Origin of the sequence: Stenotrophomonas terrae (assembly GCF_001431465.1) — a bacterium.
Taxonomy (GTDB): domain Bacteria; phylum Pseudomonadota; class Gammaproteobacteria; order Xanthomonadales; family Xanthomonadaceae; genus Stenotrophomonas; species Stenotrophomonas terrae.
In genome coordinates this window covers 1-57,470 of the sequence record NZ_LDJJ01000021.1, presented here as the reverse complement: position 1 = coordinate 57,470, position 57,470 = coordinate 1, and the positions used below count along the sequence as shown (strand labels likewise).

48 protein-coding genes and 1 pseudogene (1 of these 49 running past the window's edge) are annotated in these 57,470 nt (G+C 64.9%); 30 read left to right on the top strand and 19 right to left on the bottom strand.

The window, feature by feature from the left end; genetic code table 11:
* The 7 genes from ABB27_RS07505 to ABB27_RS07475 all read right to left on the bottom strand — a co-directional run.
* Positions 1-748, bottom strand: the 5' portion of a protein-coding gene (locus tag ABB27_RS07505; protein WP_057627927.1) for a BatA domain-containing protein. Its footprint begins 401 nt before the window's first position; the window shows 748 of its 1,149 coding nt (coding positions 1-748); it begins with the start codon at positions 746-748; its stop codon lies off the left edge, out of view.
* Positions 745-1,647 (bottom strand): DUF58 domain-containing protein, encoded by a 903-nt coding sequence (locus tag ABB27_RS07500; RefSeq protein WP_057627925.1) that lies wholly within the window; start codon positions 1,645-1,647, stop codon positions 745-747. The genes ABB27_RS07505 and ABB27_RS07500 overlap by 4 nt, the downstream gene beginning before the upstream one ends.
* Before the next feature lie 15 nt (positions 1,648-1,662).
* A complete protein-coding gene (locus tag ABB27_RS07495; protein ID WP_057627923.1) occupies positions 1,663-2,646 on the bottom strand; it encodes an AAA family ATPase in 984 nt (327 codons plus the stop codon).
* 16 nt (positions 2,647-2,662) lie between these two features.
* Positions 2,663-3,301, bottom strand: a complete 639-nt coding sequence (locus tag ABB27_RS07490; protein WP_244479181.1) for a DUF4159 domain-containing protein — start codon at positions 3,299-3,301, stop codon at positions 2,663-2,665.
* Between the two features lie 232 nt (positions 3,302-3,533).
* Positions 3,534-4,868, bottom strand: coding sequence for a TldD/PmbA family protein (locus ABB27_RS07485; RefSeq protein WP_057627921.1), 1,335 nt, complete (start codon positions 4,866-4,868; stop codon positions 3,534-3,536).
* A 21-nt stretch (positions 4,869-4,889) separates the two neighbouring features.
* Complete coding sequence (locus ABB27_RS07480; RefSeq protein WP_057627919.1) at positions 4,890-6,524, bottom strand: TldD/PmbA family protein; 1,635 nt, start codon at positions 6,522-6,524, stop codon at positions 4,890-4,892.
* A 298-nt stretch (positions 6,525-6,822) separates the two neighbouring features.
* A complete protein-coding gene (locus tag ABB27_RS07475; RefSeq protein WP_057627917.1) occupies positions 6,823-7,722 on the bottom strand; it encodes a LysR family transcriptional regulator in 900 nt (299 codons plus the stop codon).
* Positions 7,723-7,826: 104 nt separating this feature from the next.
* On the opposite strand from ABB27_RS07475, the gene ABB27_RS07470 reads away from it, so the two are divergent.
* On the top strand, positions 7,827-8,600 hold the full coding sequence (locus tag ABB27_RS07470; RefSeq protein WP_057627915.1) for an SDR family oxidoreductase: 774 nt from the start codon (positions 7,827-7,829) through the stop codon (positions 8,598-8,600).
* A gap of 239 nt (positions 8,601-8,839) precedes the next feature.
* Here ABB27_RS07470 and ABB27_RS07465 read toward each other — a convergent pair whose 3' ends face one another.
* Positions 8,840-10,468, bottom strand: a complete 1,629-nt coding sequence (locus ABB27_RS07465) for a TldD/PmbA family protein (protein ID WP_057627913.1) — start codon at positions 10,466-10,468, stop codon at positions 8,840-8,842.
* A gap of 153 nt (positions 10,469-10,621) precedes the next feature.
* Between ABB27_RS07465 and ABB27_RS07460 the strand changes: the two genes are divergently transcribed.
* Both ABB27_RS07460 and ABB27_RS07455 read left to right on the top strand, forming a co-directional pair.
* Positions 10,622-11,254, top strand: a complete 633-nt coding sequence (locus ABB27_RS07460) for a DUF938 domain-containing protein (RefSeq protein WP_057627945.1) — start codon at positions 10,622-10,624, stop codon at positions 11,252-11,254.
* A gap of 48 nt (positions 11,255-11,302) precedes the next feature.
* The gene (locus ABB27_RS07455; RefSeq protein WP_244479179.1) at positions 11,303-13,207 is read left to right on the top strand and encodes a M61 family metallopeptidase; all 1,905 of its coding nucleotides are present in this window, start codon (positions 11,303-11,305) and stop codon (positions 13,205-13,207) included.
* Between the two features lie 154 nt (positions 13,208-13,361).
* On the opposite strand, the gene ABB27_RS07450 is transcribed toward ABB27_RS07455, so the two are convergent.
* The 3 genes from ABB27_RS07450 to ABB27_RS07440 are packed head-to-tail and all read right to left on the bottom strand — an operon-like array spanning position 13,362 to position 17,228.
* The gene (locus ABB27_RS07450; RefSeq protein WP_057627943.1) at positions 13,362-15,614 is read right to left on the bottom strand and encodes a TonB-dependent receptor; all 2,253 of its coding nucleotides are present in this window, start codon (positions 15,612-15,614) and stop codon (positions 13,362-13,364) included.
* A gap of 17 nt (positions 15,615-15,631) precedes the next feature.
* Entirely contained in the window at positions 15,632-16,852 is a 1,221-nt protein-coding gene (locus ABB27_RS07445; RefSeq protein WP_057627909.1) for an MFS transporter, read from the bottom strand.
* The gene (locus ABB27_RS07440; RefSeq protein ID WP_057627907.1) at positions 16,842-17,228 is read right to left on the bottom strand and encodes a hypothetical protein; all 387 of its coding nucleotides are present in this window, start codon (positions 17,226-17,228) and stop codon (positions 16,842-16,844) included. The genes ABB27_RS07445 and ABB27_RS07440 overlap by 11 nt, the downstream gene beginning before the upstream one ends.
* Positions 17,229-17,365: 137 nt before the next feature.
* Between ABB27_RS07440 and ABB27_RS07435 the strand changes: the two genes are divergently transcribed.
* The 3 genes from ABB27_RS07435 (at position 17,366) to ABB27_RS07425 (ending at position 20,497) form a co-directional block, all read left to right on the top strand.
* Positions 17,366-18,310, top strand: a complete 945-nt coding sequence (locus ABB27_RS07435) for a helix-turn-helix transcriptional regulator (RefSeq protein ID WP_057627905.1) — start codon at positions 17,366-17,368, stop codon at positions 18,308-18,310.
* Between the two features lie 247 nt (positions 18,311-18,557).
* Entirely contained in the window at positions 18,558-18,740 is a 183-nt protein-coding gene (locus ABB27_RS19665; RefSeq protein ID WP_152984486.1) for a hypothetical protein, read from the top strand.
* Positions 18,741-18,790: 50 nt separating this feature from the next.
* Positions 18,791-20,497: a serine hydrolase domain-containing protein gene (locus ABB27_RS07425; RefSeq protein WP_057627900.1), complete on the top strand. Its 1,707-nt coding sequence runs from the start codon at positions 18,791-18,793 to the stop codon at positions 20,495-20,497.
* A gap of 215 nt (positions 20,498-20,712) precedes the next feature.
* On the opposite strand, the gene ABB27_RS07420 is transcribed toward ABB27_RS07425, so the two are convergent.
* Positions 20,713-21,207, bottom strand: coding sequence for a lipocalin-like domain-containing protein (locus ABB27_RS07420; RefSeq protein WP_057627898.1), 495 nt, complete (start codon positions 21,205-21,207; stop codon positions 20,713-20,715).
* A gap of 76 nt (positions 21,208-21,283) precedes the next feature.
* Between ABB27_RS07420 and ABB27_RS07415 the strand changes: the two genes are divergently transcribed.
* From ABB27_RS07415 to ABB27_RS07410, 3 genes and pseudogenes are all read left to right on the top strand, one after another.
* Positions 21,284-22,156 (top strand): LysR family transcriptional regulator, encoded by an 873-nt coding sequence (locus ABB27_RS07415; protein WP_244479178.1) that lies wholly within the window; start codon positions 21,284-21,286, stop codon positions 22,154-22,156.
* Between the two features lie 81 nt (positions 22,157-22,237).
* A pseudogene (locus tag ABB27_RS20485) lies at positions 22,238-22,450 on the top strand (GFA family protein); the annotation flags it as partial.
* Between the two features lie 152 nt (positions 22,451-22,602).
* Positions 22,603-23,007, top strand: a complete 405-nt coding sequence (locus ABB27_RS07410) for a hypothetical protein (RefSeq protein WP_152984485.1) — start codon at positions 22,603-22,605, stop codon at positions 23,005-23,007.
* A 110-nt stretch (positions 23,008-23,117) separates the two neighbouring features.
* Here ABB27_RS07410 and ABB27_RS07405 read toward each other — a convergent pair whose 3' ends face one another.
* The gene (locus ABB27_RS07405; protein ID WP_057627893.1) at positions 23,118-26,828 is read right to left on the bottom strand and encodes an indolepyruvate ferredoxin oxidoreductase family protein; all 3,711 of its coding nucleotides are present in this window, start codon (positions 26,826-26,828) and stop codon (positions 23,118-23,120) included.
* Between the two features lie 169 nt (positions 26,829-26,997).
* On the opposite strand from ABB27_RS07405, the gene ABB27_RS07400 reads away from it, so the two are divergent.
* Together ABB27_RS07400 and ABB27_RS07395 are read left to right on the top strand one after the other, a co-directional pair.
* Positions 26,998-27,636, top strand: a complete 639-nt coding sequence (locus ABB27_RS07400) for a tetratricopeptide repeat protein (protein ID WP_057627891.1) — start codon at positions 26,998-27,000, stop codon at positions 27,634-27,636.
* 104 nt (positions 27,637-27,740) lie between these two features.
* A complete protein-coding gene (locus ABB27_RS07395) occupies positions 27,741-28,655 on the top strand; it encodes an AEC family transporter (protein WP_057627889.1) in 915 nt (304 codons plus the stop codon).
* Positions 28,656-28,739: 84 nt separating this feature from the next.
* On the opposite strand, the gene ABB27_RS19660 is transcribed toward ABB27_RS07395, so the two are convergent.
* A complete protein-coding gene (locus tag ABB27_RS19660; RefSeq protein ID WP_152984484.1) occupies positions 28,740-29,165 on the bottom strand; it encodes a hypothetical protein in 426 nt (141 codons plus the stop codon).
* Positions 29,166-29,168: 3 nt separating this feature from the next.
* Between ABB27_RS19660 and ABB27_RS19655 the strand changes: the two genes are divergently transcribed.
* Positions 29,169-29,759 (top strand): hypothetical protein, encoded by a 591-nt coding sequence (locus ABB27_RS19655; protein ID WP_152984483.1) that lies wholly within the window; start codon positions 29,169-29,171, stop codon positions 29,757-29,759.
* 566 nt (positions 29,760-30,325) lie between these two features.
* Here ABB27_RS19655 and ABB27_RS07385 read toward each other — a convergent pair.
* On the bottom strand, positions 30,326-31,807 hold the full coding sequence (locus ABB27_RS07385) for an AAA family ATPase (RefSeq protein WP_057627886.1): 1,482 nt from the start codon (positions 31,805-31,807) through the stop codon (positions 30,326-30,328).
* A gap of 133 nt (positions 31,808-31,940) precedes the next feature.
* On the opposite strand from ABB27_RS07385, the gene ABB27_RS07380 reads away from it, so the two are divergent.
* From ABB27_RS07380 to ABB27_RS07360, 5 genes are read left to right on the top strand one after another with little or no spacing between them, the layout of a single operon-like run.
* Complete coding sequence (locus ABB27_RS07380; RefSeq protein ID WP_057627941.1) at positions 31,941-32,573, top strand: ParA family protein; 633 nt, start codon at positions 31,941-31,943, stop codon at positions 32,571-32,573.
* A gap of 18 nt (positions 32,574-32,591) precedes the next feature.
* Positions 32,592-33,068 (top strand): SixA phosphatase family protein, encoded by a 477-nt coding sequence (locus ABB27_RS07375; RefSeq protein ID WP_057627884.1) that lies wholly within the window; start codon positions 32,592-32,594, stop codon positions 33,066-33,068.
* A gap of 4 nt (positions 33,069-33,072) precedes the next feature.
* Positions 33,073-33,642, top strand: coding sequence for a YceI family protein (locus tag ABB27_RS07370; protein ID WP_057627882.1), 570 nt, complete (start codon positions 33,073-33,075; stop codon positions 33,640-33,642).
* A gap of 23 nt (positions 33,643-33,665) precedes the next feature.
* Positions 33,666-35,624, top strand: coding sequence for a phospholipase D family protein (locus ABB27_RS07365; protein ID WP_057627880.1), 1,959 nt, complete (start codon positions 33,666-33,668; stop codon positions 35,622-35,624).
* Between the two features lie 31 nt (positions 35,625-35,655).
* Complete coding sequence (locus ABB27_RS07360; protein WP_057627878.1) at positions 35,656-36,084, top strand: hotdog fold thioesterase; 429 nt, start codon at positions 35,656-35,658, stop codon at positions 36,082-36,084.
* A gap of 235 nt (positions 36,085-36,319) precedes the next feature.
* On the opposite strand, the gene ABB27_RS07355 is transcribed toward ABB27_RS07360, so the two are convergent.
* Positions 36,320-38,890 (bottom strand): EAL domain-containing protein, encoded by a 2,571-nt coding sequence (locus tag ABB27_RS07355; protein ID WP_057627939.1) that lies wholly within the window; start codon positions 38,888-38,890, stop codon positions 36,320-36,322.
* A 198-nt stretch (positions 38,891-39,088) separates the two neighbouring features.
* On the opposite strand from ABB27_RS07355, the gene ABB27_RS07350 reads away from it, so the two are divergent.
* Genes ABB27_RS07350 through ABB27_RS07335 form a run of 4 tightly spaced genes read left to right on the top strand, consistent with a single transcriptional unit; the run spans position 39,089 to position 43,677 of the window.
* Positions 39,089-39,880, top strand: coding sequence for a lysophospholipid acyltransferase family protein (locus tag ABB27_RS07350; RefSeq protein WP_057627877.1), 792 nt, complete (start codon positions 39,089-39,091; stop codon positions 39,878-39,880).
* Between the two features lie 57 nt (positions 39,881-39,937).
* Positions 39,938-40,924, top strand: coding sequence for a YheT family hydrolase (locus ABB27_RS07345; protein WP_057627938.1), 987 nt, complete (start codon positions 39,938-39,940; stop codon positions 40,922-40,924).
* Between the two features lie 58 nt (positions 40,925-40,982).
* On the top strand, positions 40,983-43,052 hold the full coding sequence (locus ABB27_RS07340) for a tetratricopeptide repeat protein (protein WP_057627875.1): 2,070 nt from the start codon (positions 40,983-40,985) through the stop codon (positions 43,050-43,052).
* A gap of 13 nt (positions 43,053-43,065) precedes the next feature.
* Positions 43,066-43,677 carry a YbhB/YbcL family Raf kinase inhibitor-like protein gene (locus tag ABB27_RS07335; RefSeq protein WP_057627872.1) on the top strand — a complete coding sequence of 204 codons (612 nt, stop codon included), beginning with the start codon at positions 43,066-43,068 and terminating at the stop codon, positions 43,675-43,677.
* A gap of 271 nt (positions 43,678-43,948) precedes the next feature.
* Here the strand turns inward: ABB27_RS07335 and ABB27_RS07330 are convergent, their stop codons facing one another.
* Positions 43,949-44,758 carry an META and DUF4377 domain-containing protein gene (locus tag ABB27_RS07330; protein ID WP_057627869.1) on the bottom strand — a complete coding sequence of 270 codons (810 nt, stop codon included), beginning with the start codon at positions 44,756-44,758 and terminating at the stop codon, positions 43,949-43,951.
* 83 nt (positions 44,759-44,841) lie between these two features.
* Positions 44,842-45,636: an undecaprenyl-diphosphate phosphatase gene (locus tag ABB27_RS07325; protein ID WP_057627867.1), complete on the bottom strand. Its 795-nt coding sequence runs from the start codon at positions 45,634-45,636 to the stop codon at positions 44,842-44,844.
* A 213-nt stretch (positions 45,637-45,849) separates the two neighbouring features.
* On the opposite strand from ABB27_RS07325, the gene glnA reads away from it, so the two are divergent.
* The 3 genes from glnA (at position 45,850) to amt (ending at position 49,467) form a co-directional block, all read left to right on the top strand.
* Positions 45,850-47,259, top strand: coding sequence for a type I glutamate--ammonia ligase (gene glnA, locus ABB27_RS07320; RefSeq protein ID WP_057627865.1), 1,410 nt, complete (start codon positions 45,850-45,852; stop codon positions 47,257-47,259).
* Between the two features lie 365 nt (positions 47,260-47,624).
* On the top strand, positions 47,625-47,963 hold the full coding sequence (locus tag ABB27_RS07315; protein WP_057627937.1) for a P-II family nitrogen regulator: 339 nt from the start codon (positions 47,625-47,627) through the stop codon (positions 47,961-47,963).
* A gap of 88 nt (positions 47,964-48,051) precedes the next feature.
* Positions 48,052-49,467: an ammonium transporter gene (gene amt, locus ABB27_RS07310; protein WP_057627864.1), complete on the top strand. Its 1,416-nt coding sequence runs from the start codon at positions 48,052-48,054 to the stop codon at positions 49,465-49,467.
* 143 nt (positions 49,468-49,610) lie between these two features.
* On the opposite strand, the gene ABB27_RS07305 is transcribed toward amt, so the two are convergent.
* Positions 49,611-49,868 carry a DUF6500 family protein gene (locus tag ABB27_RS07305; RefSeq protein ID WP_057627862.1) on the bottom strand — a complete coding sequence of 86 codons (258 nt, stop codon included), beginning with the start codon at positions 49,866-49,868 and terminating at the stop codon, positions 49,611-49,613.
* Between the two features lie 234 nt (positions 49,869-50,102).
* Here ABB27_RS07305 and ABB27_RS07300 point away from each other — a divergent pair, with 234 nt between their 5' ends.
* The 6 genes from ABB27_RS07300 (at position 50,103) to ABB27_RS07275 (ending at position 57,406) form a co-directional block, all read left to right on the top strand.
* Positions 50,103-50,849: an N-acetylmuramoyl-L-alanine amidase gene (locus ABB27_RS07300; protein WP_057627861.1), complete on the top strand. Its 747-nt coding sequence runs from the start codon at positions 50,103-50,105 to the stop codon at positions 50,847-50,849.
* Between the two features lie 28 nt (positions 50,850-50,877).
* Positions 50,878-51,933, top strand: a complete 1,056-nt coding sequence (locus ABB27_RS07295; protein ID WP_057627859.1) for a two-component system sensor histidine kinase NtrB — start codon at positions 50,878-50,880, stop codon at positions 51,931-51,933.
* Complete coding sequence (gene ntrC, locus ABB27_RS07290) at positions 51,926-53,365, top strand: nitrogen regulation protein NR(I) (RefSeq protein ID WP_057627857.1); 1,440 nt, start codon at positions 51,926-51,928, stop codon at positions 53,363-53,365. The genes ABB27_RS07295 and ntrC overlap by 8 nt, the downstream gene beginning before the upstream one ends.
* 203 nt (positions 53,366-53,568) lie before the next feature.
* A complete protein-coding gene (locus ABB27_RS07285; RefSeq protein WP_057627855.1) occupies positions 53,569-56,055 on the top strand; it encodes a serine/threonine-protein kinase in 2,487 nt (828 codons plus the stop codon).
* Between the two features lie 118 nt (positions 56,056-56,173).
* Entirely contained in the window at positions 56,174-56,746 is a 573-nt protein-coding gene (locus ABB27_RS07280) for a superoxide dismutase family protein (protein ID WP_057627935.1), read from the top strand.
* Between the two features lie 45 nt (positions 56,747-56,791).
* The gene (locus ABB27_RS07275; RefSeq protein ID WP_057627854.1) at positions 56,792-57,406 is read left to right on the top strand and encodes a superoxide dismutase family protein; all 615 of its coding nucleotides are present in this window, start codon (positions 56,792-56,794) and stop codon (positions 57,404-57,406) included.
* Positions 57,407-57,470 lie beyond the last annotated feature (64 nt).

The window sequence follows — 57,470 nt, the reverse complement described above, 5'->3', positions numbered from 1 at the left end:
CTGTGTCGGCTGGCAGTGGCTTGGCCGACAGCCACACATGCAGTTTGTCGTCATCGCTGAAAGCGCTGCTGTCGTTTGCGGCTTGAGGCCTGGGCCCATTCCATGCGCTGGCGACGGCATTGAGGTAACGCAGGCCTTGCTTGCCGGCCTCGTCGTGGCGAACCTGCATCGCAGGCGGCGCAATGGTCACTGGTTTAGCGGTCGCTGTTGGCTGCTCCACCACCTGCCAATGCACTGCACGCGACAGCTGCGGGCGCTGGGCATCCAGACCATCGAGTACCGATGGCACCACGACGGTCAGCGCGGTATCGGCCGGCAGGCTGGCGTCCAAAGCGCGCAGCAGGCTGGACACGGGCTGCGCCGCGGGCGGTGCTGCGGTCTTGTCGATGCGCGGGAAGCCCGGTGCCAGCCACAGCCACTGGGCGTCCACGTCCGCCACGGCGCGACGGGCAGCGGCCAGGTCAACGCCGGGCAATACCGCGACGCGTGGTTGTGTATCGGCCACGCCGGTCAGCGCTGGCCGGGCCAGCAGCATGGCCAACAAGGCAAGCAGTAGCAGGCGCAAGACCAGCAGCGGCCATTCGTCGAAACGGATGCGTCGACGCGGCCGTGGCCTGGCCGACAACCAGCGCAGCGCGGCGAAATCGATGATGCGTTGTTCGCTGCGGCGGGCGAGATGGATCAGCAGCGGTAGCAGCAGTGCCGTAAGCGCGATGAAACCGGCCGGAAACAACCACAGCAGGCTCATGCACCACTCCCGGCGCGGCGCCCGAACAAGCGCTGCAGGGGCGCGTCGATGGCCTCGTCCAGATAGGCGGTGTCGTGGCGGATGCCGGCCGCCTGCAGGCGTGCATCCAGCACGCGCTGCGCTTCGCCAAGCCGGGCCAGATAGGTGCTGCGTACGCTGGTGCCGTCACTGAGCAGTTCTTCACCGGTTTCCGGATCGCGGAAGCGATGGCCATCGCGGAACGGGAAATCGCGTTCTTCCACCGTCAACAGTTGCAGGTGCAGCACATCGCGGCCGGCCTTGGCCAGACGCTCGGCAAGTTCGATGCCGGCTTCGTCGAAGCCATCGCCGATCATCACCACCAGATCATTGCTGGCAATGCGCTCCCACAGCGGTGACAGACGTTGTTGTGGCGGCCACTGTCCCTGCGCATGCAGGGCGTGCAGCTGCAGATGCAGGCGGTCGCGTTGGCGCAGGCCGTTGCCGGCGGGCAGCAGTTGCACGCCATCAGCTGCCAGTGCGATCAGGCCGAAGTCGTCGCCCTGCTGCATGGCCAGCTCGGCTACGCAGGCAACCAGTGCCTTGGCGGCGTCCAGCCGTTGCCAGTCCGGGCGTTCCTGGTCGGCCTGGCCCATCGAGGCGCTGCAATCGAGCAGCAGCCAGATGGTGATCGGGCTTTCGCGTTCGGATTCGCGCACGAAGAAGCGGTCCGAGCGTGCGTAGAGCTTCCAGTCGATCTGGCGCAGCTCGTCGCCGGGTTCGTAGGCGCGGTACTGGGCGAACTCCAGCCCGGCACCGCGGCTGCGGCTGGCGTGCGCGCCGATGCCACGGCTGCCACTGGCCCGCTGCGGCCACAGCCGCAGGCTGCGCAGGCGGCTGCGCACATCGGCGGGAATCAGCGGTGGCGTGGGAGCGGCCATGCTTCAGTGGTCGTATCAGGCCGGGAACGGCACCGCACGCAGCAGCGCGGCGATCACATCATCGGCGCTCTTGTGCTCGGCCTCGGCAGCGAAGGACAGCAGCAGCCGATGGCGCATTACCGGTGCGGCCAAGGCCTGCACGTCCTCGCGGGTAGCGGCAAAGCGGCCCTGCAGCAAGGCGCGGGCCTTGGCGGCCAGCACCAGTGATTGACCGGCACGCGGACCGGCGCCCCATTTGATCCAGTTGTTCACTTCAGCCGGTGCACCGTCGCCGGGGCGGCTGGCGCGGACCAGACGGGTGATCCAGCTCAGCAGGTCGGGGCTGATATGCACTTCGCGCACCGCTGCCTGCAGTGCTTTCACCGCTTCGGCGTCCATCACCTTGGGAACCATGCCGCTGTGGCTGCCGGTGGTCTGCGCCAGGATGTCGCGCTCTTCGGCTTCGCTGGGGTAGTCGACGCGTACATGCAGCAGGAAGCGGTCCAGCTGCGCTTCGGGCAACGGGTAGGTGCCGGCCTGCTCGATCGGGTTCTGCGTGGCCAGTACGAAGAACGGCGAGGGCAGGGCGTAGGTGGTGCCGGCGTAGCTGACCGTGCGTTCCTGCATGGCCTCCAGCAAGGCGGCCTGGGTTTTGGGCGGCGTGCGGTTGAGTTCGTCGGCCAGCAGCAGGTTGGTGAAGATCGGGCCCTGCTGGAAGCGGAACGCGCGCTTGCCGGTGCCATGGTCTTCTTCCAGCAACTCGGTGCCGAGGATGTCGCTAGGCATCAGGTCAGGGGTGAACTGCACGCGGCGGAATTGCAGTTCCAGCGCCTGCCCGAGCGAGCGCACCAGCAGGGTCTTGCCCAGTCCGGGGGCGCCTTCGAGCAGGCAATGGCCACCGGCCAGCAGGCCGATCAGCAGTTGTTCGACGACATCGTGCTGGCCGACCACGGCCTGTGCGAGCGCGCTGCGCAGCTCTTTCAAGCGCGGCAGCAAGGAGTCCAGATCGGGGGCGGTCATGCGGTCACCTGTGGGGTCAATGCGTCAGTGCGTACATCACGATGTTCACGCCGAACTTGGTGTTGTCTTCGGCCAGGAAGCGTTTGTTGCGCCAGTCGTAATCCCATTCGCAACCGTAGTCCTTGTAGCTGTAGAGCACGCCCAGCCGGCCATCGATTTCGATGCCCTTGAGGTAGTCGTGGACCAGGTCGTCGCCCCAGCCATTGAGCTCGAAGCCGGTGGCGGGCGGGCCTTCGGGGAACTTGAAGAAGCTGTTGTAGACGGCGTGGTTGTTGGGCAGCTTCTTCAAGGCGTTGGCGCCGAAAATACTGCGCATCTGTGCTTCGAAGGAGGTGGCGAACAGACCGTCGATATCGTGGTTGCAGTCATCGACGAAGACGAAGCCGCCGTTGCGCACGTAGCGTTCGAAGTTGCGACGCTCTTCCGGGTTGAACTCGACCAGTTTGTGGCCGGCCAGGTAGCAGAACGGTGCACGCAGCATCTTCGGGTCGGACAGCGCGATCACGTGTTCGTTGGGATCCACGCGCAGGGTGGTGTAGTCGACCAGCGAGGTGATCAGGTTGGAGGGCATGCGTGCATCCACATCCCAGTCACCGGAGTCGTAGCGCAGGCGGGTGAACCAGAAGTCGTAGCGGCTGGCCTGTGCGCGTGCCATGCCCGGCAAGGCGGCCGTCACCGCGCCGCCCAGCAGCAGGTGAAGGAATTGCGCTCGCGTTAGACGGGGTGAGGACAAAAGCAGAGGACTCGATTGGAGCCCCTCTCCCTTCGGGAGAGGGGTTGGGGTGAGGGTAAGGGCGAAGCCTCTGCAGTCGGTCACCACAGCGCTTCACGCCGAACCCTCATCCGCCCTTCGGGCACCTTCTCCCGGAGGGAGAAGGGGGAATCAGTTACACCGCATCCGACAACGAGGTAAACGTAAAGTCGCGCAGCTTCATCGGGGGGATCATCATCACGAAGCTCGACTCATCACCGGCCACACGCACCGGCTTGCCCAGCTCATCGATGTTGTTGAGCATGATCACCGGCGATTCGTTGAAGCGGAAATTCTTCACCGGGTGCTTGATCTGGCCGTTCTCGATGTAGAAGGTGCCGTCGCGGGTCAGGCCGGTCAGCAGCACGGTCTGCGGGTCGACCATGCGGATGTACCAGGTGCGGGTGACCAGGATGCCCTTCTCGGTGCCGCGGACCAGCTCGGCGATCGACTTGGTGCCGCCGCTCATCAGCAGGTTGCCGGCGCTGGCGCTGGCGGTCTTGCCCTGCTTCTGTGCCCAGTAACGCGAGTATTCCAGGTTGGCGATCTTGCCATCCTCGATGATGGCCATGCGCTCGCGCGGCATGCCTTCACCGTCCCATGGCAATACCGGGGCTTCCGGGTGCCACGGGTCGGCGAAAAGATTGACCTTGCTGTCGTAGACCTGCTCGCCCAGCTTGTTGCCGCCACCCTTCTTGGACAGGAAGCTGCGGCCTTCATCGGCCGAGCGTGCGTCGAAGAAATTCATCATGAAGCTGATCAGGCCCGCCGCTGCAGCTGGCTCCAGGATCACCGTGTACTTGCCCGGCTCCAACGCCTTGGCTTCGGCGGATTCGGTGGCCTTGCGCTTGGCGATCTCGATGTCCTGGTCGGCCTTGAAGTCGGACGCGTCCTTCAGGTTGCGGCCCACCCAGCCTGAGCCGCGGCCGTCTTCGGTGCGCACGGTGCAGGTGTAATCGAAGCTGGTCGCCTTCTGGTAGCCGAAGTTGCCCTTGCTGTTGGCGATGGCATAGAAGCCGTTGCCGTCTTCCAGGAAGCCTGCGGCGATCAGGCCATGGCCGCGGCACGGGGTGATGGAGTCGGCAGCCACCTTGGCGCGGAACTCCGGATCGATCGCCGCGGTGGAGGCGCTGAAGGTCGGGCTGGGCTTGTATTCCTGCTTGCCGATGATGGGCATGAACTCCGGATTTTCCGGTGCCAGCTTGGCCAGGTCTTCGGCGCGGCGTACCACGCGCTCCAACGCGGCATCATCGAACTCGTTGATCGAGGCAGTGCCGACGCGCTTGCCGAAGGCGACCTGCACCGCCAGCTGCGCATTGTTGACGATGCCGCTGGTGGATACGTTGTTCAGCGCGAAACGGATATTGCCGTTGACCGAGCCGGCCAGCGTGGCGGTGCATTCATCGGCCTTGGACAGCGCGATGACCTTGTCCAGGATGGCCTTGGCTTCCTGTTCGGTGAAGATGCTCATGGTTCAGAAGCTCCTTGACGATCAGCCGAGGCTGCGCGCGGTATTGATGACGTTGATGCCGTCGAAACGGGCGGTGGACGAGCCGTGCGACACGGCCGAGACCTGGCCCGGCTGGCCCTTGCCGTCGAAGAACGAACCGCCCAGGCGGTAGTCGCGTTCGTCGGCCACGGCACTGCAGGCGTTCCAGAATTCCGGCGTGCGGATCTGGTAGGCCACGTCCTCGAGCATGCGGGTGATCTGGCCGTTCTTGATTTCGTAGAACAGCTGGCCACCGAACTGCGCGTTGTAACGCTGCTGGTCGATGGAGAACGAGCCATCGCCGATGATGTAGATGCCGTTCTCGACATTCTTGATCATCTCGGCCACCGACAGCGGGGTCTTGCCGGCGGCCAGCGAGACGTTGGCCATGCGCTGGAACTGCACGCTGGACCACGAGTCGGCATAGCAGCAGCCATCGGACTCTGTTTTGCCCAGGATATGTGCCTGATCGCGGATGGTCTGGTAGTCCACCAGCTTGCCGTCGCTGATCAGCGGCCAGCGCTTGGTCTTCACGCCTTCATCGTCGTAGGCGACGGCGCCCAGCGAGCCCGGCTGCACCTTGTCGGCGAAGATGTTGACCTTGTCGCTGCCGTACTGGAAATGCGACTCACGCTTGTCCAGCGTTGCGAAGCTGGTGCCGGCGTAGTTGGCTTCGTAGCCGAGCACGCGGTCCAGTTCCAGCGGATGGCCAACCGATTCGTGGATGGTCAGCCAGGTGTGCGACGGATCCAGCACCAGGTCGTACTTGCCCGGTTTTACCGACGGCGCCTTGAGCTTCTCCTGCGCCTGCTTGGCGGCGGCGATGGCGTCTTCGCGCATGTCATAGGACATGCCGTAGACGATCACGCCGTTGGGCAGCACGGTCTTTCCGGAGGCCTCGCCATCCAGGTATTCGTAGCCCAGGCCCATCGGCGAGGACAGGCCATCGCGGGTGCGGAACTTGCCGCTGGCCTTGTCGATGGCGGTGACCGTCATCGGTGCCCAGATGCGATGCACATCCTGGTCGATATAGGAGCCGTCGGTCGATGCGAAGTACTTCTGCTCGTTGACCAGGAACAGCATCGAATTGACGAAGCTGGCGCCGGCATTGATCGCCGCGGCATTCACGCCCAGCAGCAGATCGGCCTTGTCCTTGATCGGCACTTCCATTGCGTTCTTCTTGATCGGCGTCCGCCAGCTGACCTCGCCGTAGCCGGGCGCTTTGGCGAACTGCACCGGCGCGGTCTGCACCTTGGCGTTGGCCTTGGCGATGGCGGCGGCCTGCTGTGCGGCCTTGACCACACCGGCAGGGCTCAGGTCATTGGTGGCGGCAAAGCCCCAGGCGCCATTGACGATGACGCGGATGCCGGTACCGGTGGATTCGGTGTTCACCACGTTCTGGACCTTGTCCTCGCGGGTGATGACGAACTGGCGCAGGTAGCGGCCGATGCGCACATCGCAGTAGCTGGCGCCAGCGGCCTTGGCGGCATTCATCGCATCATCGGCCAGGCGCTTTTTGACGGCGGGGTCGAGTGCGCTGACCAGTTGCTCGGCGGCGATGGCCTTGCCGAAGAAGGACGGCACCATCAGGCCGCCAGCGGTAAGCCCGGTCAGGGCTAGGAAGTCACGTCTCTGCAAGGCTGCTCTCCACGGGGCAAGGCCCGCAAGGCGGGCACTACGGCAACAAACGACGGTGGCTTCGCGGTGATCTGCGAACTGTTCGATTTTTGCGGGACCGGGTTTGCAGCGGTAGTGACTTTAGGCATGGAAGCGGTGGTTATTTGGATTTTCTGCGAACAGCCAACCCCTCCCCAAGCCTCCCCTTCGCTCCGTGAAAGGGAAGGAGTACGCCCCCTCCCTTTGGCCATAGGCCAAGGGGAGGGTTGGGGAGGGGTAAGTTTTTGCACTGCCTTTTGGCAGGCAAAGAAGCATTCAATTAGCCAACCGCTTCCCCCAACACCTGCTGCAACCACTCCACGAACACCCGCAACCGCTGCGAAGGATGGCGACGATGCGGAAACAGCAGATGCATCGGCATGGGGTCGGCGCGATGCGCCGGCATGACTTCCAGCAGGCTGCCGGCAGCCAGCTCCGCGCGCACGTCGTAGGCGGGAATCTGGATCAGGCCCAGGCCGGCAATACAACAGGCGATATAGGCTTCGGCATTGTTGACGGTGACACGGCCCGCCATCGGTTGGCTGCGCAGGATGCCGTTCTCGCGCCATTCCCAGGCTTCCACCCGGCCGCTGCCGGGCGAGGCATAGAGCACACCCCAATGCGTGCCCAGCTGCGAGGGATGCAGCGGCATGCCATGTGCGGCCACATAGGCAGGACTGGCCACGTTGATCAGCGGCAGCTGACCCACACCGCGCGCCACCAGGCGTGAGTCCTGCAGCGGGCCGACCCGCAGCGCGCAATCCACGCCGTCCTCGACCAGGTCGATGCTGCGATCGGTCATGCCCAGCTCGACGTCGATCTGCGGATGCGCCTGCAGGAAACCGGGCAATGCCGGGGCGATGATCAGGCGGCCGATGCGCCCGGGCAGGTCCACCTTGATTCGCCCACTCAAGCTCTGCGGCGATTGCCGGAACAGTTGCTCGGCCTCGTCCGCATCGGCGATCAGCTGCTGGCAGCGGGCATGGAACAGCAGGCCATCCTGGGTGGGCGTGACCTGGCGGGTGGTACGGTGGAGCAGGCGGGTGCCCAGGCGTTGCTCAAGCGTGCGTACCGCTTCGGAGACTGTGGAGCGGGGCAGGTTGAGCTGGTCGGCGGCGCGGGTGAAGCCGGCGCAGTCCACCACACGGACGAAAACCCGATACAGCTCGATACGGTCCACGGTGATTGTCCGGATTGGCCGACAAGTGAAGTCAGGATGACCGGCTTTATCCGGAAAACCAAGCCGATAGGCTCTGAGGCATTCCCCATCCACAGGAGTTCGCCGTGACCGACCATCGCATCCAAGGCAAGACCGTCCTCATCGCCGGTGGCGCCAAGAACCTGGGCGGCCTGCTGGCTCGGGACTTCGCCCGCCAGGGCGCCCGCGGCGTCGCCATCCACTACAACAGTGACGCTGCCCGCGGCGAGGCCGAAGCCACCGCCGAGGCGGTGCGTGCCGCCGGCGCCGATGCGCATCTGTTCCAGTCCGACCTGACCTCGGCCGCGGCGATGGAGCAGCTGTTCCAGGACGCGAAGCAGGCACTGGGCCGCATCGATATCGCGGTCAATACGGTTGGCAAGGTACTGAAGAAGCCGATGACGCAGATCAGCGAGGCCGAGTTCGATGCGATGGACGCGGTGAACAACAAGACCGCCTTCTTCTTCCTGAAGGAAGCCGGCATCCACCTCGCCGACAACGGCAAGGTATGCACGCTGGTGACCTCGTTGCTGGGCGCGTTCACGCCGTTCTATTCCAGCTATGCGGGCACCAAGGCGCCGGTGGAGCACTACACGCGGGCGGCGGCCAAGGAGTTCGGCGAGCGCGGCATATCGGTGACCGCGATTGGCCCGGGGCCGATGGACACGCCGTTCTTCTACCCGGCCGAGGGCGCCGATGCGGTGGCGTACCACAAGACGGCGGCAGCGCTGTCGCCGTTCTCCAAGACCGGCCTGACCGACATCGAGGACATCGTGCCGTGGGTACGCTTCCTGGTATCGGACGGCTGGTGGATGACCGGGCAGACGATCCTGGTCAATGGTGGGTATACGACGCGCTGAAAGCTTCCCCTCATCCGCCCCTTCGGGGCACCTCGCTGCGCGCCCCGGCCCCGCGTAGCACGCGGGGCGTACGAACAGTCACGAGCCTTGGGCTCGTAAGCGCCTGTTCTTAACCCCGTAGACGGGAGAAGGGAGCCTACGGCTAAGCCTGCGATCTGCGAGTCTACGGCCAAGCCTGCGATCTGATAGCCCCTCTCCCGCTTGCAGGAGAGGGGTTGGGGTGAGGGCAGCTCTATGCCTTACCCCAACGACCGCGCCGTATTGATGATGTTCACCCCATTGAAGCGCGTCGTCGCCGAACCATGTGACACCGCCGATACCTGCCCGGGCTGGCCCTTGCCGTCAAAGAACGAACCACCCATGCGGAAATCGCGCTCATCGCAGATTGCCGCACAGGCATTCCAGAATTCCGGCGTACGGATCTGGTACGCCGCATCCTCGACCATGCCGGCAATCTCGCCATTCTTGATCTGGTAGCAGAGCTGACCACCAAACTGCGCGTTGTAACGCTGCTGGTCGATCGAATACGAACCACGACCATGGATGTAGATGCCGTTCGCTACATCCTTGACCATCTGCGCCGGCGTCAGCGGCGCCTTGCCCGGCGCCAGCGACACATTGGCCATGCGTTGGAACTGCACGCTCTTCCACGAGTCGGCATAACTGCAACCATGCGAAGCGTTCTCGCCGAGGATATGCACCTCATCGCGGGTGGCCTGGTAATTGACCAGCACGCCGTCCTTGACCAGATCCCACTTGCGGGTTTTCACCCCTTCATCGTCGTAACCCACCGCACCCAGGCTGTAAGGCGCGGTCTTGTCGGCGGTGAAGTTGACGATGTCGCTGCCCCAACGGAAGCCGGCATCACGCTTGTCCAGGGTGGCGAAGCTGGTACCGGCGTAATTGGCCTCGTAGCCAAGCACGCGGTCCAGTTCCAGCGGATGGCCGACGTTCTCGTGGATGGTCAGGAACAGGTTGGAGGGGTCCAGCACCAGGTCGTACTTGCCCGGCTTCACCGACGGTGCGCTGAGCTTGGCGCGTGCCTGCCTGGCGGCGGCGATGGCGTCTTCCACCGGGTCATAGGAATGGCCGTAGCCGACCACGCCACCGGGCAGCTGGTGTTTGTCGGCGGCATTGCCGTCCAGGAATTCCCAGCCCATGCCGGCCGGCGCCGACAGCCCGGCGCGGGTGCGGAACTTGCCGCTGGCCTTGTCGATGGCGGTGGCGGTGAAGGGCAGCCAGATGCGGTGCACGTCCTGGTCGATCCACGAGCCATCGCTGGAGGCGAAATACTTCTGCTCGTTGACCAGGAACAGCTGCGAGTTGATGAAGTTGGCACCCGCATTGATCGCAGCAGCATTGATCGACAGCAGCAGCTCAACCTTGTCCTTGACCGGCACGGCCATCGCGTTCTGGCGGATCGGGGTCTTCCACTGCACCTCACCCACGCCCGGCGTGGGTGCCAACTGCACTGGCTTGGTCTGGATCTTCGCGTTGGCGCGGGCAATGGCCAGCGCCTGCGCCACCGCAGCGGCCACACCCTGCGCGGTGGACTGGTTGCTGGCGGCAAAGCCCCACGCACCATTGACGATCACGCGAATGCCAACGCCGGCCGACTCGCTGTTGGTGACGTTCTGCACGCGGTCCTCGCGGGTGACGATGGCCTGGTTGAGGTAACGGCCAATGCGCACATCGCAGTAGCTGGCGCCGCCCTGCTTGGCCAGCGCCAGCACGGTGTCGGCCAGCAGTTTCTTCTTGGCCACATCGGCCGGAGCCAACAATTCCTCGGCTGCAATCAACTGGGCATTAGGCAGCATGAAACCGGCGAGGCCGAGGCCGGAAAGCGAAAGAAACTGGCGGCGTTGCATGACGGACGGAACTCCAGAGCCAGCGATGCACTGCACCGCACAAGACCCTTGAATCTCGGCGGGACGAGGGTTTGAGCACAAGTGACCATCGTCATGCATGGCCGCAAACCGCCACTGCGGCACAATCTGCAGCGTTATCAACAGGCCCCGACCATGACCAAGCCCTATGCCGAATCCTGCGAGCGCAACAGCGCGCCCATCCTGCAGGTGCTGCAGCGCTACCTGGGCCAGGCTCGCAGCGTATTGGAGATTGGCAGCGGCACCGGCCAGCACGCCGTGCACTTCGCCGCCGCATTGCCGTGGCTGCGCTGGCAGGCCAGCGATCACCGCGATCATCTGCCCGGCATCGGCCTATGGCTGGACGAGGCCGGTTTGCCCAATACCCCGCCAGCGCTGGAACTGCAGGCGGTGGTCGGCAGCGGCCTGCAACCGCTGCCGCCGCTGCCCGTGCATGACGACGTGGCCGGCTTCGATGCTGTGTTCACCGCCAATACCCTGCACATCATGGGCTGGGAGGAGGTGCAGGCGGTGTCCGCCGGCTTGCCGATGTTGATGGCGCCCGATTCGCTGTTCATCGCCTATGGGCCGTTCAACTACAACGGTGCATTCACCAGCGATAGCAACCGCAACTTCGACGGCTGGTTGAAGGCGCGCGATCCGCGCTCGGGCATCCGCGATTTCGAGGCCGTCGACGCCTTGGCGCGCGCGCAGCAGCTGGTGCTGCGTGAGGACGTGGCCATGCCCGCCAACAACCGTTGCCTGGTATGGCAGCGGATGCGCGGCTGAAGCGGGCCGGGCTAGGATGCAATCACTTCAGGCAAAGGGCGGTGCGTGATGCGGGGACGTAACTGGTTGTTGGCGATGATGCTGGGTGCCGCAGCGCCGCTGGCATGCGCGCAGGCGCAGCCGATGGATGCACGCGCGGCGGCAATGCAGGTGCAGGCCAGTTACCCGGGCATGATCGAGCTGGAGGTGGATGCCAGTGACCTGCAGCGCCGCATCCAGCGCGTGCACCAGCGCATCCCCGTCTCGGCTGGCGCACTGACCCTGTGGTACCCGCAATGGATACCCGGCAACCACGCGCCTACCGGCCCGATCAACCAGATGGCCGGCCTGGTCATCCGTGGCAACGGCCAGGCATTGCAATGGACGCGCGATTCCGGCGACATGTACGCCTTCAAGCTGCAGGTGCCGGAAGGCGTCAGCATGCTGGATATCGAGTTCCAATACCTGTCGCCGACTGCTTCCGACCAGGGCCGCGTGGCGATGACGCCGAACATGCTTGACCTGCAATGGCACCGCGTGCTGTTGTACCCGGCCGGTTACGACGCGCGTGGCATCCAGGTCAAACCCAGCCTGCGCCTGCCGCAAGGCTGGCAGAGTGGCACTGCTCTGGACGTCGCCCAGCACAGCGCCGGCACGGAGCAGTACAAGCCGGTGTCGCTGATGACCCTGATTGATTCACCGGTATTCGCGGGCCAGTACTTCAAGCGCTTTGCATTGGATGAAGCCTCCAAGCAATCGGTGTGGCTGGACGTGGTCGGCGAGAACCCGCAAGCCCTGCAAGCCGATGCCAAGGTGCTGGACGCACATCGTGCGTTGGTGCGCGAGGCCGATGCGGTATTCGGCTCGCGGCCGTATACGCGCTACAACTTCCTGTTGGCGGTGTCGGATGTGTTCAGCGGCATTGGCCTGGAACACGCGCAGAGCAGCGAAAACGGCATGCACGACGGTTACCTGCGCGGCGAGCGCCCGTACACCGACAACGACCTGCTGCCGCACGAATACGCCCATGCATGGATAGGCAAGGCCTGGCGTCCGCGCCCAACCTGGGTGCCGCATTACAACGCGCCCATGTTCAACGACGATCTGTGGATGTACGAAGGCCAGACCCAGTACTGGGCAGTCGTACTGGCCGCACGTTCGGGCCTGTGGAAACCGGACTACGCCATGGCGATGCTGGCCCAGCTGCAGGCCAATTACGCCACCCAGCCCGGCCGCCAATGGCGCGATCTGCAGGACACCGTGCATCAGGGCATCCTTGATTTCAATTCCAAGCCCCAGGCCTGGGCTGATTGGCAGCGAGCATTCGAGTTCTACAACGAAAGCACCTTGCTATGGCTGGGCGTGGATGCGCGGTTGCGCAGTCTGTCCAAAGGCAAGCTCACGCTGGATGATTTCGCCAAGCGTTTCCACCAAGGCGGCAAGCAGGGCGACATTCGCCTGTATGACCGCGCCGACGTGATGCAGGGATTGGAAGCCGTGCAACCCGGCAACTGGGATGCCTTCATCGGCAGCCGCCTGGATGCACGCGATGGCAAGGCACCGGATGGTTTGGCGGCCGCGGGTTGGGAGCTGTACTTCGACGACCAGCCGAATCTTGTGGTTGCCGATGGTGAGGCCGATGGCATTACCGACCTGCAGTACTCGCTGGGTTTGAAGGCGGGCAGTGATGGCGTGCTGCAGGCCGTTGGTTGGGATAGCCCGGCATTCAAGGCGGGCCTGGCCAAGGACGTGACGATTGTTGCGGTGAATGGCCTGGCTTACAGCGGTGGCCGACTGAAGCAGGCAGTGACGGATGGCAAGCAGAACGGAACGCCGATCGAGCTGATCGTGCGACAGGCGGATAGTTTCCGTACTGTACGTATCGAGTACCGCGAGGGATTGCAGTATCCGCATCTGCGGCGGATTGCAGGGAGGGCGGATTTGTTGACGCGGATTTTGGCGGCGAAGCGGTAACGGGCCGCCTCCTTCTCCCGCCGGGAGAAGGTGGCCCAACGGGGCGGATGAGGGTAAGAGCGAAGCCTCGTGAAAAGTATCGTGCGGGCTTCGCTCCAACCCTCACCCCAACCCCTCTCCCGTAGGAGAGGGGCTTGAAGCAACAGCAACAGCTTCAGTATTCAACCCGATACCCAACCCCGAACGTCCGCCCCTGCGCCGGCACGCTCGACAACTTGCCGTAGGTCGCTTCCGCCTGCTGCCCATACACCGTCTTGTAGTCACGATTGGCCAGGTTGTAGACGCCAACACTGAAGCGCCCACCCGCCAGCGGCAGCTCACCAATCAGGTCAAACACCGCGTAGCCGCGGATCTTCGCTGCCGGCGTCGCGCGGATGGTCGGGCTGACCGCCGCTACCTGCGCATCACGCCAGGCATCATCCGTGCCGCCCACTGCTTGGCCCTGCAGACGCAGCAGGCTGTCGTTGGCAAAACGCCACTGCCCATGCACGCCAGCCTTCAACGGCGACACGCGGAAGGCATTGAGCTCGCGCCACTGCCCGGCCGCATCGCGGTACTGGCCGCGCGTGCTAGCCACGCTCGCGCCCAGTTCCAGTTGCGCGGTAGGCGTATAGCGCAGGTTGGCTTCCACGCCATATACGCGCTCATCGGTGTCAGCCACCGACACACTGTAGTTGCGGTTGAACTGCACGGTCTTGTCCGAGCGGTTGTAGAACGCGGTCACCGCGCTCTGCAGCTGCGAGTTGTTCAAGCGCCAGCCCAGCTCGTAGTTGTCCACCTTGATGGGGCCGATGTTACGGCTGTCGATGACGAAGTTGGCGTGCACGTCGCGCAGCATGCGCTGTGTATCCGGCAGGCTGAAGCCCTGCGAAAAATTCGCGAACAGCTGTTGCGCATCACTGAACTTGTAGACCACACCGGCATTGAACAAGGTCTGCGAATGCCGCACGCGGCCACCGGCCAGCAGCTGCGGCTGATAGCCGGCCACGGCGTCGGCGGTGATGGCCTCGGTGTAGGGCAGCGAATCATCCACATTGTTGCGCAGGATCTGATGACGCACGCCGGCCTGCACACTGAAGAGCTCGCTCAGCGCATGGTCGGCCTGCAGGAACAGGCCGGTGGTATCCACCCGTACATCCGGGCCCATCGCATACTGGGCAGTCGGCGTGTATTTCAAGCCATTGCTGGCGATGAAGGTGTTGATGTCGTACATCTGCCCGCGCTGGCTGTCTTCCTCGCGCTCATGGTCCACGCCATAGGACAGCTGCAGGCTGCGACCGCCGATATCAAAGCCCTTGTGCAACGCGGTGCGCAGGCCCCAGACGTCGATGTCGGTATTGGACTGCATCGCCACATAGGCATAGCCACCGGGCAGCGCCGGATGCACCAGGGTGGATACCGACGGGAACCAGCGGCCCTGTTCGTTCCGGTAATAGGCTTCCACGCTCAGTTCCTGGCCGCCGAACACGTCGCGGTTGCGGTACTGCGCGTTGACGCCCTGGTGACGGGTGCGCGGCTGTGCATTCAACTGCAGGCCATCGACCGCGTTGTGGGTGGGCGAGTAGGCAGGGTTGAACAGCACTGCCAGGCGTGGGCCGTAGTCCGGGCCGTAGTCGCTGTCCTGCTGGTCGTCATACCAGCGCATGCCCACGCTCAGTTGCTGCGCAGGGCTCAGCGCCCAATCCAGACGGGCGTTGAGTTCCTTGGTTTCGGTGTCCTGGCGGTCGGTCTGGGCGATCTCCGGGCCGATGCGGCGGCCGTGTGCATCCAGCGATGCGCCCTGACGGCCGTAGGCAATACCAAAGGCACCGCTGAAGGTGTCACCGCGCACGGTCATGGTCTGCGCGGCATTCCAGGCCAGGTTGTCGCTGGATACATCCGACGGCGTGCGCAGGCCGAGCTGACTGGCCAGCTGCACCGGCGCATTGCCCGGCTGCAAGGTGATGATGTTGATGATGCCGCCGCTGGCACCAGCGCCGTACAGCGCGGTGGCACCGGAGATCACCTCGATGCGCTCGATCATCGTCGGCGAGATGCTGTTGAGCTGGCGCGAGCCATCGCGTGCGCCGGTCAGCGGCACGCCATCGATCATCACCTGCACGCTGCGGCCACGCATGGTCATGCCGTAGTTGCTGGTAGTGCCACTGGCCGGCGCCAGCGACGGCACCAGTTGGCCGAGGATTTCGGCGGTGCTGCGGCCGGCCGCGGTCTGTTGGGCGATCTGCTCACGCTCGATGGCGTACACGGTGCCGGCGATCTCGGCCACGCTGCGCGCGCCGCGCACGGCGGTGACGCTGACTGCATCCAGCTGGCGGGTGCCGGCAGTGGTGCTGGTCTGTGCTGCGAGCTGGCCACTGATGGCCAGGCTCAGCAGGGCGAGCGGAAGCGTTGCTGCGGTATGCCGCATGGTGTCCTCGGAACGTATCAGGGAGAAGAAGGGGAAGGCGCGAAACGGCGCAGCAGCGGCCGGCACAACAGCAAGCCAAGTGCGGAGGCAATCGCCAGCGCCACGTAATACGCGGTGTAGCCAAGGCCCTTGGCGAGGAAGCCGGACAGTGCGCCGCCGATGAAATAGATCAGCAGTTCGAAGCAGACCAGCAAGGTGAAATCGGTGCCGGCCTGCTCGCGCGAGCTGATCCGCATGAACAAGGCATACAGGCTGGTCATCGCCACATAGCGCAGCGCCAGCAGGGCAATCACCAGTGCGCCCAGCCCAAACTGCGAGGTGGCAAGCACACCGCTGTACAGCAGCGCGGCCAGCAATACATACAGCAGCGTGCGCCACCAGCCGGCGTGCATCAGCAGCTGTTCGGCGCTGCGCTGTTTGAGCAGCCAGGCCGCACCCACAGCGGCCAACATGCCAACACCGGCGCCGCCCACCGAGATCAGCAGGCCGATCTCGGTCAGGCTCCACTTCTGATCCACCAGCAGTGGATTGACCATCGCCATCGCCGGGGCTTCCACCATGCGATACAGCACGATCAGCAGCAGTGCCCAGCGCAGCTCGGGCCGGCGCAGTGCACGCAGTACGCTGGGCTGCTGGCTTGCCGCCGGGCGTGGCACTTCGTTGATCTGCTGCACGGCGAACAGGGTGAGCGCACTCATCGCGGCCAGGCTGAGCAGGGCCACATTCCAGCCGCGCGTTTCATACAGCCACAGCACGCCGGCACCGCCGACCATGCTGCCCAGCGCCACGCCCACGCTCTGCGCCATGCTGCCCAGGCGATGCTCGGCCGGTGCCAGCGCTTCCACGGTATAGCCATCAATGGCGATGTCCTGGGTGGCGGCAATGGTGGAGATCCACATGCCGACCAGCACGAACACCGTGAGGCCGTGGTCCAGCCCGGTGAAGGCCAACACCAGGATGCCGACCAGCAACAGCAGCTGGGTCAGCCACAACCAACTGCGGCGCCGGCCCAATGCCGGCAGGTGCCAGCGGTCCACCAGCGGCGCCCACAGGAACTTGAACGCCCACGGCAGATACAGCAGCGACAACATGCCGATCCAGCGCAGGTCCACGCCCTGGCTGCGCAGGATGGCCGGCACCGCCACGTTGTAGAAGTACAGCGGCAGCGCATGGGCCATGTACAGCACCACGATCACGCCCAGGCCGAAACGGGAGGCGGCAGCGCGCTCAGTGCGCATTGGCCCGCTCCAACTGCTGGCCGATCCAGCGCATGCCGTCGGCGGCATCGGTGGTGACCAGATAGGGCACGCCCCAGGCCGCATGCAGGGCCGGGGTATCCAGCCGCTGCTGTTCGGCGGCGCTGCTGGCAATGCGCACCAGCCCCCTGCAGTGCTGGCGGAAGGCCGGCTTGTGCTGCTTGTACCAGACCGCCTGGATGGCCCGGTAATCGTCACTGAAGCTGGCGCCGGGCGCGGTGCTGGCGATGAAGTAGAACGGCGTGGCCGTCACGATCAGTGCTTCCACGCGCTGCAACCAATAGCGGATCTCGTCCGCACTGACCGCATCGTGGAAGACGGCGCGGACCACGGCCGCCTGCTTGATCGTCAAACCCATTGCCACTGACCTTCACTGAATACGGGGACAGGGGCAGGCACTTGCCGCCCCTCAAATAAGAATAGTTATCAATACCATTGAAAGTTTAGGCGCGGCGAAGGAAAATTTAGCCACGACGACATTCGTGGGTGCCTTGCATGCAGGTCTATACCTGCGCCGAACTGATGGACGCAGCCCACGCCTTGGGCGGCCAGGTGGACTTCGCGTCCGGCCTGCCCGATGCCATGCCGGTGTTGGCCGGCTGGCAGCAGGTGCAGGCGCTGGACGCTGGCCTGGTGCTGTACCTGAGCCGCAGCCGCGACATGGTGGGCGGCTGCAGCCACAACCGCCTGCCGGCAGGCCTGACCGCCAGCTTCCTGCTGCAAGGCGAGGCCGACGTGGCCATCGGCGAGGAACGCCTGCGCCTGGACAGTCGCCACAACCGCAACCCGGCGATGCTGATCCACCTGCGCGAGGACGACCGGTTCCTGCGTCATTGGCAGGCCGGCCGCCAGGAAACCAAAGTCAGCCTGCACTTCAGCGACGATTGGCTGGCCCAGCAGCTCGACGCCGTCGCCACGCCGGGCATCACCCGCCTGCGCCGCAGCCATGCCCGCAACCAGCGCTGGCAGCCGACCGCAGCCCTGCTGCGGCGAGCGGCAGGCTTGTTTGAAACCGATCCCTCCAGCCCACCGCTGCTGCGCCGCCTGCAGCAGGAAAGCTTTGCCCTGGAACTGGCGGCAGGCGTAGTGCAAGCACTGGCAGCAGAGCAGGGCGAGCGCGCGCTTGGCGCGCACCTGCAGCGCTGCGTGGAACGCCTGCAGCAATGGCTGCACAGCGGCGAGGCAGACAGCCTCAGCATCAACCAGATGGCGCGACAACTGGGCACCAACGCGGTGGACCTGCAACGCGGCTTCCAGCAGCAACATGGCAGCAGCATCGCCGCCTATCTGCGCACGCTGCGGCTGGAGCGTGCGCGACAAGCACTGCTAAGGCAGCGCGTGCCGGTGGAAGTGGCCGCCGATATCGCAGGCTACGCGCATACCAGCAGCTTCAGTGCTGCGTTCAAGCGGCAGTTCGGTGTATCGCCCTCGCAGCTGTAGTAGCCCCGGCTGTTTGTGGGCGCGGCATAAGCCGCGAAGCTGGAAAATTGAAAACCCCGCAAAGATGCCAGTACGGTGGCCATTCCTCCGACACAAAGTGGCATCGTTATCATGCCTTGCAGTCGCCGCTGAACAACCTTGAAATAGTTGTTCAGACGTTCCTGGAACAACCATATCATCCGCGAAGAATGAGCACTTATTCCGCCACAACACTGTAGTAGGGAGCCGATTCGGCCAAGGTAAAAATTTGCATCCCGAACTCATCGGCAAGACGCGCAGCAAGTTGAACGTCCTTGAATTAAACCGGGAAGAGGATCGCATCATCACCATCGGTGTTCACGTGCTTTCCATTGCAGATAAAAATGCTGGTCGCCGCACAAAATTTCCGCTGGCCGCCTTGCTCCGCTTCTGTGCCGAACGACACATGTAGCACCGCCGCCTGGGTGCAAGTATTGCCCATCGCCCCGCGCTGGTGCATTCATGGCAAGTACGCTCAACCGCCGCTCTTTCCTGGGCCGGACCGCGGCACTCTCGGCGATGGGGCTCGTCCTCGCCAGTAGGGCATTCGGTGGAATGCCGGGCCATGAGTTCAGCTCGGTGATCGAGGCAGAACGCAGATCAGTCATTTCTGCGATGGCCGGGAGCGGGATCAGCGCTGCCTCGGTCTGTCTTGTACAGGGGGATGAGCCGCGTTGGGTCGAGGGCTTTGGTCAGACAACCGCAGGCGCGGGGCATACGGTCGATGTGGGCACGCTGTTCAGCATCCAATCCACCTCGAAAAATTTTGCCGCGATAGCCGTGCTGCTGGCAGTGCAGGATGGGTTGCTTGAACTTGACACGCCCATAACACGTTACCTGCCGGAGTTTGCGGTGAACAGTCGTTTCGAGCCTGCGCCGCAGGAACGAATCACGTTGCGCCTGTTGCTCGCGAACCGGGCCGGCTTCACTCATGAAGCGCCGGTCGGCAACAACTACGAAGCGGACTCACCCAGCTTCGAGGCACATGTACGCAGCATCGCGACAACCTGGTTGCGCTTTCCGGTGGGAGAGCGCTATCGCTACTCGAATCTGGGCTTCGACCTGGCGGGGTATGTGTTGGAACGGGTCACCGGCATGCCTTACGCCCAATGGTTGCGGGAAAGGCTGTTCGCTCCGTTGGGCATGAAGGACAGTACAGCTACCCCCGCCGAGTACCTGAAACGCGCGGACCGGGCGTTGGGAAGCCAGGACGGTTACGCGGTGGTGCCGGCCGTGACGCCCCTGGTCGTGTCAGGCGGTGTGTGGACCAGTGCCCGTGACATGGCCACGTACATCGCGTTCCAGCTAGCTGGCGGGCGCCATGAAGCGCGCCAGCTGTTGGCCCCGGCGCTATGGGATGAAATGCACGGCTTCGGTCTGGGGGGCGATTACGGGCTTGGCGTGATGCGCACGGAGCGCCGCTACGGAACAACGCCAGTGCGCCTGTTGCATCATCGTGGCGGCGGGTTCGGCTTTGGATGCGTTTTCACGTATTGCCCGGAGGCCAGGTTCGGGTTCGCCGCGATGTTCAATCGTGCGACCTCGGCCGGTTATGGCTTTGGTGATGCGTTGATCGAACAGTTGCTCGAATCCCGATTTGGCCCGCGTGCACCGCGGCTGCCTGCCTCGGCGTTGGGGACGATACGGCTGAGCCCTGGCCGTGCACGTACATACGCAGGAAGCTGGATAGGCCGCAATGCGCGCGTCGATATCCTGGATTCAGTCGATGGCCGCCTGCGCATGCGTCGAAAGGGGGCTGGCACGGAGACCTCGCTCGGCTTCGTCGATGTCGATGAAATGTTCACCGTGGATACGCATGGGGAGGTGGTTGCTTACCGCCACCATGCCGCAACGGCAGGGCAGCCGGCGCACCTGGAATGCGCATCGGGCGAAGAAAGCCTTGACCAGAACGATGGTCCAGACCTGCCGCCCGGCCCGGATCGTGCGCATTGGATTCACTGGCTGGGGCGTTACCACATCAATCAATGGGGTAAATCTTCCATGACTGTTGACGTGGAGCACCGTTCGGGTTGGTTGTACATTGATGGCATACGGCTGGTTGTTGAAGCAGAGCAGGGCCTGTTTTTTACCAGTGATGGTGAAGCCGTTGATTTCCGCGGTGCAATTCCAACCTGGCGCAACATGCTGCTGCGTCGCGACGCGAAGTAGCGTGCCGCGATGCTGCCAGCCGCCGCGCCACCGAAGTCACCACATTCCTTCATCGCCGTTTCTGTGCACGCATCGTCCCCCGGCCTTGGAATCGGTGCACTGTGCGAGCATGCAGCTGATGTCGGCGCCAGGCAGTAACGGACCATCCTGATCAACCCCGCAGCATTGGCAAGCGGGGCGCATTGCCAGAACACGTGGTCCGGCATAGGCCTGCGCTAGTCCAGTTTTTTCCATACCGAAATCGGGATCGCGCCGTCAGGCCTTGGCGGCACGCGGTAAGTCAGGATGCCATCGGCGAGGGTGTAGTCGCGCTCCTGATTTCTGCCCTCCCAGTTGGGGAACGAGGCGGCTTCGATACGGAAGATAAGCGTGTGCGGTTGCGCGTTGACTGCGATGGTCCCGTAATGGGTACTCGAACCGAGCACAGCTGAGGCGAACTCGTCGGCGGTCCCTAGCGCCTTGTCGTCTGCGCCGAAGCGCGGGCGTTCGGACTTGAATATCTGCAAGGAGTAACGTCCGTGCGCGTCAATGATCAAGCGACCGGTGGGCGAGGCCCCGTAATCGTCGACGCGCCGGCCATCCGGAAGGAGCCTGTCGGCCGCCACAAGCGTCCACGTGCCTTGCAGCTGCGACTCCGGCGCCGCGGCAAAAACGTCGCGTGTAGCCAGGCCGGCGAGGATCGCGAGGGTCATGGTAAGGATGGCTTTCATGGCGGGTTTGCTCAGCGGTGGAGCCCGAACAGTACGCGGCCTCTATCATTTGATATACGGATCCATGATGATATCTATGATTATCAATGCGAATCATTGCATGAAGCCCTTGGATATCGCAGCGGTGCGGGCGTTCGTGGTAGCGGCGGAGCTGCGTAGCTTCACTCGTGCCGGTGACGTGTTGGGAACTACGCAGTCGTCCATCAGCCTCAAGCTGAGCAAGTTGGAAGGTCAGCTCGGCAGGCGGTTGATGGAGCGTTCGCCGCGGCACGTTCGCCTCTCGGCCGAAGGACTGGCCTTCCTGGATGCGGCACGTGGTTTGATCGAGGCGCACGATCGTGCCGCTGCTTCTTTCGAGGTCGAGGAACGCAGGCTGGTAGTCGGCGTGAACCACGCATTGATCGGCAGCGAACTGCCTGCGCTTCTACGCCGTATCAACGCGCATGATCCGAGCTTGCGCGTTGAGATGCGTGTGGGAGGGACGCGTGAACTGATGGCGCTCTACGATCAGGGCGAACTCGATGCAGCCTGGGTTCTCCGGCCGGATGATCATCGCAAGCGAAGCAAGGCGATCTATGCAGAACCGTTCTCATGGGTGGCCACACCCGGGTGGCAGGCTGCCAAGGGGGCGCCGCTGTTGCTGGCGACACAGGGCGAGACCTGCCGCATTCGCAACGCGGCGACGGCGGTTCTGGACAAGGCAGGAATTGAATGGACGGAAATCTTCATTGGTAAAGGCGCCGCTACCATCGGCGCCGCTGCGGCGGCCGGCATGGCGGTCGCGATCATGGCGATACGCACTGCGCCATCGGGCACCGTCGATGTCGGCGAGGCATTGGGCTTGCCACCGGTTCCCGCGCAGGAGGTGCTGCTATACAGCAGCCTCAATGATCGGCGTTCACGCGAGGCGTTGCGCCTCATGTCACTGGCCTTCCAGCAAATGACATGATTGCAGCAGGGCTTCCCGCGACGCTGTGAGGTGGCAGGCCCCAGCAATCCATTCAAGTAGACGCAGCTTGCCGGCGACAGCGGGAACGAGAAGACGCACAGCCTCTGCTCGACCTGCGGATGCCCGTTTTATCTGACATCCGTGGCCATGCCGGATCTTTTCGTGATCTACGCGGCGAGTCTCCACGATCCCACTCGGTTCACGCCGCAGATGCTGCTCTGCAGCGGCCGTGATTGCGCCTGGCACGATATTGATCCTTCGATACAAAGTTTTGAGAGAATGCTGGCTGGCTGATGCCGTTCGCTCTTGGCTGAGAGCGGAGTCGGGTCAGCTTGGGATTCGTAAGATTGATCGTGGGTAGGGAAACGCAGCCCTTGGCCATTGGCGGGCGCTGAAATGGCCGATAGCGGACCCGGCAAATCCAACCATTCGAATGGCGACGCCAAATGCTGAAATTCATGGTAGTTGCAGCACTTTTATTGACGGCAAACAACGCCATTGCGCGTGACCGCCCCATACTCTCGTGTGAGAAAGCGCCCCTTCTGGCAGAAATCCAGAGGCTGCTTCCCGATCACGTGATCGGCGAAACCGCCGATGTGGAACCGAAGCCGGTGGAAAAGCTGCCCCATTTTCCACGCAGCATCTGGATGCGCTCAGGCAGCAGCCTGACCTGCGTTGTGGTTGTCCTGGACGAAACCGGCAGGCCGCAGGAAGCCATCGTTTCCTACCCTTCCCGAATGGGGCTGACCGAACAGGAGAAGCAGGTGATTCTTTCCGTTCAATGGACGCCGGCACAGGTAGGCGGGCAAGTGCGGCCCTCCCTGGTATCCATGGATTTCGAGGTCCGCTGAAGCAGGTTCAGTCGGTAACAGCCTTGAACTTCAACGTTGACGCTGAAACTCAAGCCGCGCAATGCAACCCCTAGGTTGCATTGCGCATAGGCAGCGTATCCGTTGCCTGCTCAGGCCATCTGCACGATATGCAGCGCCTTCGGGTTGCGCCACGTCGCCAGCAAGCTTGCTTCGCGCGCCTTGGCTTCGTGCAGGTGCGCTTCCTTGACGTGGCCGTAGCCGCGGATGTGCTCGGGGATGCTGGCGATATCCACCGCCAGTGCCAGACGATGCGCATCCAGGCCACTGATCAGTTCCTGCAGGGTCTTTTCGTAGTCACTGATCAGCTGGCGCTCGCCGCGGCGTTCCTCGGTGTAACCGAACACGTCGAAGCGGCCGCCGCGCAGGCCCTTGAACCTGGCTAGCAGGCCGAAGGCCTTGAACATCCATGGGCCGTATTCCTTCTTCTGCAGCTGGCCTTGTTCGTCGCGCTTGGCGAACAGCGGCGGGGCCAGGTGGAAACGCACCTGGTAATCGCCTTCGAACTGCTCGCTCACGCGCTTGATGAAGTCGCCGCTGGTGTACAGGCGGGCCACTTCGTATTCGTCCTTGTAGGCCATCAGCTTGAAGAAGTAGCGCGCGGTGGCTTCGCTCAATGCGGTGCTGCCGGGGATGGCCTGCTGCTCGGCCTTGCGCACTGCGTCCACCAGGGCGCGGTAGCGGTTGGCGTAGGCGGCGTCCTGGTAGTCGGTGAGGAAGCTGCTGCGGCGGGCGATCAGTTCGTCCAGCGAGCGCGACAGATGGGCGTCGTCGAGTGAGGCGAAGGCGGCTTCACCGGTGGTGCGGCTGGCGGCCGGAAGGCCACGCACGTCCGGCTCGTTGCCGGGGTTGCGCGGTGCCGATGGTGCGCCGGCTTCGCTGCCTTCCCACTCGCCCGGCGGCAGTTCGCGCAGTGCGTGCGGCTTGCGCTCGGCATCGGTCGGTGCGTTGTGGACCAGGCCGGCGGCCTGTTGCACGGCCTGCGGATCGATCGCGGCCAGGCGGCCCCAGGCGAACGCGGTCTGGTTCATGCTCACGGCGGCGCCGTTGAGCTCCACCGCACGCATCAGCGATTCAAGCGACAGCGGCACCAGGCCCTGCTGCCAGGCGAAGCCGAGGATGAACAGGTTGGACGCAATGGCGTCACCGAGCAGCGCCGTGGCCAGCTGGGTGGCGTCGAGCAGGATCGGGTCGCGCCCGCCCAGTGCCAGCTTCACGCCGGCAATGATGTCGGCGGCCGGGAACTGCATGTCCGGGTGGGTGGTGAAGGTGCCGGGCATCGCTTCGTAGGTGTTCAACACCACCTGCGAGCGCTCGCCGCGCACCTTGGACAGCGCCCAGTAGTCGTTGACCACCACCATGTCGCAGCCCAGCACCAGGTCGGCTTCGCCGGCGGCGATGCGTACGGCGTGGATGTCGGCCGGGCTGTTGGCCAGGCGGATATGGGTGGTGACCGCGCCGCCCTTCTGCGCCAGACCGGTCTGGTCGAGCACGCTGGCGCCCTTGCCTTCAAGGTGGCCGGCCATGCCGAGCAAGGCGCCGATGGTGACTACGCCGGTGCCGCCGACGCCGGTGATCAGGATGTTCCAGGGCTGCGAGAAATCGGTGCGGAAGGTGGGCGCCGGCAGGTTGTCGAGCAGGCTGGCGGCACTGCTCTTGCTGCCCTTGCGCAGCTGGCCGCCGTGCACGGTGACGAAGCTCGGGCAGAAGCCGGTGGTGCAGGAGAAATCCTTGTTGCAGTTGGACTGGTCGATGTCGCGCTTGCGCCCGAACTCGGTTTCCTTCGGTAGCACGGAGACGCAGAAGCTCTTCTCACCGCAATCGCCGCAGCCTTCGCAGACCAGCGAGTTGATCATGGTGCGCTTGGCCGGGTCGACGATCTTGCCGCGCTTGCGGCGGCGGCGCTTCTCGGTGGCGCAGGTCTGTTCGTAGATCAGGATGCTGGTGCCCTTCACCGTGCGCAGGTGCTGCTGCACGCTGTCGAGTTCGGCGCGGTCGTGGAACTCCACATCACTCGGGAACTCGTGGCGGCGCGACTTCCACTTCTGGATGTCGTCGGACAGCAGCACGATGGTGTACACGCCCTCCGAACGCATCTGGTGGGCGATCTGCGGCACGGTCAGGGTGCCGTCCACCGGCTGACCGCCGGTCATCGCCACCGCATCGTTGTAGAGGATCTTGTAGGTGATATTGACGGCAGCGGCGATGGCCTGGCGGATCGCCAGCGAGCCGCTGTGGAAATAGGTGCCGTCGCCGAGGTTCTGGAACACGTGTTCGGTGTCGGTGAACGCAGCTTGCCCGGCCCAGGTGACGCCTTCGCCACCCATGTGGGTGAAGGTGTCGGTGTCGCGGTCCATCCACGTCACCATGTAGTGGCAGCCGATGCCAGCCAGCGCACGCGAGCCTTCCGGCACCTTGGTGGAGGTGTTGTGCGGGCAGCCGGAGCAGTAATGCGGCACGCGCGGGAACTGCGCGCGCGGCAAGGCCATCTCGGCTTCCTTGACGTCCATCCAGCGCAGGCGTTCTTCAATCGACTCGGTGTTGAAGAAACGCTGGATGCGGCGGCCGATCACGCCGGCAATCGTGGCCGGGGTCAGCTCGCCGGTGGACGGCAGGATCCACTCGCCCTGTTCGTCGTACTTGCCGACGATCGACGGGCGCGGGCCCCAGTTGGCCGGCCAGTTGTAGAAGTATTCCTTCATCTGCCGCTCGATGAAGGCCTTCTTCTCCTCCACCACCACGATGTCTTCCAGCCCGCGGGAAAATTCACCGATGCCCTGCGGTTCCAGCGGCCAGGTCATGCCCACCTTGTAGATGCGGATGCCGATCTCGGCGCAGGCCTTTTCGTCCAGGCCCAGGTATTCCAGCGCCTGCAGCACGTCCAGGTAGCTCTTGCCGGTGGTGACGATGCCCAGCCGCGCGCGCGGCGAATCCATCACCACCTTGTCGATGCCGTTGGCGCGGGCAAAGGCCTGCGCGGCCTTCACCGCATAACGGTGCAGGCGCATTTCCTGTTCCAGCGGCGGGTCCGGCCAGCGGATGTTGAGGCCGGCGGCCGGCATCTCGAAATCTTCCGGCAGGATGATCTGGCGGGCGAACGGGTTGACGTCCACCGACGCCGACGATTCCACCGTCTCGGCAATGGTCTTGAAGCCGATCCAGCGGCCGGTGTAGCGGCTCATCGCCCAGCCGACCAGGCCCATGTCGAGGATGTCCTGCACGCCGGCCGGGTTCAGCACCGGCATCATCGCGCTGACAAACTCCTCTTCGCTGCCGTGGGGCAGGGTGGAGCTGCGGCAGGCATGGTCGTCGGCGGCCAGTGCCAGCACGCCACCGTGCTTCGAGGTGCCGGCGGCGTTGGCGTGCTTGAACACGTCACCGCAGCGGTCCACGCCCGGGCCCTTGCCGTACCACATGCCATACACGCCATCAACGTTGGCACCGGGGAACAGGTTGGTCTGCTGCGTGCCCCAGACCATGGTGGCGCCCAGGTCTTCGTTGAGGCCGGGGATGAACTTCACCTTGGCCGCTTCCAGGTGCTTGCGCGCGCGCCACAGCTCCAGGTCGAAGCCGCCCAGCGGCGAGCCACGGTAGCCGCTGATGAAGCCGCCGGTATTCAGGCCGGCGGCGGCATCGCGCTGCTGCTGCATCAAGGGCAGGCGTACCAGCGCCTGTACACCGCTCAGGTAGATGCGGCCATCGGTACGCGTGTACTTGTGCTCCAGTGTGTAATCGGAATCACGCACGCCGATCAGCGGGTCGTTGGCGGAAGCAGGCGAGGTAAGTTCGGCAGTACTGGTCATGGCTGGCCCATTGCGGAAACGGCTGGCAAATGCCAGCCGGCGGGGCCGGTGGCAGCCGCGGATTGTAGCAGCGGGGCTTTCATCACCCTGTAACCATGTCGCGCGTAGCGCCGGGAGCGGTTAGGATCGGGGCCGGGTGGGGGATAACTGTTTGATGGGGGTTGCAGTCATGGGGGTTACAAAGCGCATGGTCGCTGGCGCGTTGGTGCTGGCGGGTCTGCTTGTTTCGAATGTGCAGGCGCAGAGCCTGCCGAAGATCAACGAGTTCTATTTCGACGAGGATGTGGCGGCCAAGCCCATCCACGCGGTACCGCCTGAACAGGCGGATGCGGTGGATCAGCTGATGAAGCTGCGCGAGCGTGGCCGCAAGGGCGTGGAAGCCACGGCCCAGTTGGCCAGCATCGCCTACCGTGATGGTCGCGATGAGCTCGGTGCCAAGCTGTACCAGGAGGCCTTGGCCTCGGTAGCGGACAATTCCGCACAGGCCCGTGGCCTGCGCTGGAACCACGGCTGGGACCTGTATCGCCGCGGCGATGCCCAGGACGCCTTGAATCACTGGACCAAGGTGGCTGAGGCTACCCGCGGCAATCCGTCATGGTTGCCGCCAACCTTGGCGTTGGCACTGTGGAACCTGGATCGCAAGGACGAAGCTGTAGCCTGGTATGCAGCCGCCGTGCGTACCGAGCCGGGGCAGTGGACTGCAACAACGGCGTATCCGCAGCTGTTGCCACTGTGGACCGATGCCGAACGCACGCAGCTGGCCCAGGTACAGCAGGCATGGGCGGCCAATCCGCCGGCATGGCCGTAAGGCCGGGGCTGCAATTCCGCACCCGCAGCGTGCGGGTACGGCGACAGGAGGTTTTGAGCCGGCGCTGATTCCCCCTGCGGGGCAGCGCGGCGCAAGCTTGCACCATGGCATTCGACGCATTCGCACTGATCCTGGCCATGCTCGCCTTGGGCATGGTGTTCGCACGTTTTCGGGTATTCCCGGACAACGCGGCCGACGTGCTCAACAAGGTGGTGTTGTACATCTGCCTGCCGGCAGCGGTGCTGACCTATGTGCCGCGCCTGCAGCTGGATATCTCACTGCTGGGCATCATGCTCACGCCGTGGCTGCTGATGCTGTTGACGCTGGCATTGGTGAGCCTGGCCACGCGGGTCTTTGGTTTCGAACGGCAGGTGCACGCGGTGCTGCTGCTGTGCGTGGCGCTGTGCAATTCCAGCTTCATCGGCTACCCGATGGTGCGCGCGCTGCTGGGTGACCATGCCCTGCCGTATGCGGTGGTCTACGACCAGTTCGGTACCTTCGTGATGCTGTCCACGTTCGGCCTGTATGTGCTTGCGCGCTACAGCGGCGATACGCCGCCCAGCACTGGCCAGATCCTGCTGCGCATTGCGCGCTTCCCACCACTATGGGCACTGATCTTCGCCTTGCTGGTGATGCCGGCAACCCCGCCCAGCTGGATTGCCGGCGCGCTGAAGAACGTATCCGACGCCATGCTGCCGCTGGTGATGCTGGCAGTGGGGCTGACCATCCAGCTGCGGCTGTCGCGCGCTGAGCTGGCACCGCTGGGCATCGGCCTGCTGCTCAAGTTGATCGTGCTGCCGGCGGCGGCATTGCCCTTGTCATGGGCGTTCGGCCTGCAGGGCGAGATGCTGCGGGTCAACGTACTGGAAACCGCGATGCCGACGATGATCACCGCCGCCGCCCTGGCCATTTCGCATCGCCTGGCCCCGCGGCTGGCAGCGGCGATGGTGGGTTATGGCATTGTGTTGTCGCTGGTCACGCTACCGGCCTGGGTCTGGGTATTGGATCGGGTGGCTTGAGCCGCACAGCGAAACTCGATGCTCTTGAGGGAGACAGGCATGCGTAGACAGGGAATGTGGGCACTGCTGCTATGCGCGATCGCTTCAAGTGCAGGCGCAAAGGCCGCTGTGGAAGACCAGGATGGCGCGGCTCCCGAAGAGCTGCTGGTCCAGGTGCAGGCACAGAATCAGGCGCGGATGGAACAGGCGCGCAAGCTTGCAGCCACAGGCGAAGCGCTGAATCTGTACGCCGCTGCAGGATTGGCTCCGCTTTCGCTCGACCTGCAGGCCGGCCAGCTGAAGCCGGCGCCAGAAGCGGAACGCTGGCTGCTGGAAGCCATCGCCAAGGGTAGCGATGAACCCTTGATAGCGGCCACCGCAGTGCGTCGATGCCTTGATGGTGGCGATTGTGCGGTGGAGAAGGCGGTAGCGACGCTGCAGAACGAAGAGGGTGCCGATGCGCAGTTGTTGTTGATGCGTTGGGCGCAGACGCGTGGAGATCAGGACGGCGCCGACAAGGCCAAGCAACATGCCTTGGATGCGCGACGTTATGGCGATCAGCTTCCTTTGATAATTCGGCTGCTGGATGCCGCCACCAGCGGGATGGCCTGGCCTGTGGTCCAGCCACAGCGGGCGCTGCAATGGGAACAGGCCAACAATGGCTTGTATGCAGAACACGAGCGGGTGGTGACGCTTTTCAGCATCGCGCTGGCCATGTGGCAGCCGGAGTTGAAAGCCGCATTGACGCTCTGTCCAGCCGATGGATCCGACATCCTTCCGCGTCAGCAATGCCGCAACCTGCTGCAGCGAATGGCTGACAGCGACACGATGATCATCGCCAAGGCCGGTGCGCAACGGCTGGCAGGGATCGAGGCGCAATCTGAAAGCGCTCGTAATTCAGCTGAGTATCTTCGGCAGTTGGATTGGTTGTTCTTTCGTAGCGCCGAGCTCTTGAACAACAATGATCCCGCGCAGAAAGCATCGACTGTGGAACCGCAGGTATATATGCGCTGGTTTGGTGAGGAGGGCGAGATCCCGGCAATGCGCAGATTGCTGCAACACCGCGGCGAGCCCTTGCTGCCGCCAGCAGGGTGGGTAGTGCCGCCAGTGCCGCCAAGCCGCTGACATCAAGCGCAAAGTACGCGTGGCCCCGTCACCCGGGGCCACGCTTCTGTGTGTAGGAGCGGCGTAAGCCGCGAAGCTGACCTTGTTGAAAGCCTTGGCAGCTGTGCCATCTGATGCAGTGCGAGCTTCGCGGCTTACGCCGCTCCTACAAACAGCGGGTTCGCACGCCGGCGATGTAGCCCGGGTAAGCGCAGCGCACCCGGGAAGTGGGTTGTGCAGCAGTGCGGCAGGCGCTCGGGTATCAATGGTTTCGGGTTTGGAGCTATCGGCCATCAGGGCGCGCAATGTGCTCCCGGGTGCGCTGCGCTTACCCGGGCTACGCTTTTGCTTGCGGGAGCGGCGTAAGCCGCGAAGCTGATGTTGTTGAAAGCGTTGGCAGTTGTGCCATCCGATGCAGTGTGTGCTTCGCGGCTTACGCCGCTCCCACAAAGTGTGGGTCTGCTTGCCGTTGGTGTAGCCGCGGGCATTGCGGGCAAGGCCGCTGCCGAGCATGGCTCGGCACTACCGTTTGGTTTCTCTCGTTCGCGTGGCGCAAGGGGCGGATGCTGACGCTCTTTGACCCAGCTTCAATCCGCCGGTACGGTGCGCTCGCGTGCCCAATGGCGTAGCGACTGCACCTGCTCGGCCATCAATACCGACAATGGCCGGGTGTTGCGGATCTCGGTCATCAGCAGATCGGTATCCAGCGGCTTCTGCTCGGCGTGGGCGGCGTATAGCCCGGCGACCACGGCCTGTTCGATCTCGGCGCCGGAGAAGCCATCGCTGGCCGCGGCCAGTGCCGGCAGCGCGAACAGATCCGGCTGCAGCTGGCGGCGTGCCAGGTGCAGGTGCAGCAGTTCGACACGGGTGTCGGGCGAGGGCAGGTCGACGAAGAAGATCTCGTCGAAGCGGCCCTTGCGCAGCAGTTCGGCCGGCAGCTCCTGTACCTGGTTGGCGGTGGCGACGATGAACACCGGCGCCTTGCGCTCGGCCATCCAGGTCAGCAGGTAACCGAGTACGCGGCGCGACACGCCACCGTCCTCGCCGCCGCTGGCCAGGCCTTTCTCGACCTCGTCTATCCACAGCACGCAGGGTGCCAGCTGCTCGGCCGAGGCCAGCGCGTCGCGCAGGTTCTTCTCGGTCTCGCCGTGGTACTTGTTGTAGAGGGTGCCGAAATCCAGCCGCAGCAGTGGCACGCCGAAGCCGGCGGCGGTGGCCTTGGCCAGCATGGATTTGCCGCAGCCCTGCACGCCCAGCAGCAGCATGCCCTTGGGCGGGTCCAACCCGGGCGGGGCGTTGCCGGAGACAAACACCGCGCGGCGCTGCTCGATCCAGCGCTTGAGCCGGCGCGCGCCGGCCACGTCGTTGAAACGGGCCGAGTCGTATTCGTAATGCAGGTGGCCGCTGCGGTTGAGCAGCTCGAACTTGAGCTTGGCCAGCTGCGGCAGGTCGTCGGCCTGCAGGGCGCCGTCGGCATAGATAAGCTGGCGGGCGATGCGGCGGGCGTCGGTCATGCTCAGCCCGCGCAGGTTGCGCAGGATCTGCTGCACGGCCTCCTGGTCCACCTCCACCCGCCGCCCGCCGTTCTCCTGGGCGTAGCTGGTGGCCTCTTCGCGCAGCATCTTCAGCAGCGCGTTGGCATCGGGCAGGCGTGGGTTGAAGCGGGTCGCCAGGGCTTCCAGTTCGGCCGGCAGCTCGACCTTGGTGCCCACCAGCACCACCACGTGGGGCTGGCTGTGGCGGCGCTGGATGATGTCGCGCAGCAGCCGCTGGTGGCTGGCGTAGCCCAGGTAGGGGTGGAAATCGAGCAGCAGGTAGATGCCGCGCTGGTCGGCCTCCTGGATCATCCGCAGCGCCGCGCTGGCATCGGGCGGGCCCACCGCCTCGTCCTCGCGGTCCATGTCGATGCGGCGCAGGCCCTCGGTGATCGACCAGCGGTACAGGGAGCGCCACACATGCATCAACGCCTCGCGGAACAGGCCCACGATGCGGGTCTCGTCCTGGGTTTCGATGACGATCAGCGGGGTATTGGCGCGGATCAGTGCGGTCAGGTCCTGCAGCTCGCTCATGGTGGTTCCAATGCCGGGGGCGACACGATAGCAAGCCCGGGGCCGTGTCGGGGCGGCTTCCTCACCGGGTGACTACCTTTGGTAACGCGGGCCGGTGTACGCTGCGGGCAAGTCCCGCGAAAACGAGGCGTGCATGAAGACGATCCTGGTAGCCGGCTCCAAAGGTGGCGTCGGCAAGACCACCATCGCCACCCATCTGGCCGCACATTCGGCCTTGTCCGGCAAGGCAACGGTGATCGCCGATGCCGACCCGCAGGGTTCCAGTACCCGCTGGGCGCAGCGCCGCTCCAGCCTGGAGAGCGCGGTGCTGCCGGTGGATGTGCATCGCAAGAAGAACTGGGAGAAGCTCATCCCCGACGGCGCCGAGCAGGTCATCATCGATGCCCCGGCCGGTGCCTATGGCGAGGACCTGGAGCGCTTCATCGATATCGCCGATGCGGTGGTGGTGCCGGTATTGCCCTCGGCGCTGGATATCGAAGCCATCGTCGGCTTTCTCAACAGCCTGGCCAAGATCAAGCGCATCCATTCGCGGGCGGTGCCGGTAGGGCTGGTGCTCAACCGCACCAAGCCGTGGACACAAACCTCGCAACAGGCCAGGCAGATGCTGGCCGAATGGCCGTATGAGGTGGTCGCGCAGCTGCGCGACAGCCAGAGTTATGTGGTGATGGTCGGGCTCGGGCGCAGCCTGTTCGACTATCACTCTGCACAGGTACGCGAGCACCAGCAAGACTGGGAGCCGCTGCTCAAGTGGTTGAACAAGGTCTGACAGGAGTACTACCCGACCATGCGTGAATTGATCCTGCTGCGACATGCCCATGCCGAACCGGCGGCCGATGGCCAAGCCGATATCGACCGGCCCCTCTCACCGCATGGCCTGGCCGAAGCCGAGGCTGCCGGGCGTTGGTTACAGGAACACAAACTGGTGCCGGACCGGGTGCTGTGCTCGCCGGCGCGGCGCTCCCGGGAAACCCTGGAGGCGGTGCTGGAGCGTACCGGCTACGTTGAACAGCGCCTGGAAGAGCGCATTTACGACGCCGCGCCGGGCACCCTGGCGGCCCTGCTGGACGAACATAGCGAGGTGGAACGCGTGCTGGTGGTGGGCCATAACCCGGGCCTGGAACAACTGGTGGCGCTGATGCACAGCGGCCAGACCGGCGACTACCGCGGCATGCCGCCGGCATCGGTGGCGGTGTTGTCGCTGCCGATGGAGGCGGCGATCGAACCGGGCATCGCCAAGTTGACCGCATTCTGGTGGCCTTGAGTCCATGGCGGCGGCGCGGTCCGGGCTGCTGCTGATTCTGTTGATGCTCGCTGGCTCGGCCCTTGCGGCCGAGCCATTGCATTTCGACACGGCGCACTCCCGTTTTGGTTTTGAAATACGTACCCGCTTCGGGCAGAAGGTGGAGGGTGTCTTTCCGCGCTTCGAAGGCTGGATCACGGTGTTGCCCGACGGCCGCCACCAGGTGCGGCTGCGCATGTACAGCGAGTACGTGGAGATCCCGGACCGGCCGCGCTACACCGGCTGGATCCGCGGCGAGGACTTTTTTGACGCAGCCCGCTACCCGGTGGTGGAGTTCGACTCCGATCCTTATGACCCGCGGTTGACCGAAACCGGCGGTGACGTGCAGGGGCGCCTGTCGATCCGCGGCATCAGCCGGCCCGAGGTGATGCGCCTGGCAAAGCCTGAATGCGCCCGGCCCGGCTATGATTGCGACCTCGTCAGCCGCGGCGTCATCCTGCGCGGCCGTTATGGCATGGACAGCTGGCAGATGGCTTTGAGTGATCGAGTGATATTCGTACTGCGTACACGCCTGGTTGGCGCCCCCAAAACGTGAAACCTGTTATCCGTCTTCTCTTGATGCTGGCGGCCTTGCTGGCCAGCGGTTGTGCCTCGCTGTCCAATCAGCAGCGCGAGCGTGCCCAGGGCATCGCGATAGCAGCGCGCTCGGCCGTGGTCGATTGCGACCAGCCCGATCGCTGCGCGCTCGATTCGCCGCTGCGCGCGCTCGGTGGCAAGGCCATCGCCGAGTCCACCGCGCAGCTGCCGCGGCATTACGCCACCATCGTCGACGAGGGTGAGCTGTCCTTGGTGGCCCGGCTCAACCTGATCCGCAGCGCCACCCGCAGCGTGGACCTGCAGACCTATATCTTCGACACCGATGACAGTGCGCGGATGGTGATCGATGAACTGCTGGCTGCGGCCCGGCGCGGGGTCAAGGTACGGGTGTTGATCGACCAGCTCTCGGCGATCTCCGACGTGCAGATGCTCAGCGCCCTGTCCGGCGCCCACGCCAACTTCGAGCTGCGTGTCTACAACCCGACCTTCGGCAAGGCCAAGCTCAACTACTTCGACTATGTCGGCAGCGTGCTGTGCTGCTTCCGTCGCTTCAATCAGCGCATGCACAACAAGCTGCTGGTGATCGACGATGTGATCGGCGTGGTCGGCGGCCGCAACTACCAGGACGACTATTACGACTGGGACAAGGAATACAACTTCCGCGATCGTGACGTGGTGGTGGCTGGACCGGAAGCGCGTGAGATGGCGGCCAACTTCCAGGCGTTCTGGGATGCACGCCGCAGCGTGCCGGCCGAACGCCTCAACGATGTCGGCAAGACCCTGTTGAACGAAGGTGTGCCGGCCATGCCGCAGGCTGCGTTCCGGCGCCCGGAACGGATTGAACGGGTGGATGCGGAAGCCTCCGACCCGCAGTTCATTGAAGAAGCCTTCGTCGATACCGCGTTGCCAGTGCGCTCGGTCAGCTATGTGGCCGACCTGCCACGCAAGCATCGTCGCGAGCGCGAGGCGCAGCCGCTCAATGGCCAGCATCTGACCGAGCCACGGCTGGACGCCCTGATTTCGCAGGCGCAGACCGAAGTGATACTGCAGACCCCGTATCTGGTGCTGTCCAAGCCTGCACAGGCCTTGTTCAAGGGCCTGCGCCAGCGTGAGACACCGCCACGGGTGGTGGTTTCGACCAACAGCCTGGCGGCGACCGACAACCCCATCGTCTATGCGCTGTCCTACAAGTACAAACGCCGCAACCTGCGCGAGCTGGGCTTCAACATCTACGAATACAAGCCGTTCCCGCTGGATGCCCCGATCAACTATGCGCAGTTGCTGCCCGCACCCTTGGATGGCGAGCCATCGCTGCGGCCGCAGCCGACGTCACGTAATCGGCTGATTGGTGGCAGCGCGGCCGGCAGCAATGTGCGCGGCAGCGGCTCCGGGCGCCGGCTCAGCGCCGATGGCAGTGAGGTAGAACGCGATGTGCTGCGTACCGAAACCCGGCCTTCGTTCCTTGGCACGCGCGCGGTCAGCAAGCCGCTGCCGGTGACCCGCCGCGGTGCGCGCATGGGCCTGCATGCCAAGTCGCTGGTGGTGGACCGCCGCATCGGCGTGATCGGCACCCACAACTTCGACCCGCGCAGCGAGAACTACAACACCGAAGGCGCGGTGATCATCGACGACCCGGTGTTTGCCGAGCAGCTGGCGCAGAGCATCCTGCGTGACGTGCACCCGGACAACTCCTGGGTAGTGGCGCCGCGTGAGAAACCGCCGGTGCTGGCAGGACTGAACTACAGCATCGGCAAGGCTTCCGAAGCGCTGCCGGTGCTGGATTTCTGGCCGTGGCGCTACGCCACCGATTACGCCTTCGTGCCGGGCCCGGAATGCCCGCAACCGCTGCGCCGGCAGGACCCACGTTTCCACACCTGCTACACCGCGGTCGGCGACTTCCCGGAAGTGGATGTCGGCCCGAAGTGGGTGCTGGTGCGCATGCTGACCGCCTTCGGTGCCGGCCTGGTACCGATCCTGTAAGCGTCTTTGTTCCCCCCAACAGGAAACTGCAATGAGCCAAGTATTCCGCGCGCCGGTTGACCTGCAACTGGTCAACGCCATGAGCCGCGACACGCTGATCGACCATCTGGGCATCGTCTTCACTGCGGCCGGCGATGACTGGCTGCAGGCAACGATGCCGGTGGACGCACGCACCAAGCAGCCCTACGGCCTGCTGCACGGCGGCGCCTCGGTGGTGTTGGCCGAGACGCTGGGCAGCAGCGCCGGCAACCTGTGCGTGGACCCTGCCGAGCAGGTCTGCGTCGGGCTGGAGATCAATGCCAACCATCTGCGCGCCGCACGCAGTGGCATGGTGACCGGCACCGCCCGCGCGCTGCATGTGGGCCGCACCACCCAGGTGTGGGAAATCCGCATCGAGGACGAGGCCGGCAAGCCGGTGTGCATTTCGCGACTGACTTTGGCGGTTGTGGCCAAGGGCTAGGAACCTGGAGGGCAGCAGCCAGCAACCAGGGTTGGAGGCTGGAGCTGGGAGCTGGGAGCTGAAAGCTGAAAGCACCCCTCCCCAACCCTCCCCTTGCCTTCGGCAAAGGGAGGGGCAACGGCGCGGCCTCCTGCCTCTACGCGTGCTTTGCTCCTGCTTCGCTCCCTCCCTTTGCCGCAGGCAAGGGGAGGGTTGGGGAGGGGTTGGCACTTGCTCCTGCGCTTGCTCCAGCAAGCTAAACCGGCACCGCGACCGGCAGATGCTCGCGTACCCACTGCGCCAGCGCCGGCGCCGGCAAGGCCGGGGTGAAATGAAACCCCTGCGCGATCTGGTAACCCTGTGCGTCCAGCAGGCGTAGCTGTTCCAGGCTCTCGACGCCTTCGGCCACCACCTTCAATTGCAGGCTCTGGCCGATATGGGCGATGGCCTGGGTCAGTGCGCTGGCGACCTTGTCGCCCTCGATGCCGCGCACGAAGCTGCGGTCCAGCTTGAGTTCACTGATCGGCAGCTGGCGCAGATAGCTGAGGCTGGAATAGCCGGTGCCGAAATCGTCCATCGACAGCCGCACGCCCAGCGCGTGTACCTGGTGCAGGGTCTGCAGGGTGATGGGGTCGCCGTCGAGCAGTATGTCCTCGGTGATCTCCAGGATCAGGTCGCTGGCGCATAGCGCTTCCTGCTGCAGGATCTGGCTGATGCAGTCCGGCAATGCGGCGCTGTGGAAATTGGTCGGCGACAGGTTCACCGACACCGAGGGCACCTCCAGGCCATCGCGGCGCCAGCGTGCCAACTGCCGGCAGGCTTCGCGCAGCGCCCATTGGCCGAGGTCACCGATCAGCCCGGCTTCTTCAGCCAGGGGAATGAAACGTATCGGCGGCACGCTGCCAAGGCGCGGATGCTGCCAACGCGCCAGCGCCTCCACGCTGTGCAGGGCGCCGCTGTGGATATCGATCTGCGGCTGGTAATACAACTGCAGCTGGCCCAGCTCCAGGGCCTCGCGCAGCGCGGCTTCCAGCGCCATGCGCTCCTGCGCGCATTCGTCCATCTCGCTGCTGTAGAAGCGCACGCGGTTGCGGCCGTTGTGCTTGGCCTGGTACATGGCGACGTCGGCATGGTGCAGCAGCGAGTCCATCTCGCCGCCGTCGTGCGGAAAGATGCTGATGCCGATGCTGGCCGAAGGGCGGATCTCCATGTCGCCCAGCGGCAAGGGCAGCCCCAGCGTGCGCAGGATGCGCTCGCTGCGTTCGCTGGCGGCGGGCACATCGCAGCGGTTGAGGATCACCACGAATTCGTCGCCGGAGAGCCGGCCGACGATATCCATCGGCCCGGTTTCTTCCTGCAGGCGCCGCGCCACAGTGCGCAGCAGCTCATCGCCGCCGGGGTGGCCGAAGGAATCGTTGATCTGCTTGAAGCGATCAAGATCGATGAACATCACCGCCAATGTCTGCCCTTGATGGCTGGCGGCGGTGATCGCCTGGTCGGCCTGGGCATGCAGCAGGCTGCGGTTGGGCAGGCCGGTGAGGTCGTCGTAGAACGCCAGCCGACGGATCCGGTTGCGTGCTTCCTCGCGCTCCAGCGCCAGCGCGCACAGATGCACGATCACCTCGACCAGGCGGTGGTGGAAGGCGTCCGGGTCGTAGGGCTGCCGGTAATAGAAGGCGAAGGTGCCCAGCACACGGCCGTCATTGGCCTTGATCGGCGTCGACCAGCAGGCCGCCAGCCCATGCTGCAGGGCCAGGTGGCTGATGCCTTCCCAGTTGGGGTCGGTGGCGATGTCACGGCTGAGCACCGGCTCGCCGCTGTGCGCGGCGGTGCCGCAGCTGCCGGTTTTTGGTGCCACCGGCACGCCATCCACCAGCCGGATGTATGTGTCGGGCAGGCTGGGCGCGGCCAGGTGGCGCAGCCGCCCATCTTCGACCCGCAGCACCGAGCACAGCACCTGCGGGGCGATCTTCTCCACCTCCAGGCACATCATCTGCATCACCTCGGCGGTGGGCACTTCGCGCACCATCGCATCGAGCATCTTGTGCTGCAGGACTTCGTGCACCTTGGTGCGGGTGATGTCCATCAGCACGATGACCAGGTTCACCAGGGTGCCGTAGTCGTCGAAGATGGGATTGGTGCTGACCGAGCACCACAGCGGCTGACCGTTCTTGCGGTACAGCCGTTCGTCGGCGCGGATCGGCTGGCCGGCGACCAGGCGCGCGACATAGGCGGCAATCTGCTCGGGTGAATAGCTGTCCGGGGCCAGCAGCGTCGGCACGTACTGGCCCATCGCCTCGCTGTCGAGAAAGCCGAACAGGCGCCGGAAGCCCTTGTTCAAATGCACGATGCGGCCTTCGGCATCGGTGATCAGCACCGCGCTCTGGGTCTCATCGAAGCCCAGCGACAACAAGCGTTCGCGCGCCTGCGCCAGCCGCCTGGCGGTGACATCGTTGACCAGCGCCAGGTGGATGCTGCGGCCATTGTCGGCGATCTGCGACAAGGTGACGCTGATCCAGCAGGGAACGTCGTCCTTGCGGATCAGCTGGATGTCATGTGGGTCGGCGGCCAGCTCCTGCACGCGGTTGCTGGAGCCCGGATACAGGCGGGTGTTGTAGCGCTCGCGCATGCTGGCCGGCGCCAGCGTGCCCAGGTTCTTGCCCTGCAGCTCGGCACGTGACCAGCCGGAGATGTGCTCCATGGCATGGTTGACGTACAGGATGGTGTTGGCGTCATCGAACAGAATGACGCCGTTGCCGATCTGCTCCAATGCCGCAGAAAACAACTGCAGCATGTCCTCTGTCGATGACAGCAGCTGCCGGTCCATCATGCCGCTCCCCTGAACGATAGTGTTGTTGTACACACTTCATGCCGGGAAAGCTGCCGGCATACCCTGAATCGACAGGCCTGCCGGTACTTCCTGCCGATAGTGTGGCACGGCGCACCTTTTCGGTGCGCGGGGGAATGCTGGCCGGGGTGGCGGCCACGCTGGCGGAAGCTGGACCGCATCCGGTATCGTGCGCGGATGACTTCCCCCCGTCCCGCCCCCCAGGGCGGTGTGGCCCGCGTGTTCCGTTACCTGTACCGCGCCCCGCTGCTGCTGGTTCACATTGTCCTGTTTCTGCCGCTGATCCTGCTGCTGATGACGCAGCCGTGGGGGCGTATGGGCCCCGCCGACAACCCGCTGGAAGAGCGGGTCGTGCGCTGGTGGTCGGGTGGTTTGATGTGGATATTCGGCTTCCGCCTGCAGCGCTTCGGCCAGCCCCTGCCGGGTGCGGTGCTGTTCGTGGCCAACCATGTGGGCTGGATCGATATCTGCGTGATCCACAGCCAGAAAATGGTCGGCTTCGTGGCCAAGCGCGAGATCGCTGGTTGGCCGGTGGTTGGCTGGGTAGCCAGCCGCGGCCACACCATCTTCCACCAGCGCGGCAACACCGAGTCGCTGGGTGGGGTGATGGAAGAGATGGTCAAGCGCCTGCAGGAGCAGCGGCCGGTGGCGGTGTTCCCGGAAGGGCGCACCCGTGGCGGCCATGAAGTTGGGCCGTTCCATGCGCGCATCTTCCAGGCAGCGGTGGAGGCCGGTGTGCCGGTGCAACCAATCGCGCTGCGCTATGGCGAGCGCGGTGATGCGCAGACCACGGTGGCGTTCGCGCCGGGCGAAAGCTTCTTCGGCAATTTCCTGCGCCTGCTCGGTGAGCCGGCACGGCGGGGCGAGGTGCATTTCCTGGAGCCGCTGGCCGTCCAGGATCTGGAGGGTCGCCGGCGTATCGCCGAGACCTCGCGTGCGCGCATCGTGGCGGTGATGGAAGGGCCGTAAGGTGCATATCGCGGCCAACACTGTGGTGGGCAGTCAACGCCAACCGGGTCGGTCATGCTGAGCGCCTGCAATTACCAGCCCCCGCGCTGGCTGCGCAATCCGCACCTGCAGTCGATGCTGGCATCGAGCCGGGTGCGACTGCGGCGTGGCCAGCAACTGCTGGCCGGCAGCGGTGCGCTGACCCAGGAATTGATGCTCGATGGCGGTGACGGCGTGCGCCTGCAGGCCTGGCACAGCCGGCTGCCGGGCGCGCCGCCGAAGGCGCTGGCACTACTGCTGCATGGCTGGGAAGGCAGCGCCGAATCCAGTTATATGCGGATGACTGCCGCGCGCCTGCTGGAGCAGGGCTTCGAGGTGGTGCGGCTGAACTTCCGCGATCACGGCAATACCCATCACCTCAATCCGGGCATCTTCCATTCCTGCCGCATCGATGAAGTGGTCAACGCCGCTGCCGATGTGGCGCAGCGCTTCGCCGGCCTGCCGATGGTGGCGGCGGGTTATTCGCTGGGCGGCAATTTCGTTCTGCGGCTGGCCCTGCACGCACCTGCTGCAGGGGTGCCGCTGCTGCACGTGGCCTCGGTGTGCCCGGTATTGGATCCGGCCATCACCATGGACAGCATCGAGCGCGGCCCGGCGATGTATGACTGGTACTTCCGGCGCAAGTGGACCGGCTCGCTGCGCCGCAAGCGTGCGCTGTTCCCGGAGCTGGCCGATTGGGATGACAGCGTATTGAAGCTGGATATCCGCGCGCTGACCGGCTGGTTGGTCGATCACCATACCGAGTTCGGTTCGCTGCAGGAGTACTTCGATGGCTACTCCATCGCCGGCAACAAGCTGGCCGCACTGCAGGTGCCGGCCGACATCCTGATGGCGGCCGATGACCCGGTGATTCCGTTCACCACCTTCGACCACTGGCAGCTGCCGGCCAGTGCCCACCTGGAGATCGCGCGCTGGGGCGGGCACTGCGGTTTCATCGAGAACCTGCGTGGCGATGGCTTCTCCGAGCGTTGGGTAGCCCAGCATCTGGCCGCCGCCGTCGGCTGAACCCAGCGGCCCCGGCCGGGGCCGCTACAATGCGGGTTTGCGCTAACGCTGGACCGCCATGCAAGACAAGATCATTGAAGCCCTGCGCCGCAACGCCACCGACGAGGCCGTGAGCCTGTCCCAGGCGTGGGTTGGCGCGGAACCGCAGCAGGCCCAGGCCCACCGCTGGTTGGCGCTTGCGCTGCAGCAGCAGGGGCAGCTGGAATCGGCCCAGGCCAGTCTGGAGACTGCGCTGGGGCTGGCCCCGGATGACGCGGCCCTGCACCTGCAGCACGCCGGCCTGCTGTTGGCGCTGCGTCAGATCGACGCCGCCGGGCAGGCGCTGGACCGCAGCACCACGCTCAATCCCAACGAATTTTCTGCCTACCTGATGCAGGCGCATCTGGCGCTGGGCCGCGATGACATCGACGAGGCTGATCGTCTGGGTCGCATGGCTGCGCGCGTCGAGCCGGACAGCCCCGAGCTGGGCGCGATTGAAGGCATGGTGGCATTGCGCCGTGGCGACGCCGACCGCGCGCTGGCGATTCTGTCGGCGGCCAGCGCCAAGCTGCCGGGTGATGTCCGTGTGCTGTACGCACTGGGCTTCGCCTATCTGGGCAAGGACATGCTGGCCTTCGCCGAACAGGCGTTCCGCCGGGTGATCGAATTGAACCCGGGCAACCATGCCCTGCGCGGGCTGGTGGTGCAGTTGGCGCTGCGCCAGGGCCACCTGGATCGCGCCGCGGAAATGATGCGTGAGGTACTGGCCACGGCCGAGGGTGACAGCCCCGGCCTGCGTCGCCTCGCAGGTGAACTCGAGCTGGCCTCGGACCAGCCGCTGCAGGCGCTGGAACACCTGCGCCCGCTGCTGCAGCAGGTGCCGGGCGACCGCGCCACCCTGCAGATGTTGTTGATGGCCTGGCAGCGCCTGGGCCGCGAAGAGGAAGCACGCAGCGAACTGGACGCGGCCGTGCAGGTGCATACCCAGCACCACGACCTGTGGATGGCGCGGCTGGCGGTGGCACCGGTGGGCAGCGAGGAAGCGGTGGATGTGGTCGAGCGCTGGCTGGCCGCCATGCCCGAGCATCTGCCGGCGCTGGAAGCACGCATGAGCCTGCATGACATGAACGACCAGGCCGAAGAAGCCGAAGCCGTTGCCCATCACATCATCGCGCTGGAGCCGGGCCGGGTCAGCGGCGAGCAGCGCATTGTCGAAGCGCTGTTGCAACGCGAGCCGGCCGCCGCCATTGCGCACGTGCAACGGCTGGTCGACAACGCACCGGAGCAGGCACGCCTGAGTGTGCGCAGCTGGCTGGGCGCAACCCAGGACCGCGCCGGCGATCACGCCGCTGCCGTGGCGACCTGGCTGCAGATGCATGAGGAAATGGCCCCCAACCGCCTGCCGCTGCCGCAGCAGGCGCGCGCGCCTGCCGAGTGGCCGGCGATGGGCGAGGTGGCCGGTGACAATACGCTGCGGCCGATGTTCCTGTGGGGCGCGCCGGGCTCGGGCGTGGAGCGGGTGGCAACGGTGATGGCCGCCGGCAGCCGCGTGCTGCGCGGTGACCGTTTCGGGCCGACCCCGCCGAACGACGCCTTCCAGAACTTCCTGACCCTGCAGCGCCTGGCCACCGATGCGTTGACCCCGGAGCAGCTGGTGCAGCAGTGGCGCGACGCGCTGCCGGCACGCGGCATCGAAGACGGCAACGTGATCGACTGGCTGCTGTGGTGGGACAACGCCTTGTTGTGGGCGCTGCGCCCGCAACTGCCGGAAGGCCGCCTGGTCATTGCCCTGCGTGACCCGCGCGACATGCTGGTCGAGTGGCTGGCATTGGGCGCACCGGCACCACTGGCGGTCACCTCATCCAACGAGGCCGCGCAGTGGCTGGCGCGCGCACTGGCACAGGTTGCGCTGCTGCATGAGAAGGATCTGTACACCCATCTGATCCTGCGCACCGACGATGCAGTGAACGACCCGGCGGCAATGGGTGCACTGCTGGAACAGGCCTTTGGCCTGCGCTTCCCGCCGGTACGCAGCCTTGGCCAAGGTACGATCGATGCGGGCCATTGGCGCAAGTATGCGCAGGTGCTGGCATCGGAATTCGCGCTGCTGACCCCGGTCGCGGTGCGCCTGGGCTATCCCGAAGCCTGATCAAGGAGCAAGCATGAAACTGGACAGTCAGAGTTTTCAGAACGGGCAGCCGCTGCCGGCCGAGTTTGCTGCGGGCGATGCCAATGGCTTTGCCGGCAACCGCAACCCGCAGCTGGGCTGGCGCGATGTGCCGGCCGGCACGCGTTCGTTCGCGCTGGTATGCGTGGACCCGGACGTGCCGACCGTGCCCGAGCTGGTCGGTCGCGACGACGTCAGCATTCCGCTGGACCAACCGCGTGGCGACTTCGTGCATTGGGTGATGGTGGATGTGCCTGCCGAGCTGCGCGAGATCGCAGCCGGCAGCTGCAGCGACGGTTTCACCGCGCACGGCAAGTCGCAGCCGGCAGGACCGGCCGGCGCGCGCCAGGGCATCAACGACTACACCGGCTGGTTTGCCGGCAACGCGCAGATGGCTGGCACCTACCATGGCTATGACGGCCCGTATCCGCCGTTCAACGACGAGCGCCTGCACCGTTATTTCTTCCGCTTGTTCGCGTTGGATGTGGAGCGCTTGCCGGTGGACGGTGCGTTCACCGCCGCCGATGTCTACCGCGCGATGCAGGGCCACGTGCTGGCCGAAGCAGCGGTGCACGGCACCTACACGTTGAACCCGAAGCTGGCCTAGGCACCACACCTGTAGTGCCGAGCCATGCTCGGCAAGGGGGCAAGAGCGACCCCTCCCCAACCCTCCCCTTGCCTGCGGCAAAGGGAGGGGGTGCAGTGCCGAGCCATGCTCGGCAAAAGCGTCACCGTAGTGCCGAGCCATGCTCGGCAGAGGCGTTACCGGTGAGGCCCCAGCCGAGCATGGCTCGGCTCTACAAGGGCGCCGCTCCCACATAGCGCAGAACAGAAAGGGCGCCTTGCGGCGCCCTTTCTGTTTGTTCGACGGTGATGGCTTACTTGACCGTTTCCGACATCACCACCATGTCCAGCACATAGGCCTGCGACGGCGCATCGGCCGGCGGGTTCTTGATCTGGTAGCGCTTCAGGCGCAGCACATTGCGCACGCCCGGCTCGTGGGTGTAACCCTCGATGTTGCCGTAGAAGTTTTCGTAGGCACCGCGCTTGCCCTGTTCCAGGCCCTGCTCGTTGTACTTCACTTCGCGCACCTGCAGGCAGGTGGCGTCCTTCATCAGCGGGTGCGGGCAGGGCTTGGCCTGTGCGTCCACTTCCATGAATACCGTCTCGCCTGCGCCGCCGTAGCGGGTTTCAGCGGTCGGCTCGGCGCGGAAGCTCAGTACGTCGCCATTGGCGGCAACCAGACGCATTGCCGATGCATCCAGCGACTGCACGGTCAGCTTGCCCTGCAGGCGTTCGCTGACCAGGCCGTCCAGCGCCATGATCGGGCCCTGGCAGGCCTTGTTGGTCGACATCATGCTGCCGATGGTCAGTGCGTTGCCTTCCACGGTGTAAGCGCCGCCCATGTTGTTGCAGGCATTGCTGACCGACATGCGGCCATCCTTGAAGTCCAGGGTCAGCGGCTTGTCGGTGTTCACGAACAGGCCGTCGATGCGCTTGCCGGCCGCGTCAACGGCGTTGTCCAGCAACCAGTGGTTTGCGCCCAGCTGTGCGGCGTCGATGTTCGCGGCAGGAGCGGCGGTGCTGGTGCTGGGGGCTGCGGTGGTTTCGCTCTTGGTGCTTGCCGGCGGGTTGCTGCAGGCGGTCATGAGGGCGATGGGCAGTGCCAGCAGAAGAATGCGCTTCATGGTGAACTCCTTGGTAGCGTTGGGAAAGTCAGGACGACAAACGGCTGGAGCCGGGTGTCGGGGTTGCACTTGCGACTGCGTGTTCAGTTTCCAGCAGGCAGAAACAGCAGCAGGCCGAAGCCCAATGCAATGCGATATAGCGCAAAGCCGGTGAAGGGACGGCGTTTGATATAGCTCAGCAGCCACTTCACCACGATGAAGCCGGTGATGGCCGCGGCGACGAAGGCCACGCCGACATCGGTCCAGTTCTCGTTGCCGAGCTGGCCTTTCTTGGCCATCTCCAGCAAGGCGTAGCCGCTGGCGGCGAACATGGTGGGGATGCCGACCAGGAACACGAACTCGGCCGCTGCCGCGCGCCGGGTCAGGCCCAGCAGCATGGCCAGGAAGATCGCCGCGGCCGAGCGCGAAGTACCCGGAAACACGCCGGCAATCACCTGCGCCAGGCCAACGGCCACGGCTACTTTCCAGGTGATGGTGGTGCTGTCCGGCAGGCGCCCGGCAAAGCGCTCGGCAAGCAGCATCCAGACGCCACCGATCACCAGCGCCCAGGCCACCGGGGTGACGGTTTCAGGCAGTTCCCAGCCGGCCAGGCGTACCGGCAGGCCAACGACGGCGGTGACCAGGAAGGCCACGCCGAGCTTCATCACGTAGTCGCGGTTTTCGGCCTGGTTCAAGCCGGTGGCCAGCGTCCACAGGCGCTGCCGGAACGCCAATACCACCGCCAGGATCGCGCCGGCCTGGATGACGATGTTGAAGAAATCCGAGCGTGCGCCCAGCCAATGCTGGGCGATCAGCAGATGGCCGGTGCTGGAAATGGGGAGGAATTCGGTGAGGCCTTCAAGAATGCCCAGTAGCAGGGCGGAGAGCAGGTCGGACATGGGAGCGGGAGTGGAGGAGGCGGGCACAGCATAGTGCATTCAGTGCTTCGCACCTGAATGGTGCATGGCACGAAAACAGCACCAAGATGGTGCTTATAACCGCTGGCAGTTTTCCACGGATACCAATCAAAACAACAGCTTGTAGTTAACAAAAAGTTGGCACGCCATTTGCTTTGATACAGGCACGTCACCATCCATTCGAGGTTGCACCCGATGTCGCTGGAAAATGTTGAGAAGCTGATCAAGGACAACCAGATCGAGTTCATCGACCTGCGTTTTGTCGACATGCGTGGCATCGAGCAGCACGTGACCTTCCCGGCCTCGATCATCGAGCCGTCGCTGTTTGAAGAAGGCAAGATGTTCGATGGCAGCTCGATCGCCGGCTGGAAGGGCATCGCCGAATCGGACATGGTGCTGATGCCGGACGCTGACAGCGCCTACATCGACCCGTTCTACGCCGACCCGACCCTGGTGTTGACCTGCGACGTGCTCGACCCGGCCACCATGCAGGGCTACGGCCGCTGCCCGCGCGGCATCGCCAAGCGCGCCGAGTCCTACCTGAAGTCCTCCGGCATCGCCGACCTGGCCTTCTTCGGCCCGGAACCGGAATTCTTCATCTTCGATTCGGTCCAGTTCGCCAACGACATGGGCAACACCTTCTACAAGATCAACTCTGAAGAAGGTTCCTGGAACACCGGCAAGAGCTATGACGGCACCAACACCGGTTACCGTCCGACCGTGAAGGGTGGTTACTTTCCGGTGCCGCCGACCGACTCGCTGCACGATATCCGCGCCGAGATGTGCAAGGTGCTGGAAAAGGTCGGCATCGAAGTCGAAGTGCACCACCACGAAGTGGCCAATGCCGGCCAGTGCGAGATCGGTGCCAAGTTCAACACCCTGGTCACCAAGGCTGACGAACTGCAGCGCATGAAGCACGTGATCAAGAACGTTGCCCACCGCAACGGCAAGACCGTGACCTTCATGCCCAAGCCGCTGGTCGGCGACAACGGCAGCGGCATGCACGTGCACCAGTCGCTGGCCAAGGGCGGCAACAACCTGTTCTCCGGTGACGGCTACGGCGGCCTGAGCCAGATGGCGCTGTGGTACATCGGTGGCATCTTCAAGCACGCCCGTGCGATCAATGCCTTCGCCAACTCCGGCACCAACAGCTACAAGCGCCTGGTGCCGGGCTTCGAAGCACCGGTGATGCTGGCCTATTCGGCCCGCAACCGTTCGGCTTCGTGCCGCATTCCGTGGGTGTCCAACCCGAAGGCACGCCGCATCGAAATGCGTTTCCCGGATCCGATCCAGTCCGGCTACCTGACCTTCACCGCGCTGATGATGGCCGGCCTGGACGGCATCAAGAACCAGATCGACCCGGGCGCACCGAGCGACAAGGATCTGTACGACCTGCCGCCGGAAGAAGAGAAGCTGATCCCGCAGGTCTGTTCCTCGCTGGACCAGGCGCTGGAAGCACTGGACAAGGACCGCGAGTTCCTCAAGGCCGGTGGCGTGATGAGCGACGACTTCATCGATGCCTACATCGCGCTGAAGATGAAGGAAGTCACTGCGTTCCGCGCCGCGACCCATCCGCTGGAATACCAGCTGTACTACGCAAGCTGATGTGACGGCGGCCAGTACAGCGTGCTGGCCGCCGGCAACACCAGGTGTAGTTACTAGCTGTTGTTAGGCGGCGGTGGCGTGGACCCTCCCCCTCCCATCTGCGTCATCGCCGCCGCCTTTGTTGCTGGGGAGCACACAGGCCGGGCAACAGCTGGCAACGCATCTACAGGGGCAAGAGAATCCGAGCGCGCGGCATGGGCTGTTCCTCCCTCCCGCGTGGTTGTGGCGGCCGGCAGCAATGCCGGTGGTCGCAGCCAGGCCCATGATGCGTTCGGCGCAACAGCCAGCGGCCGCACAACGGCCGGTGGAAGACACGATGCCGGCCCGCAGCCGCAGGCCGGTCTCCTCCACATCGGGACATGCGCATGAAATTAATCTCCGCGATCATCCGGCCATTCAAGCTCGACGAAGTGCGTGAAGCCTTGGGCGCCGCAGGCGTTTCCGGCATCACCGTCACCGAGGTCAAGGGCTTTGGCCGGCAGAAAGGCCACACCGAGCTGTACCGTGGCGCCGAATACGTCGTCGATTTCCTCCCCAAGATCCGCATCGAAACCGCTGTCACCGACGATAACGTCGAGGCAGTGATCGAAGCCCTGCAGGGCGCAGCCGGCACCGGCAAGATTGGTGACGGCAAGATCTTCGTTACCGCGCTGGAACAAGTGGTGCGTATCCGCACCGGTGAAACAGGCGCCGACGCGCTGTAACAGCCCGCTGAACCCGTCCTCCGGCGGCAGCGACCGCCAGGTGACAACGGGTCGCTGGCAGGTTCCACCCCCACAACCGGAGTCGACAATGCGAACGGAATTTTTCACCGGGTTCAAAGCCCGGCTCGGAGGCCTGTGCCTGTCTTTCATGCTCACCGCAGTGCTGCTGGGCATGTTTTCGAGCAGCGCCTGGGCACAGGACACGCAGGCCCAGCCCGCAGCCACTGAGGTTGCGGCCGCTACAACGGAGGCTGCAGCCGTACCTGCAGCAGAGGCGGCAGCTACGTTCGACAAGGGCGACGTGGCGTGGATGCTCACCGCCACCTTGCTGGTGCTGATGATGGTGGTGCCCGGCCTGGCACTGTTCTACGGCGGCCTGGTGCGCGCAAAGAACGTGCTGTCGGTGCTCAGCCAGGTATTGGTGGTGTTCTCGCTGGTGCTGATCCTGTGGGTGGCTTATGGCTACAGCGCGGTATTCAGTACCGGCAACCAGTTCTTCGGCTCATTCACGGAATTTGCCTTCCTCAAAGGCTTCAGCCCGGACTCGGTGGGCAATACGCCTATCGCCGGACTGCCGGACTTTTTGTTCGTCGCCTTCCAGTCGACCTTCGCCGGCATCACCACCGCACTGATCGTTGGCGCCTTTGCCGAACGCATCAAGTTCCGCGCGGTGCTGTTGTTCTCGGCACTGTGGTTCACCCTGAGCTATATCCCGATGGCACACATCGTCTGGGGTGGTGGATACCTGGGTGAGATGGGTGCGATCGATTTTGCCGGTGGCACCGTGGTGCACATCAATGCCGGTGTCGCTGGCCTGGTGGCAGCGTGGTTCGTCGGCAAGCGCCTGGGCTATGGCCAGACCGCATTGAAGCCGCACAACCTGCCGCTGACCTGGATCGGCGCGATGCTGCTGTGGGTGGGTTGGTTCGGCTTCAACGCCGGCTCGGCTGCCGCCGCTGACACCGTGGCCTCGTTGGCCTTCATCAACACCGTGTTGGCTACCGCTGCCGCTGTCCTGGGTTGGACGTTGGTGGAAGCCATCACCAAGGGCCATCCGTCGGCATTGGGTGCGGCCTCCGGTGCGGTTGCCGGCCTGGTTGGTGTGACGCCGGCCTGCGGCACCGTTGGTCCGCTCGGCGCGATCGTGATTGGTTTTGTCACCGGCATCATCTGCGTCTGGGGCGTGACCGGCCTGAAGCGCCTGTTGAAAGCGGACGACACCGCCGACGTATTTGGCGTGCACGGTGTTGGTGGCATTGTTGGCGCCATCCTCACCGGCGTGTTCAGTGCGCAGTCGCTGGGCGGCACCAAGGTTGATCTGGATATTGCTCACCAGGTGTGGGTGCAGGTGGTCAGCGTGGGCTTCACCGTGTTGTGGTCGGCGGTGGTCACCGCAGCGGTGCTGCTGGTTGTACGCGCGCTGGTTGGTCTGCGCGTCAGCGAAGAAGCCGAACGTACTGGTCTGGATGTCACCACCCATGGTGAGTCTGCGTACGAGGTTTGATTGCGCTGGCCTCTTTCCGGCAGAAGACCAAAGCCTCTCTGCCGAAGCAGGCCTAAGCCCCTCTCCCGTTTACGGGAGAGGGGTTGGGGTGAGGGCAACTTTGAGGCGTTACCGGGAAAGCCTCTGCCGAGCATGGCTCGGCACTACAGTTCTAGCCCCTCTCCCTCCGGGAGAGGGGTTGGGGGTGAGGGTGGCTTTACCAACGCCTTGATCTTCCCGGCCTTCTCAAAATGATCCAGGCGATGGGTCTGGATCCACCAGGTAGCCGCTTCCATCAGCAGTTCCGGATCATCATTGCGGTTGGAAAAAAACGCATAGAACGACAGCCCTACCGTCGGGCCCTTCGCAGCGATCCTGGCATCGCAGACGGTGATGATTTTCTGTTTCAGTGAATCGCGCATCGCAGTTCCAACCGAGTCTTGGGCAACAAGTCTGCACAGCCTGGACAGATCGGGCAGCCCACCCCAGCGGAAAGCGTTCTGAACATGCACGGCATGTTCCGCGCCGGCATCACACCGGACTTCCCACGCACTGAGCAGGCCCTCCCATGCAAGCAATCAACATCGCCACCGTTGTCGGCCCAGCTTCCTGCCCATGCCTGTGCGCACTTGCAAAGCGGCGCGCGGCAACGTGCAATGCCGGACATGAAGACCAAACTGCTGCTGCCGCTCGCCCTGTTGGCCTCGCTGACTGCCTGTACTTCCGCCCCGGAGCGCAATCCGCTGGCGCAGTGGGTGCCGTCGCCCAACTACAACGAGCGCCAGCCGGTGCTGATCGTGCTGCACCACACCGAGCAGGGCTCGGTGCAGGAAAGCCTGGACACGCTGCGCACCGCCAACAGCGGTGGCCAGGTGAGCTCGCATTATCTGGTGGGCCGCGATGGTGACCTCTACCAGCTGGTGGCCGATGGCGAACGCGCCTGGCATGCCGGTGGCGGCCGCTGGGGTGGCTTCACCGATCTCAACTCGACCTCGATCGGCATCGAGATCGACAACAACGGCAGCAGCCCCTTCACCCAGCCGCAGATCGCCACCCTGCTGCGCCTGCTCGAAGACCTCTGCAGCCGCTACAACATTCCGCGCAGCCAGATCATCGGCCATGCCGACCTCGCACCGACCCGCAAGGCCGATCCCAGCCGCTATTTCCCGTGGCAGCAACTGGCAGAAGCCGGTTTCGGCCTGTGGCCCGACCCCAGGCACGGCCCGGCACCGGCTGGCTTCGACAGCTGGATGGCGATGCAGGCCTTCGGCTATGCGCTGGACGACCGTGCCGCTGCGGTGCGCGCCTTCCATCGCCGCTTCCGTGGCAGCGACACGCTGCCGGCCGAACTCGACCTCGAAGACGCCCGCATCCTGTATTCCCTGCTGCAGCAGAAGCAGTGATCCGGTCGGTTTGCACTATATTGGTGCAATGACCGACCCTGATTTCAGCCCTTCGCCGGACCTGATGGCCACTCCCCTGGTCTGGAGTGACGCGGACGGCCGCATCCAGGGGGCCAATCCGGCGTTCTGCCGCTGGCTGGGGGTAAGCGTGCGGCGCCTGCTGGGCCAGCCGCTGGTGTCGCTGGAAGCGCAGGGCGAGGCCCTGGCGCAGCGACTGGCGCTGCCGGTGACCGACATGACCCGCCTGCCGCGATTGACCTTGGCGCTGCCGGGCGAGGCGCCGCGCTTCGCCGATGGCTGGTTGAGTGCGGTGGAGGAGGGCGGCTGGCTGCTGGAAGCCCATCCGGTGGACGAATTCCAAGGTACCGATCCGGCCCAGGTACTGCCCGGCGCGTTCAGTGCCGCGCTCAAAGGCCTGGCCCACGAGCTGCGTAATCCACTGGCCGGGCTCAAGGGCGCCGCCCAGCTGCTGGCGCGCCGCGCCAGTGGCCGCGATGCCGACGAACGCGAACTGATCGAACTGATCGGCGCCGAGATCGAGCGCCTCAACACCTTGCTGGAACAGCTGCTGTCGCCGGCCCCGCAACGCCCGCACGCGCCGCTGAACATCCATGCCGCGTTGGAGCGGGTGCTGCGCCTGGTCGAGAACGAGGCCGGCTGGTCGGTGCGCCTGCTGCGCGATTACGACCCCAGCATCCCGGAGTTTGCCGGTGACGCCGATCGCCTGACCCAGGCGCTGCTCAATCTGGTCCGCAATGCCATCCAGGCCGGTGCCACCAGCGTCACCTTGCGTACCCGCGTGGAGCATGGCCTGCGCATCGCCGAGCAACCTTACGCGCTGGCACTGCGCCTGGAAGTGGCCGACGACGGTCGTGGTGTGCCGGAGGAACTGGCCGAACACCTGTTCCTGCCGCTGGTCAGCGGCCGCGCCGAAGGCACCGGGCTCGGCCTGGCACTGGCCCAGCAGGTAGCCCGCGAACATCGCGGCACCTTGAGCTACCGCTCGCGCCCCGGCCATACCGTGTTCACCGTGCTGCTGCCGTTGCCGGTTGCCGAGGAAGCGCCGGAGGTGAGCGATGCATAAGCCCAGTGCGGCCGCGACTGTCTGGGTCGTCGATGATGATCGCTCGGTACGTTTTGTACTCAGCACTGCACTGCGTGATGCCGGTTACAGCGTCGAGGGTTTCGACAGCGCCGCCGCTGCATTGGCTGCGCTGGCCCAGCAGCCGGTACCGGATCTGTTGTTCACCGACGTGCGCATGCCCGGCGATGACGGGCTGGTATTGCTGGACAAGCTCAAGGCTGCGCACCCGCAGCTGCCGGTGATCGTGATGTCGGCCTATACCGATGTGGCCAGCACCGCCGGCGCCTTCCGCGGCGGCGCGCATGAATTCCTGTCCAAACCGTTCGACCTGGATGACGCGGTGGAGCTGGCGCGGCGCGCGCTGCCCGAGGCCGAAGAGCTGCCTGTACCCGCGGCTACGCCGGCGCCCGCGCAGAAAGAAGAAGGGCCGCCACAATTGATCGGCGACACGCCGGCCATGCGCGCCTTGTTCCGCGCCATCGGTCGGCTTGCGCAGGCACCGTTGTCGGTGCTGATCAACGGCGAAACCGGCACCGGCAAGGAGCTGGTGGCCAATGCGCTGCACCGCGAGTCGCCGCGCGCCAAAGGCCCGTTCGTTGCCCTCAACACGGCCGCGATCCCGGCCGAGCTGCTGGAAAGCGAATTGTTCGGCCATGAAGCCGGCGCCTTCACTGGTGCCAGCAAACGTCATATCGGCCGCTTCGAGCAGGCCGATGGCGGCACCCTGTTCCTCGATGAAATCGGCGATATGCCACTGGCCCTGCAGACCCGGCTGTTGCGCGTGCTGGCCGAGGGCGAGTTCTTCCGCGTCGGTGGCCGTGAGCTGATCCGCGTTGATGTACGCGTGGTTGCCGCCACCCATCAGGACCTGGAAACCCTGGTCGAACAAGGCCGCTTCCGCGCCGACCTGCTGCATCGCCTGGACATGGTGCGGCTGCTGCTGCCGCCACTGCGCGAGCGCCTGGGCGATGTGCCGCAGCTGGCCGAGAACTTCCTGGCCAATGCCGCACGCCGGCTCGACATGCCGGCCAAGCGCCTGTCCGTGGCCGCGGTAAAGGCACTGCGCGAGCACAGCTGGCCGGGCAATGTGCGCGAGCTGGAAAACGTCTGCTGGCGATTGGCTGCGTTGGCCGTCGCCGATACCGTATCGGCCGAGGACGTAAAGGCCGCCTTGAACCGCGGTGGCCGCGCCACCCACGCCACCACGCCGCTTGCCCCTGAGCACTGGGATCGCGCCTTGGCCGCGTGGGCGCGCCAGCGCCTGGCCGAAGGTGCCAGCGGCCTGCACGCCGAGGCCCGCGAGCGGCTGGACAACGTGTTGCTGGAAGTGGCGCTGGACTTCACTGACGGCCATCGTGCCGATGCCGCCGCGCGGCTCGGACTGGGCCGCAATACCATCACCCGCAAGCTGGGGCCAGGCCGCCGTCGCTGAGCTGCGACGGCCCGCCCAGCCCAGCTGAATGGCGGTATGTATACTCGGCTCCCCATGGAAACCACGACACCGTTGGTGGATGGCAAGGGGCTGATGCGGCGCCGACAACGCGCTGACCGGCGTATGCCCATGGCGTTTCCCGTGCACCCGCACGGCCGCTCCCGCGCAGCGGTGCCGCGCCGTCGTCTACGGCGCCCCGCAACATGCTGAGCGCCGATGCCTGGAACCGGCTGGTCGAGCTGTTCGGCCAGGCAACCGATCTTCCTGAAAACGAGCGGATCCGTTTCATCCATGCGCAGACCGCCGACGATCCGGTGTTGCAGCGGGAATTGCTGGCGCTGATTGCCGCCGATGCGGATACCGACGCTACCCGCCGGCTGTGTGAGCCGGTGCAACGCGCGGCCGAGGTATTGCTGCAGGCCGCCGAGGCCGAGGTGATCGCAGGCACCCGGTTTGGGCCATGGTCGGTGGAGCGGATGATCGGCGCTGGTGGCATGGGCCGGGTGTATCTGGCGCAGCGCGCCGATGGTGCCTATGCGCGCGAGGTGGCGCTCAAGCTGGTCAGCGCACCGGCCTTGAGCGGGCGCCGGCACGCGCACTTCGAGTACGAATGCCGGCTGCTGGCGCATATGCAGCACCCTGCCATCGCGCAGATCCATGATGCCGGTACCGACCCGGAAGGCCGTGCCTATCTGGTCATGGAATACATCCAGGGCCAGCCGATCACCGAGTGGTGCGACCAGCACGGCGCCAGCCTGCGGCAACGTGTGGAACTGCTGGCCAAGGTTGCCGAAGGGGTCCAGCACGCACACCAGAAAGGCGTGATCCATCGCGATCTGAAGCCTGCCAATGTGCTGGTGGGCAGCGTCGATGGGCAGCCGATGCCGAAGATCATCGATTTCGGCATCGCCATTGAAGCCGAGGCCGCGGAGACCGGCAGCGGCGGCGGTACGCCGGGTTACATGAGCCCGGAGCAATCGCTGCCAGACAGTGATGTCGATGCGCGCAGCGACGTGTATTCGCTTGGCGCGATCCTGTACCAACTTGCCTGCGGCAGCTGCCCGGACGGCGCCGCGCTACAGCGGCCATCGCAGTACCTGCAGGGGCTTGCCCCGCAGCGGCAGGCACAGCTGGCCAGCACCCGCGGCAGCACGCCGGCGCGTCTGCGCCGGGAGTTGCGTGACGGTCTGGACGCCATCGCATTGAAGGCGCTGCGACCTGCGCGTGGTGAGCGCTACGCGTCGGTATCGTTGCTGCTTGAGGATCTGCGCCGTTGGCTGCGGCATTACCCACCGCAGGCAGCGGGCCGTACCCGGCTGCTGTCGCTGCGCAAATTCGCACGTCGCAACCGGCTGATGGTGGGGGCTGCGGCAGTTGTCGGCCTGGTGCTGCTGGCGGGCCTGGCAGTCACCAGCTGGTCGCTGCACGAAGCACGCCAGGAAGCCGCGCGCGCCACGGTCTCCTCGCGCTTCCTGGCCTCGGTGTTGGACAGCATGGACCCGGCCATGGCCGACGGCCTGGACCGGACCTTGATGTTGCGGGTACTGGATGATGCCTCCAGGCGTGCCCCCCGGGATCTGGCGGCGCATCCGGACATCCTTGCGGACATGCAGCTGATCATCGCGATCAACCAGATCACGCTCGATGAATATCCGCGCGCGATCGGTCACCTGCAATCGGTACGTGCACTTGCCGACCAGCACCCCGGGCTGCTGGAACGGCAGCGCCTGCGCGCACTGCAGATATTGGGTGAGGCCTATATCGTCAACGGCACCCATGCACAGGCGGAGGCGGTGTTGCAGGAGGGCATCGCCAAGGCCAGCGCGGGCGGCGCCGACCATCACCGGTTGGGCGCCGACATGCGGTCGCGGCTGGCATGGGTCTGGTTCCAGCAGGGCAGGGTGCAGCCAGCCCTGCATCTGGCCAGGCAAGCGCTGGATGCGTTGGACCGCAGCGGACCTGCCGACGACCAGCAGCGCCTGGATGCCGCCAAGCGCTACGCCAACATGCTGTCCACCAGTGGCGATTACCCGCAGTCCATCGCCTTGATGGATGAAGTGGTACAGCGGCGCACCCGGATCAATGGACCCGACCATGCACTGACGCTGGTAGCACGACGTGATCTGGTGACGACAAGGCTGCGCATGCGTGATTTCGCGGGTGCCGAGCCTGAACTCAGGCAGTTGCTGGCGGCCTATGAGCGCATGTACGGCGTCGACAATGCCTATCCCATGGGTGTGCGCGGCATGCTCGGCAGTGCCTTGCGTGAACAGGGAAAGGTGGACGAAGCCGGGCCGTACTACCGTGCAAGCATGGAGTGGAGTGCGAAGCGTTACGGCCCCGAATCCATGTCCACCCTGGTTGCCCGCCACAACCATGCCAATTGGCTGTTGGCTGCCGGCCAGGCCCGACAGTCGCGGGATGAGCAGAAGGCGCTGCTGGCCCTCGCAGACCGTAACCTGGGCCGCGCCAATCACATCACCGCGGAGGTCCTGCGTGGCCTGGCCGAAGCCGAGCTGGTGCTGGGCCAGAGCGGCAATGCCCTGCAGCACGCCAACGCCGCGTTGCAGGCGATGCGCCAAGTGTATGGCGATCAGCATGAAGGCGCGTTGCGCGATGCGCGCAGCACCTTGCAGAAGGTGCAGGCAGCGGGCGACGGTACAGCAGCAGTGGGCGCTGGCGCCGATTGACAGACGCAACGCTCGACCGCGTGCCGACAAACAGGCATCGTTGGCCCGATATGTTCGCAACAACGCAACGCTGCGGTTGGCCATCGGCCTGCCCGGCATGTATTCAGAGGAGTTCCCGATGCGCCAGCGCCTGTTCCTGTTGACCGCCACCAGCACCTTGCTGCTTGCCGCCTGTAGCTCAGGCCCGGCGACCAAGGCCGAGCCACCGCCGCCGCCGGTGGCTACGGTCAGTACCGCCAAGTTGGCCGAAGCCAATCTCGCGCCGGCCTCGGCCAGCCTGGTCAGTGGCCGTCTGGCGCTGGTGCCGGAAGCGGGTGGGGTACACATCACCGGCGTCATTGGTGGCCTGCCGCGTGGCCAGCAGGCCGCCTTCCATGTGCATGAAAAAGGCGATTGCAGCGCGATGGATGCAAGCAGTGCCGGTGGCCATTTCAACCCGGCCATGCAGCAGCACGGGCGCGCCGGTGCCGGGGTACATCATGCCGGCGACATGGACAATCTGCAGGCAAACGCCGAAGGTGTGGTTCACGTAGACGTACACCTGCGTGGCGTTACTCTTGGCGGTGGTGCTGCAAACGACGTTGCCGGCCGTGCACTGGTAGTGCATGCAGCGGCCGACGATTACCGCAGCCAGCCAGCCGGCAATGCCGGTGCGCGCGTTGCCTGCGCGGTGATCCGCGTGGTGCGCTGAGCGCGCCAATCCTGATTTGAACCAGACCAGCAAGGGAGTCACCCAATGCGACTGATCCACACCAGCTTGTTCCTCGCCAGCGCCCTGGCCCTGAGCGCCTGCAACAAGGGCGCCGAGCCCGATGCGGTGCCGGCCGACAGCATCACCCCGCCGGCGGCAACCGCGCCGGTGGCCGACCCGGCCGCACCGCCGGAGATGGCCAAGCCTATCGCCACCGCCCAGCTGCAGCCGACCAAGGACAGCACGGTTGCCGGCACCATCAATTTCAGCCTGGTTGATGGCCAGCTGCGCGCCAGCGGTGACATCAGCGGCCTGAAGCCGGACAGCGAGCACGGCTTCCACATTCACGAGAAGGGTGATTGCAGCGCACCGGACGGCAGCAGCGCCGGTGGCCACTTCAACCCGGGCAGCAGCGAACACGGCAGCATCAGTGCCGCGATGCATCACGGCGGTGACATGCCCAACATCAAGGCCGATGCGCAGGGTAATGCGCATATCGACGGGCCGGTGGCGAGCAACGTCAACGTCGGCGTAGGCGATGGTTTTGATATCGTCGGCCGTGGCCTGATCGTCCACGCCGACCCGGACGACTACAAGACCCAGCCGACCGGCAATGCCGGTGCGCGCCTGGCCTGCGCGGTGATTACCAAGGTGCCTTGAAGCAAGGAACTAGTTGCCAGGAACGAGGAGCTAGTAAAGGCAGTACAACCACAGCAAAGGGCCG

Bases quoted from the DNA above. Each gene is read 5' to 3' on its own strand.
- ABB27_RS07500 (WP_057627925.1), bottom strand. From the start codon at position 1,647: ATGGCCGCTCCCACGCCACCGCTGATTCCCGCCGATGTGCGCAGCCGC.
- ABB27_RS07495 (WP_057627923.1), bottom strand. From the start codon at position 2,646: ATGACCGCCCCCGATCTGGACTCCTTGCTGCCGCGCTTGAAAGAGCTG.
- ABB27_RS07490 (WP_244479181.1), bottom strand. From the start codon at position 3,301: ATGGCACGCGCACAGGCCAGCCGCTACGACTTCTGGTTCACCCGCCTG.
- ABB27_RS07485 (WP_057627921.1), bottom strand. From the start codon at position 4,868: ATGAGCATCTTCACCGAACAGGAAGCCAAGGCCATCCTGGACAAGGTC.
- ABB27_RS07465 (WP_057627913.1), bottom strand. From the start codon at position 10,468: ATGCAACGCCGCCAGTTTCTTTCGCTTTCCGGCCTCGGCCTCGCCGGT.
- ABB27_RS07460 (WP_057627945.1), top strand. From the start codon at position 10,622: ATGACCAAGCCCTATGCCGAATCCTGCGAGCGCAACAGCGCGCCCATC.
- ABB27_RS07455 (WP_244479179.1), top strand. From the start codon at position 11,303: ATGCGGGGACGTAACTGGTTGTTGGCGATGATGCTGGGTGCCGCAGCG.
- ABB27_RS07450 (WP_057627943.1), bottom strand. From the start codon at position 15,614: ATGCGGCATACCGCAGCAACGCTTCCGCTCGCCCTGCTGAGCCTGGCC.
- ABB27_RS07445 (WP_057627909.1), bottom strand. From the start codon at position 16,852: ATGCGCACTGAGCGCGCTGCCGCCTCCCGTTTCGGCCTGGGCGTGATC.
- ABB27_RS07440 (WP_057627907.1), bottom strand. From the start codon at position 17,228: ATGGGTTTGACGATCAAGCAGGCGGCCGTGGTCCGCGCCGTCTTCCAC.
- ABB27_RS07435 (WP_057627905.1), top strand. From the start codon at position 17,366: ATGCAGGTCTATACCTGCGCCGAACTGATGGACGCAGCCCACGCCTTG.
- ABB27_RS07425 (WP_057627900.1), top strand. From the start codon at position 18,791: ATGGCAAGTACGCTCAACCGCCGCTCTTTCCTGGGCCGGACCGCGGCA.
- ABB27_RS07420 (WP_057627898.1), bottom strand. From the start codon at position 21,207: ATGAAAGCCATCCTTACCATGACCCTCGCGATCCTCGCCGGCCTGGCT.
- ABB27_RS07415 (WP_244479178.1), top strand. From the start codon at position 21,284: ATGATTATCAATGCGAATCATTGCATGAAGCCCTTGGATATCGCAGCG.
- ABB27_RS07410 (WP_152984485.1), top strand. From the start codon at position 22,603: ATGCTGAAATTCATGGTAGTTGCAGCACTTTTATTGACGGCAAACAAC.
- ABB27_RS07405 (WP_057627893.1), bottom strand. From the start codon at position 26,828: ATGACCAGTACTGCCGAACTTACCTCGCCTGCTTCCGCCAACGACCCG.
- ABB27_RS07400 (WP_057627891.1), top strand. From the start codon at position 26,998: ATGGGGGTTACAAAGCGCATGGTCGCTGGCGCGTTGGTGCTGGCGGGT.
- ABB27_RS07395 (WP_057627889.1), top strand. From the start codon at position 27,741: ATGGCATTCGACGCATTCGCACTGATCCTGGCCATGCTCGCCTTGGGC.
- ABB27_RS19660 (WP_152984484.1), bottom strand. From the start codon at position 29,165: ATGTTGCTTGGCCTTGTCGGCGCCGTCCTGATCTCCACGCGTCTGCGC.
- ABB27_RS07385 (WP_057627886.1), bottom strand. From the start codon at position 31,807: ATGAGCGAGCTGCAGGACCTGACCGCACTGATCCGCGCCAATACCCCG.
- ABB27_RS07380 (WP_057627941.1), top strand. From the start codon at position 31,941: ATGAAGACGATCCTGGTAGCCGGCTCCAAAGGTGGCGTCGGCAAGACC.
- ABB27_RS07375 (WP_057627884.1), top strand. From the start codon at position 32,592: ATGCGTGAATTGATCCTGCTGCGACATGCCCATGCCGAACCGGCGGCC.
- ABB27_RS07370 (WP_057627882.1), top strand. From the start codon at position 33,073: ATGGCGGCGGCGCGGTCCGGGCTGCTGCTGATTCTGTTGATGCTCGCT.
- ABB27_RS07365 (WP_057627880.1), top strand. From the start codon at position 33,666: ATGCTGGCGGCCTTGCTGGCCAGCGGTTGTGCCTCGCTGTCCAATCAG.
- ABB27_RS07360 (WP_057627878.1), top strand. From the start codon at position 35,656: ATGAGCCAAGTATTCCGCGCGCCGGTTGACCTGCAACTGGTCAACGCC.
- ABB27_RS07355 (WP_057627939.1), bottom strand. From the start codon at position 38,890: ATGGACCGGCAGCTGCTGTCATCGACAGAGGACATGCTGCAGTTGTTT.
- ABB27_RS07350 (WP_057627877.1), top strand. From the start codon at position 39,089: ATGACTTCCCCCCGTCCCGCCCCCCAGGGCGGTGTGGCCCGCGTGTTC.
- ABB27_RS07340 (WP_057627875.1), top strand. From the start codon at position 40,983: ATGCAAGACAAGATCATTGAAGCCCTGCGCCGCAACGCCACCGACGAG.
- ABB27_RS07335 (WP_057627872.1), top strand. From the start codon at position 43,066: ATGAAACTGGACAGTCAGAGTTTTCAGAACGGGCAGCCGCTGCCGGCC.
- ABB27_RS07330 (WP_057627869.1), bottom strand. From the start codon at position 44,758: ATGAAGCGCATTCTTCTGCTGGCACTGCCCATCGCCCTCATGACCGCC.
- ABB27_RS07325 (WP_057627867.1), bottom strand. From the start codon at position 45,636: ATGTCCGACCTGCTCTCCGCCCTGCTACTGGGCATTCTTGAAGGCCTC.
- glnA (WP_057627865.1), top strand. From the start codon at position 45,850: ATGTCGCTGGAAAATGTTGAGAAGCTGATCAAGGACAACCAGATCGAG.
- ABB27_RS07315 (WP_057627937.1), top strand. From the start codon at position 47,625: ATGAAATTAATCTCCGCGATCATCCGGCCATTCAAGCTCGACGAAGTG.
- amt (WP_057627864.1), top strand. From the start codon at position 48,052: ATGCGAACGGAATTTTTCACCGGGTTCAAAGCCCGGCTCGGAGGCCTG.
- ABB27_RS07305 (WP_057627862.1), bottom strand. From the start codon at position 49,868: ATGCGCGATTCACTGAAACAGAAAATCATCACCGTCTGCGATGCCAGG.
- ABB27_RS07300 (WP_057627861.1), top strand. From the start codon at position 50,103: ATGCCGGACATGAAGACCAAACTGCTGCTGCCGCTCGCCCTGTTGGCC.
- ABB27_RS07295 (WP_057627859.1), top strand. From the start codon at position 50,878: ATGACCGACCCTGATTTCAGCCCTTCGCCGGACCTGATGGCCACTCCC.
- ntrC (WP_057627857.1), top strand. From the start codon at position 51,926: ATGCATAAGCCCAGTGCGGCCGCGACTGTCTGGGTCGTCGATGATGAT.
- ABB27_RS07285 (WP_057627855.1), top strand. From the start codon at position 53,569: ATGCTGAGCGCCGATGCCTGGAACCGGCTGGTCGAGCTGTTCGGCCAG.
- ABB27_RS07280 (WP_057627935.1), top strand. From the start codon at position 56,174: ATGCGCCAGCGCCTGTTCCTGTTGACCGCCACCAGCACCTTGCTGCTT.
- ABB27_RS07275 (WP_057627854.1), top strand. From the start codon at position 56,792: ATGCGACTGATCCACACCAGCTTGTTCCTCGCCAGCGCCCTGGCCCTG.